The organism is Candidatus Babeliales bacterium (genome assembly GCA_041660205.1).
Taxonomy (GTDB): Bacteria; Babelota; Babeliae; order Babelales; family Chromulinivoraceae; genus JACPFN01.
Map to the genome: position 1 here is coordinate 1 of JBAZWT010000006.1, position 57,671 is coordinate 57,671.

Annotated in this window: 65 protein-coding genes, 3 tRNA genes and 1 pseudogene (1 of these 69 running past the window's edge); 4 read left to right on the forward strand and 65 right to left on the reverse strand. The window is 36.7% G+C overall.

All coding sequences use genetic code 11. The features are described 5' to 3' along the window. The 4 genes from gatA to rsmG all read right to left on the reverse strand — a co-directional run. Positions 1–1,290, reverse strand: a 1,290-nt coding sequence (gene gatA, locus WC747_02845; GenBank protein ID MFA5998928.1) for an Asp-tRNA(Asn)/Glu-tRNA(Gln) amidotransferase subunit GatA, incomplete at its 3' end; no start/stop codon positions are given. 112 nt (positions 1,291–1,402) lie between these two features. After that, the gene (gene gatC / locus WC747_02850; protein MFA5998929.1) at positions 1,403–1,687 is read right to left on the reverse strand and encodes an Asp-tRNA(Asn)/Glu-tRNA(Gln) amidotransferase subunit GatC; all 285 of its coding nucleotides are present in this window, start codon (positions 1,685–1,687) and stop codon (positions 1,403–1,405) included. Then, complete coding sequence (locus WC747_02855) at positions 1,680–3,095, reverse strand: MATE family efflux transporter (protein MFA5998930.1); 1,416 nt, start codon at positions 3,093–3,095, stop codon at positions 1,680–1,682. The genes gatC and WC747_02855 overlap by 8 nt, the downstream gene beginning before the upstream one ends. Before the next feature lie 11 nt (positions 3,096–3,106). Further along, positions 3,107–3,772: a 16S rRNA (guanine(527)-N(7))-methyltransferase RsmG gene (gene rsmG, locus WC747_02860; protein ID MFA5998931.1), complete on the reverse strand. Its 666-nt coding sequence runs from the start codon at positions 3,770–3,772 to the stop codon at positions 3,107–3,109. Positions 3,773–3,866: 94 nt separating this feature from the next. Here rsmG and WC747_02865 point away from each other — a divergent pair, with 94 nt between their 5' ends. Next, the gene (locus tag WC747_02865) at positions 3,867–4,604 is read left to right on the forward strand and encodes a hypothetical protein (GenBank protein MFA5998932.1); all 738 of its coding nucleotides are present in this window, start codon (positions 3,867–3,869) and stop codon (positions 4,602–4,604) included. 154 nt (positions 4,605–4,758) lie between these two features. Here WC747_02865 and WC747_02870 read toward each other — a convergent pair whose 3' ends face one another. The 15 genes from WC747_02870 to WC747_02940 all read right to left on the reverse strand — a co-directional run bounded on the left by WC747_02870 (position 4,759) and on the right by WC747_02940 (position 22,572). Beyond that, positions 4,759–5,943 carry a hypothetical protein gene (locus WC747_02870; protein MFA5998933.1) on the reverse strand — a complete coding sequence of 395 codons (1,185 nt, stop codon included), beginning with the start codon at positions 5,941–5,943 and terminating at the stop codon, positions 4,759–4,761. Between the two features lie 78 nt (positions 5,944–6,021). Beyond that, positions 6,022–9,921, reverse strand: coding sequence for a hypothetical protein (locus WC747_02875; protein ID MFA5998934.1), 3,900 nt, complete (start codon positions 9,919–9,921; stop codon positions 6,022–6,024). Between the two features lie 5 nt (positions 9,922–9,926). Further along, positions 9,927–10,733, reverse strand: a complete 807-nt coding sequence (locus WC747_02880; protein ID MFA5998935.1) for a hypothetical protein — start codon at positions 10,731–10,733, stop codon at positions 9,927–9,929. 89 nt (positions 10,734–10,822) lie between these two features. Next, positions 10,823–12,646: an ATP-dependent DNA ligase gene (locus WC747_02885; protein MFA5998936.1), complete on the reverse strand. Its 1,824-nt coding sequence runs from the start codon at positions 12,644–12,646 to the stop codon at positions 10,823–10,825. Between the two features lie 141 nt (positions 12,647–12,787). Continuing rightward, a complete protein-coding gene (locus tag WC747_02890) occupies positions 12,788–14,203 on the reverse strand; it encodes a hypothetical protein (protein ID MFA5998937.1) in 1,416 nt (471 codons plus the stop codon). Positions 14,204–14,318: 115 nt separating this feature from the next. Beyond that, positions 14,319–14,395: transfer RNA gene (locus tag WC747_02895), tRNA-Met, on the reverse strand. A gap of 72 nt (positions 14,396–14,467) precedes the next feature. After that, positions 14,468–16,027: a protein translocase subunit SecD gene (secD, locus tag WC747_02900; GenBank protein MFA5998938.1), complete on the reverse strand. Its 1,560-nt coding sequence runs from the start codon at positions 16,025–16,027 to the stop codon at positions 14,468–14,470. Positions 16,028–16,259: 232 nt separating this feature from the next. After that, positions 16,260–16,346: transfer RNA gene (locus WC747_02905), tRNA-Leu, on the reverse strand. Positions 16,347–16,402: 56 nt separating this feature from the next. Beyond that, positions 16,403–17,806 carry a hypothetical protein gene (locus WC747_02910; protein MFA5998939.1) on the reverse strand — a complete coding sequence of 468 codons (1,404 nt, stop codon included), beginning with the start codon at positions 17,804–17,806 and terminating at the stop codon, positions 16,403–16,405. 25 nt (positions 17,807–17,831) lie between these two features. Further along, positions 17,832–18,293: a pyridoxamine 5'-phosphate oxidase family protein gene (locus WC747_02915; protein ID MFA5998940.1), complete on the reverse strand. Its 462-nt coding sequence runs from the start codon at positions 18,291–18,293 to the stop codon at positions 17,832–17,834. 51 nt (positions 18,294–18,344) lie between these two features. Further along, positions 18,345–19,502, reverse strand: coding sequence for a radical SAM family heme chaperone HemW (gene hemW, locus WC747_02920; GenBank protein ID MFA5998941.1), 1,158 nt, complete (start codon positions 19,500–19,502; stop codon positions 18,345–18,347). Beyond that, entirely contained in the window at positions 19,499–20,014 is a 516-nt protein-coding gene (locus WC747_02925; protein MFA5998942.1) for a hypothetical protein, read from the reverse strand. Before WC747_02925 ends, hemW begins: the two co-directional genes overlap by 4 nt. A 22-nt stretch (positions 20,015–20,036) precedes the next feature. Then, a complete protein-coding gene (locus WC747_02930; protein ID MFA5998943.1) occupies positions 20,037–20,906 on the reverse strand; it encodes a DUF58 domain-containing protein in 870 nt (289 codons plus the stop codon). A gap of 3 nt (positions 20,907–20,909) precedes the next feature. Then, the gene (gene serS / locus WC747_02935) at positions 20,910–22,142 is read right to left on the reverse strand and encodes a serine--tRNA ligase (GenBank protein MFA5998944.1); all 1,233 of its coding nucleotides are present in this window, start codon (positions 22,140–22,142) and stop codon (positions 20,910–20,912) included. Between the two features lie 145 nt (positions 22,143–22,287). Next, on the reverse strand, positions 22,288–22,572 hold the full coding sequence (locus tag WC747_02940) for an HU family DNA-binding protein (GenBank protein ID MFA5998945.1): 285 nt from the start codon (positions 22,570–22,572) through the stop codon (positions 22,288–22,290). 154 nt (positions 22,573–22,726) lie between these two features. Here WC747_02940 and WC747_02945 point away from each other — a divergent pair, with 154 nt between their 5' ends. Next, on the forward strand, positions 22,727–23,548 hold the full coding sequence (locus WC747_02945) for a TatD family hydrolase (GenBank protein MFA5998946.1): 822 nt from the start codon (positions 22,727–22,729) through the stop codon (positions 23,546–23,548). A gap of 103 nt (positions 23,549–23,651) precedes the next feature. On the opposite strand, the gene WC747_02950 is transcribed toward WC747_02945, so the two are convergent. Genes WC747_02950 through WC747_02965 form a run of 4 tightly spaced genes read right to left on the reverse strand, consistent with a single transcriptional unit; the run spans position 23,652 to position 28,885 of the window. Continuing rightward, positions 23,652–24,689 (reverse strand): hypothetical protein, encoded by a 1,038-nt coding sequence (locus WC747_02950; protein MFA5998947.1) that lies wholly within the window; start codon positions 24,687–24,689, stop codon positions 23,652–23,654. 12 nt (positions 24,690–24,701) lie between these two features. Then, the gene (locus WC747_02955; GenBank protein MFA5998948.1) at positions 24,702–25,838 is read right to left on the reverse strand and encodes a helicase-related protein; all 1,137 of its coding nucleotides are present in this window, start codon (positions 25,836–25,838) and stop codon (positions 24,702–24,704) included. A gap of 5 nt (positions 25,839–25,843) precedes the next feature. Beyond that, the gene (locus tag WC747_02960) at positions 25,844–28,093 is read right to left on the reverse strand and encodes a zinc-ribbon domain-containing protein (protein ID MFA5998949.1); all 2,250 of its coding nucleotides are present in this window, start codon (positions 28,091–28,093) and stop codon (positions 25,844–25,846) included. A gap of 27 nt (positions 28,094–28,120) precedes the next feature. Next, positions 28,121–28,885 (reverse strand): zinc-ribbon domain-containing protein, encoded by a 765-nt coding sequence (locus WC747_02965; GenBank protein MFA5998950.1) that lies wholly within the window; start codon positions 28,883–28,885, stop codon positions 28,121–28,123. A gap of 197 nt (positions 28,886–29,082) precedes the next feature. Here WC747_02965 and WC747_02970 point away from each other — a divergent pair, with 197 nt between their 5' ends. Next, positions 29,083–30,477, forward strand: a complete 1,395-nt coding sequence (locus tag WC747_02970) for a sodium/proline symporter (GenBank protein MFA5998951.1) — start codon at positions 29,083–29,085, stop codon at positions 30,475–30,477. Here WC747_02970 and WC747_02975 read toward each other — a convergent pair whose 3' ends face one another. The 7 genes from WC747_02975 to WC747_03005 all read right to left on the reverse strand — a co-directional run bounded on the left by WC747_02975 (position 30,478) and on the right by WC747_03005 (position 36,033). Further along, positions 30,478–30,942 carry a metal-dependent hydrolase gene (locus WC747_02975; protein MFA5998952.1) on the reverse strand — a complete coding sequence of 155 codons (465 nt, stop codon included), beginning with the start codon at positions 30,940–30,942 and terminating at the stop codon, positions 30,478–30,480. Between the two features lie 20 nt (positions 30,943–30,962). Then, positions 30,963–32,609 carry a SpoIID/LytB domain-containing protein gene (locus WC747_02980; protein MFA5998953.1) on the reverse strand — a complete coding sequence of 549 codons (1,647 nt, stop codon included), beginning with the start codon at positions 32,607–32,609 and terminating at the stop codon, positions 30,963–30,965. Between the two features lie 52 nt (positions 32,610–32,661). Continuing rightward, positions 32,662–33,189 (reverse strand): ribonuclease HI family protein, encoded by a 528-nt coding sequence (locus WC747_02985; GenBank protein MFA5998954.1) that lies wholly within the window; start codon positions 33,187–33,189, stop codon positions 32,662–32,664. A gap of 17 nt (positions 33,190–33,206) precedes the next feature. Further along, a complete protein-coding gene (locus WC747_02990; GenBank protein MFA5998955.1) occupies positions 33,207–33,914 on the reverse strand; it encodes a hypothetical protein in 708 nt (235 codons plus the stop codon). A gap of 54 nt (positions 33,915–33,968) precedes the next feature. Continuing rightward, positions 33,969–34,045: transfer RNA gene (locus tag WC747_02995), tRNA-Ile, on the reverse strand. A 75-nt stretch (positions 34,046–34,120) separates the two neighbouring features. Next, entirely contained in the window at positions 34,121–35,125 is a 1,005-nt protein-coding gene (locus tag WC747_03000; protein MFA5998956.1) for a glyceraldehyde 3-phosphate dehydrogenase NAD-binding domain-containing protein, read from the reverse strand. Between the two features lie 29 nt (positions 35,126–35,154). Beyond that, the gene (locus WC747_03005) at positions 35,155–36,033 is read right to left on the reverse strand and encodes a TIM barrel protein (GenBank protein ID MFA5998957.1); all 879 of its coding nucleotides are present in this window, start codon (positions 36,031–36,033) and stop codon (positions 35,155–35,157) included. Positions 36,034–36,204: 171 nt separating this feature from the next. Here WC747_03005 and WC747_03010 point away from each other — a divergent pair, with 171 nt between their 5' ends. Further along, entirely contained in the window at positions 36,205–38,919 is a 2,715-nt protein-coding gene (locus WC747_03010) for an SMC family ATPase (GenBank protein MFA5998958.1), read from the forward strand. 243 nt (positions 38,920–39,162) lie between these two features. Here the strand turns inward: WC747_03010 and WC747_03015 are convergent, their stop codons facing one another. From WC747_03015 to tuf, 35 genes and pseudogenes are all read right to left on the reverse strand, one after another. Then, entirely contained in the window at positions 39,163–39,714 is a 552-nt protein-coding gene (locus tag WC747_03015; GenBank protein MFA5998959.1) for a hypothetical protein, read from the reverse strand. Between the two features lie 53 nt (positions 39,715–39,767). Then, complete coding sequence (locus tag WC747_03020) at positions 39,768–40,715, reverse strand: hypothetical protein (GenBank protein MFA5998960.1); 948 nt, start codon at positions 40,713–40,715, stop codon at positions 39,768–39,770. Positions 40,716–40,753: 38 nt separating this feature from the next. Next, positions 40,754–41,731 carry a hypothetical protein gene (locus WC747_03025; protein ID MFA5998961.1) on the reverse strand — a complete coding sequence of 326 codons (978 nt, stop codon included), beginning with the start codon at positions 41,729–41,731 and terminating at the stop codon, positions 40,754–40,756. A 234-nt stretch (positions 41,732–41,965) separates the two neighbouring features. Next, entirely contained in the window at positions 41,966–42,217 is a 252-nt protein-coding gene (locus WC747_03030; protein MFA5998962.1) for a NifU family protein, read from the reverse strand. Then, positions 42,218–42,574: a 50S ribosomal protein L17 gene (gene rplQ / locus WC747_03035; protein MFA5998963.1), complete on the reverse strand. Its 357-nt coding sequence runs from the start codon at positions 42,572–42,574 to the stop codon at positions 42,218–42,220. 88 nt (positions 42,575–42,662) lie between these two features. Beyond that, a complete protein-coding gene (locus WC747_03040) occupies positions 42,663–43,721 on the reverse strand; it encodes a DNA-directed RNA polymerase subunit alpha (GenBank protein ID MFA5998964.1) in 1,059 nt (352 codons plus the stop codon). Positions 43,722–43,782: 61 nt separating this feature from the next. Further along, entirely contained in the window at positions 43,783–44,370 is a 588-nt protein-coding gene (rpsD, locus tag WC747_03045; protein MFA5998965.1) for a 30S ribosomal protein S4, read from the reverse strand. Between the two features lie 32 nt (positions 44,371–44,402). Continuing rightward, positions 44,403–44,786, reverse strand: coding sequence for a 30S ribosomal protein S11 (gene rpsK / locus WC747_03050; GenBank protein ID MFA5998966.1), 384 nt, complete (start codon positions 44,784–44,786; stop codon positions 44,403–44,405). Positions 44,787–44,815: 29 nt separating this feature from the next. After that, positions 44,816–45,202 (reverse strand): 30S ribosomal protein S13, encoded by a 387-nt coding sequence (rpsM, locus tag WC747_03055; protein ID MFA5998967.1) that lies wholly within the window; start codon positions 45,200–45,202, stop codon positions 44,816–44,818. Between the two features lie 9 nt (positions 45,203–45,211). After that, positions 45,212–45,328 (reverse strand): 50S ribosomal protein L36, encoded by a 117-nt coding sequence (gene rpmJ, locus WC747_03060; GenBank protein MFA5998968.1) that lies wholly within the window; start codon positions 45,326–45,328, stop codon positions 45,212–45,214. A 35-nt stretch (positions 45,329–45,363) separates the two neighbouring features. Continuing rightward, on the reverse strand, positions 45,364–45,585 hold the full coding sequence (infA, locus tag WC747_03065) for a translation initiation factor IF-1 (protein ID MFA5998969.1): 222 nt from the start codon (positions 45,583–45,585) through the stop codon (positions 45,364–45,366). 24 nt (positions 45,586–45,609) lie between these two features. Continuing rightward, the gene (gene map / locus WC747_03070; GenBank protein ID MFA5998970.1) at positions 45,610–46,365 is read right to left on the reverse strand and encodes a type I methionyl aminopeptidase; all 756 of its coding nucleotides are present in this window, start codon (positions 46,363–46,365) and stop codon (positions 45,610–45,612) included. After that, complete coding sequence (locus tag WC747_03075) at positions 46,355–47,044, reverse strand: nucleoside monophosphate kinase (GenBank protein MFA5998971.1); 690 nt, start codon at positions 47,042–47,044, stop codon at positions 46,355–46,357. The genes map and WC747_03075 overlap by 11 nt, the downstream gene beginning before the upstream one ends. Then, entirely contained in the window at positions 47,041–48,354 is a 1,314-nt protein-coding gene (secY, locus tag WC747_03080) for a preprotein translocase subunit SecY (GenBank protein MFA5998972.1), read from the reverse strand. Before secY ends, WC747_03075 begins: the two co-directional genes overlap by 4 nt. 13 nt (positions 48,355–48,367) lie before the next feature. Next, positions 48,368–48,796, reverse strand: a complete 429-nt coding sequence (gene rplO, locus WC747_03085) for a 50S ribosomal protein L15 (protein ID MFA5998973.1) — start codon at positions 48,794–48,796, stop codon at positions 48,368–48,370. Continuing rightward, complete coding sequence (gene rpsE / locus WC747_03090) at positions 48,783–49,307, reverse strand: 30S ribosomal protein S5 (GenBank protein ID MFA5998974.1); 525 nt, start codon at positions 49,305–49,307, stop codon at positions 48,783–48,785. Before rpsE ends, rplO begins: the two co-directional genes overlap by 14 nt. A gap of 23 nt (positions 49,308–49,330) precedes the next feature. Further along, a complete protein-coding gene (rplR, locus tag WC747_03095; protein ID MFA5998975.1) occupies positions 49,331–49,696 on the reverse strand; it encodes a 50S ribosomal protein L18 in 366 nt (121 codons plus the stop codon). A 34-nt stretch (positions 49,697–49,730) separates the two neighbouring features. Then, positions 49,731–50,264 carry a 50S ribosomal protein L6 gene (rplF, locus tag WC747_03100; protein MFA5998976.1) on the reverse strand — a complete coding sequence of 178 codons (534 nt, stop codon included), beginning with the start codon at positions 50,262–50,264 and terminating at the stop codon, positions 49,731–49,733. 15 nt (positions 50,265–50,279) lie between these two features. Next, positions 50,280–50,672, reverse strand: coding sequence for a 30S ribosomal protein S8 (gene rpsH, locus WC747_03105; GenBank protein MFA5998977.1), 393 nt, complete (start codon positions 50,670–50,672; stop codon positions 50,280–50,282). Positions 50,673–50,696: 24 nt separating this feature from the next. After that, entirely contained in the window at positions 50,697–51,002 is a 306-nt protein-coding gene (gene rpsN, locus WC747_03110) for a 30S ribosomal protein S14 (protein MFA5998978.1), read from the reverse strand. 7 nt (positions 51,003–51,009) lie between these two features. Then, positions 51,010–51,479: pseudogene (rplE, locus tag WC747_03115) on the reverse strand (50S ribosomal protein L5). Positions 51,480–51,602: 123 nt separating this feature from the next. Next, the gene (gene rplX / locus WC747_03120) at positions 51,603–51,875 is read right to left on the reverse strand and encodes a 50S ribosomal protein L24 (protein MFA5998979.1); all 273 of its coding nucleotides are present in this window, start codon (positions 51,873–51,875) and stop codon (positions 51,603–51,605) included. 9 nt (positions 51,876–51,884) lie between these two features. Further along, the gene (gene rplN, locus WC747_03125) at positions 51,885–52,250 is read right to left on the reverse strand and encodes a 50S ribosomal protein L14 (protein MFA5998980.1); all 366 of its coding nucleotides are present in this window, start codon (positions 52,248–52,250) and stop codon (positions 51,885–51,887) included. Positions 52,251–52,259: 9 nt separating this feature from the next. Further along, positions 52,260–52,505 carry a 30S ribosomal protein S17 gene (gene rpsQ / locus WC747_03130; GenBank protein MFA5998981.1) on the reverse strand — a complete coding sequence of 82 codons (246 nt, stop codon included), beginning with the start codon at positions 52,503–52,505 and terminating at the stop codon, positions 52,260–52,262. Continuing rightward, the gene (gene rpmC, locus WC747_03135) at positions 52,492–52,701 is read right to left on the reverse strand and encodes a 50S ribosomal protein L29 (GenBank protein ID MFA5998982.1); all 210 of its coding nucleotides are present in this window, start codon (positions 52,699–52,701) and stop codon (positions 52,492–52,494) included. Before rpmC ends, rpsQ begins: the two co-directional genes overlap by 14 nt. A 2-nt stretch (positions 52,702–52,703) precedes the next feature. Then, entirely contained in the window at positions 52,704–53,114 is a 411-nt protein-coding gene (rplP, locus tag WC747_03140) for a 50S ribosomal protein L16 (GenBank protein ID MFA5998983.1), read from the reverse strand. A 17-nt stretch (positions 53,115–53,131) separates the two neighbouring features. After that, the gene (rpsC, locus tag WC747_03145) at positions 53,132–53,776 is read right to left on the reverse strand and encodes a 30S ribosomal protein S3 (protein ID MFA5998984.1); all 645 of its coding nucleotides are present in this window, start codon (positions 53,774–53,776) and stop codon (positions 53,132–53,134) included. 25 nt (positions 53,777–53,801) lie between these two features. Then, on the reverse strand, positions 53,802–54,152 hold the full coding sequence (gene rplV, locus WC747_03150; GenBank protein MFA5998985.1) for a 50S ribosomal protein L22: 351 nt from the start codon (positions 54,150–54,152) through the stop codon (positions 53,802–53,804). Positions 54,153–54,220: 68 nt separating this feature from the next. Further along, complete coding sequence (gene rpsS / locus WC747_03155) at positions 54,221–54,508, reverse strand: 30S ribosomal protein S19 (GenBank protein ID MFA5998986.1); 288 nt, start codon at positions 54,506–54,508, stop codon at positions 54,221–54,223. A 28-nt stretch (positions 54,509–54,536) separates the two neighbouring features. Continuing rightward, entirely contained in the window at positions 54,537–55,352 is an 816-nt protein-coding gene (rplB, locus tag WC747_03160; GenBank protein MFA5998987.1) for a 50S ribosomal protein L2, read from the reverse strand. 9 nt (positions 55,353–55,361) lie between these two features. Then, positions 55,362–55,727 carry a 50S ribosomal protein L23 gene (locus WC747_03165; protein MFA5998988.1) on the reverse strand — a complete coding sequence of 122 codons (366 nt, stop codon included), beginning with the start codon at positions 55,725–55,727 and terminating at the stop codon, positions 55,362–55,364. Continuing rightward, positions 55,718–56,380 carry a 50S ribosomal protein L4 gene (gene rplD, locus WC747_03170; protein MFA5998989.1) on the reverse strand — a complete coding sequence of 221 codons (663 nt, stop codon included), beginning with the start codon at positions 56,378–56,380 and terminating at the stop codon, positions 55,718–55,720. Before rplD ends, WC747_03165 begins: the two co-directional genes overlap by 10 nt. Positions 56,381–56,383: 3 nt before the next feature. Beyond that, complete coding sequence (gene rplC, locus WC747_03175; protein ID MFA5998990.1) at positions 56,384–57,007, reverse strand: 50S ribosomal protein L3; 624 nt, start codon at positions 57,005–57,007, stop codon at positions 56,384–56,386. 14 nt (positions 57,008–57,021) lie between these two features. After that, positions 57,022–57,327 (reverse strand): 30S ribosomal protein S10, encoded by a 306-nt coding sequence (rpsJ, locus tag WC747_03180; GenBank protein MFA5998991.1) that lies wholly within the window; start codon positions 57,325–57,327, stop codon positions 57,022–57,024. Positions 57,328–57,344: 17 nt separating this feature from the next. Then, a protein-coding gene (gene tuf / locus WC747_03185) for an elongation factor Tu (protein ID MFA5998992.1) crosses the window boundary here: on the reverse strand, positions 57,345–57,671 show its 3' portion. It continues 867 nt past the right edge of the window; the window shows 327 of its 1,194 coding nt (coding positions 868–1,194); its start codon lies beyond the right edge, outside the window — the gene reads right to left on this strand; it ends in the stop codon at positions 57,345–57,347.

A 57,671-nucleotide genomic window follows, 5' to 3' on the forward strand; every position in this document is an offset into this window, starting at 1 on the left:
CCCTGCCAAGTTTGCCGGGCACAAGAAATAATCTTGCAGATCCATTTGTAATTTATTGTTATCAAACTTTCCAAATTCAAAAGCTGGACTAGCTTGTGATGGCATCATCAAAACATCAACTTTTGCAAAAGCTTTTGCAAAATCTTGACGAATTAGATCCTGTACCTTTTGCGCATTATGATAATATCTGCCTGCATATCCAGCAGATAGCACATAATTTCCAATAAGCATTCGGACTTTTACTTCTTTACCAAAACCTTCACTACGGCTGTTAATGTACAGTTCTTGTAAGTCTTTTGCATCCTTGCTGCGATATCCATAACGAACACCGTCAAAGCGCGCTAAGTTTGATGCAGCTTCAGCACGACTAATAATAAAATAAGTCGCTGCACTGTATTCAAGTGTTGGCAATTCAATTTCATGAACCGTTGCACCAGCAATTCTTAAAGTTTCAATTGCATCTTGTGTTAATTGTTTTACTTGAGGATCTAACCCTGGTGTTTCAAAAGCTGTTTTTACAATTCCGATGCGAAGATTTTTTGGCAACGTTCCATCAAGCTGCGTGGTGTAATCTTTTTTTGTAAGTTCTTTTAATGTTGAAGCATCTTTTGGATCATGACCCGCAATGGCTGAATAAACTAAAGCACTGTCATAAACAGTACGTGTTGCAATACCAACTTGATCAAGAGATGATGCATACGCAATCAATCCGTAACGAGAAACAGAACCATATGTTGGTTTAAAACCAACGATACCACAAAATGCTGCAGGATGACGAACTGATCCGCCCGTTTCACTTCCAAGTGCCCATGGAACCATCCCAGCCGCTACAGCTGCAATCGAACCACCACTTGATCCTCCTGGCACACAGCTTAAATTCCAAGGATTTTTCGTTTTGAAAAAAGCTGAAGTTTCTGTTGAACTTCCCATAGCAAATTCGTCTAGATTAGCTCGCCCTACGAGCAAAGCTCCTTCATTCTTTAAGCGCTCAATAACTGTTGCGTCGTATGTTGCACGATAATTTTCAAGCATTTTTGATGCACATGAAGTGATGCGACCTTGCTGACAAATATTATCTTTAATGATGCCGGGAATGCCGCTGAGAAGTCCACCTTGTTGCTGTTTTTCTAAGATCGATTTTTTATCGAAAATTTCAATTGCTGATTTTATTGAGTCATCATGTTGTTGAAATTTTTGCAGAAAAAATTCCAATAGTTCTGGTGATGAAAAACTTTTATTTTCTAAACCTTGTTTAAGTTCTTGAATCGTTGCAAACGATAGATCATTCACGGGAAAGCTCCTGTTTTAAAGGAATGATGAAATTTTTATTACTAAATCCCGGCGAAAGTCCGACGAAGCCTTGGCGAAGTCTGGAATCTAGTCCGGGATGACGAGATTTAAATTAATTATCTAAAAATTTAGGCACCACAAAGTAATTGTCTTCTTGCTGTGGAGCTTGCGCTAAAATGGGCGCAATGTCTGTTGGGATTACAACGTCTGCTCGATCGCAGTTAACATTTTTGCTTGATGGCATATCAACTTGCTGCTGTGCAATTTGCACAACGCGCTCAGCGTATGCTAAAACATCATTTAATTGCGCAATAATGCCGTCCAATTCATGTTCCTCAAAAGAAACTTTGGTTAACTCAGCTAATTTTCTTACTTCTTCTTTAGTTACTTTACTCATCGCAAACCACTTTCTCGTTTTGCTTTTTCCAATGTTTTTGTCTTAGTCTGAAAACGTACACAATGCTCATCAAACCATTTCCTATTAAAAATGCTGCATAGGTCACAAGCATTTTAGACACCAATGTTTTAAATGGAAACATGGCAATAATGTAGGTTGATGGAATGAAAAATCCAGCAATAATAGCTACCCTCGTGATCATCACTGTTTTAACATCACCTGCACCACGCAAAGCTGCTGATAAAATCAGCTGTAGCAAATCTATTAAAATAAGGATACTCAATGCTGGAAAAATCGTTGCTACCAAATGACCAAATTCGCGATTTCGATCAAATAAATTTACAAACACATACGGCCACATAGAGCCAACAATCACAATAATCCCTACAAATAAAACAGCCATAATCACAACTCTTTTAATATTTGCATGAATATCTTTCCATCTACCGCCACCCACATCGTTACTTACTAAAAATGTAATAACTTGTGCAAAAGCTATTGCTGGTAAAAAGGCAAAACGCTCCATAAGTTTAACACTTGAAAACGCTGCTCCAGCCATTGGACCCATGTGTGACATACATGATCCAAGCCATGCATAGGCAAATGCTATCGACACTTTATCGATAAGCACAGGTATTGAAAACATCAATAATTGTTTGATGCGACAAAATGAAATATTTTTCGTTAAAAAAGACAGGCCATATTTTTCATGATTTTTTGTATAGGCCAGATAGATAAACATAATTACTGACATAGAAAGATATTGAGCCAGTGACGCAACAGCAGAACCGAGCAAACACATTTGTGGAAAGCCGTATGCACCAAAAATTAAAAGATAATCAACCAACACAAATATCACGCTACCTATAGCAAATACGACCATCGGTACAAAGGTGTTTTTTATCGCTCGTAGAAAACCGACTAAGGCAAAATAAATAAACATAAAAAATATAGATGCTGATTTAATCTGCAAGTACGGAATACCCTGATCAATCATATCAGGAGAAAAATTGTTGAAATGGCATATAGCTGAAACCATAAAATACAAGGTGACTGAAACAAGAGCTCCAACGCCAATAACGGTCCAGAAAGCATCAACAAATGCTTCACCAGCTTTTTTATACTCTTTAAGTCCGTTGTGATAACCAGCAACAATGACTGTTCCGATTGAAAGCCCTTCAGCTGCTTTTAAAAACATCGTTAAAAAATTATCAACGATACCAGATACTGCATAAAGATTTGTAGATTTTAGATTGCAAATAAAATAACAATCAATGCAATACGGAAGAAAATAAATGATGAGTGCTGTGATGCATTCAGGATAAAAGTAACGTAAAATTCTAGAGTATGATAGTCCGCCATCAGTTTGAAATAAAGCAGAAACTCGCGATGTAACACTCAGTTTCATATGTCCCCAGTCTACATAAAAAGATTTTGTTGTGATTTATTTTTCATGAAGAAGCATAAACTTCGCTCCTTATCGCCCACCCCATACGACAAGCACTTATTAAGATACTCTCTTTCTTGCCCTGTTGCTATCCATTTTTTTGAAGCCCAATAGACTAAACCGCTCTCTTGAAATTTTGACGAAGGCTTAAAAACTCGTATTAATTCATCAAGTTGCAACGACGCTCGCGCTACAAAAAGGTCTACGAAAACTTCTGACTTCCTTAAAAATGTTCGCCAATCATCGGTATGAATCGATACGTTGTTGAGTCCTAGCTGCGCAACAACAAGTCCTAAGAAATAAACTTTTTTATTGTTAACTTCTATTAAATGTACTTGAACTTCTGGACACATAATTGCTAGTGGAATTCCTGGAAATCCACCTCCAGATCCGACATCTGCCAGCGACTGAATCTTTTTCATGTCATAAAAAAGTATGAGCGAGAGTGAGTCGTAAAAATGATCTAAAATTATCTCACGCACTCCTGTGATTGCCGTGATGTTATATTTTTGATTTTCTTGAACAATCAAATCAAAATATTGTTTAAACTGCTGTGCTTGATGCTCGTTGATAGAAAACTTTTCAACAAAGCTGTTCCAAATAATTTGTTCTTCTAAGTCGACAAAGTATGACGTCATGATTTATTTTTAATCCTTAAACCTGCAACTTAATCATAAAACTATAGTTTTTTGCTTTGTAGATATGGTACCATATCAAAAAAAGGAGATAAAGATGAAATGTTTAACCAAACTCTTACTTTTAATCACCCTGATCAGTATTCCACACTCCCAAAGCGCTCTTGATCAAGTAATAACGTTTTTTCTACAGAAATATCCTTACGTTAAAGCTCCATCAAACAATCACAAAGAATTGCAGAAACTTTCAAAAAAAGTTCAACAGCCAGGTTACCTTTCTGGTAAAATAGTCCAAGCACATAAAAGACAATTTGGAGTTCCTGGAGTCATGTGTATGTACGCTGGGCATGTTGCTTTAAGCGACAATAACGGCCAAATTATTTTTCCTCGTCTTCCTCAGCAAGAACCAAAGACTTACTTTTTAATTACTAAAGCAATAAAAGCTGCTTACATGATTGCGCCAGGAACTGTTCACAATTGGATGATTGACCCAAAGCATCACTCGCAAATGTATCTGGTCCAACTCAAACAAGATGATAAAACAAAATTATATTATTTTGAAACCTCAGAAGTAGATTTGCCAAAAGATAACAACATACCTCTCAACACAATTATCATTATTGCCGATCCAGAAAATATCTTGATACCTACAGGCGCAACATTTACCGACTACAGCCCAAATTTAACATTGCCAACTGTCTATATCAAAAAAGAATTTTGCTTCGTGTACAACTCGTTTTACACCCTTGCTATCAAGCAATACTTTGAGCAAACAGCTTCAAGTTTCCAGCTAGAAGCTTTAACGGTTTCAATGATTCAACAACCAAACGGTTAGCGACTGAATGGTTAATTTTTTAAAGGTAAAAAGAAAGAGCAGGATTAAAACACCTGCTCTTTCTTTTTATTCAAGTTAATAATTAAGAACTAATTTCATCCTATGCATGGTGATTGAGATAAACCGCCACAGTTTGAATTTTAATTACTACTAATTATGCTTTTGGCGCTGGTCCTGTTAGTGTGAAAATTGCTGGGTAAGATGTATATTCGATAGCTGTAGATGATGCTACTCCATAGTCAACACCGCTAGTCACAGTAGCTTTTGCACCAGCTATTGCTCTAGAAAGAGGAATATGCTTCACTCCCAATAAATTATCACTTGAATCATATACAAACAAATAAGGATCTATCGTTTCTGCTTTACCCAAATGAGGAACAAAATTACCGGCTAAATCAAAAGCAAGAGGAAGAAACTTAATACCTTTTGACCAATCGATCTGCGCAACTAATTTTGTCAAATCAGCAGCAATTGGTCCATTGCTATTCCATGGATTACTAAAAAAAGCAAATCCACCGAATCTACCAAGAAGAAAATTTAAATATGCTGGATAATTTCCAGACTCTGAAAGCTTAGAAAAGGTTGCTGATTGCGTTCCTATTGTAGTACCAGATAATGCTTTTCGTAGTCCACTTAATGTTTTATGTTTTTTCAAAGCTGCTAAAGAAGTTGGGGACTGTTTTATACTTGCTGAAGGTCCAACAAGTGTGAAAACTGCTGGGTAATGTGTATATTCAATAGCTGAATTAGATGATGCTACTCCATAATCAACACCGCTAGTCACAGTAGCCTCTTTACCTTTTGTCGCTCTAGAAATAGGAAGATGCTTCACTCCCAATAAATTATCACTTGAATCATATACAAACAAATAAGGATCTATCGTTTCTGCTTTACCCAAATGAGGAACAAAATTACCGGCTGAATCAAAAGCGAGAGGAAGAAATTTAATACCTTTTGACCAATCGACCTGCGCAACTAATTTTGTCAAATCAGCAGCAATTGGTCCATTGCTATTCCATGGATTACTAAAAAAAGCAAATCCACCGAATCTACCAAGAAGAAAATTTAAATATTCTGGATAATTTCCAGACACTGAAAGCTTAGAAAAGTTTGCTGATTGCGTTCCTATTGTAGTACCAGATAATGCTTTTTGTAGTCCACTTAATGTTTTATGTTGTGCCAAAGCTGCCAAAGAAGTTGAAGACTGTTTTGTAGGTGCTGGAAATTCTGCCTTAGCAAATTTAACAACATTTACAATATTCCAAAGCTGCTGCGACGCAGTTACTTGCAAGCCAGTGAAGGCTGCTAAAATAATTATTAATTTTGATCGGTTTTTCATAAAAAACTCCTTTAATGATTAAACTTTTACTTGATTTTTATACTCAACAAACTAAAATCACCTCCTGTATTTTATAAATTAACCAACATATGCCGAGGACGGATTTTGCAAGCTTGATGCTTCTTTTTGCTCTGCATCAAAAAATTCTTTCGTTTTAGTTTCAAGATCAGTTGAAGTCTCGGTTGCTGTCGCTCCTAAATAATCTTCCATATATATATTTTGCACAATGGTAATCAAGAGATTAAACCATGCCACCATAGATCCTGGATCAGATAAGAAATTTTGATAAATATCAGGAGCGCTCAAAAGAATTTTTTCTTTAAGACCCACTTGAGCAAATGGAATTGAGGCAATTGTTACCGTAGACTGTGGAATTAAATTTTTTAATTTTAAATAAGTTAAAAGTTTTTGATTATCTGACGTATTTGCTTTTTTACTTGCTGGCTGAGCGGCTGGAACCACTACTAATTTTTCAAAATTTTGAGCCAACTGTTGATAAATCATTGCAGCATTTAACAATAAATTTTGAACTGAGTTATAACCATCTTGCTCAGCAGGATCAATAAGCGCACCATTTTGTTCAAAGCTTTGATAATCTTGCAATAATTGTGAAAATGATACATTTGTTGCCTGACCTGAATGCGACGTATACGAAATTCCATTATTTTTCACCGAGAAATAAAGTTCAATGTTTTGATCACATCCTAAAAAATATGCGTTATTAATGTGATCTTGCATTGCCGCTGCATTGGTCCCGTCTCCCATTGCAGTATATTTTTTCTGAGCAGCAATAAAATCTTGCGCTGCAGCCATATAATGAATTTGTTGGAATTTCGGAAACAGTGACTGCATGTAGTGAGCACTCAGACATTGATTTCCTGCTGCAACAAACAGATCAACAATATCTTTATTTATCTTAGCGATTTGCGCAGCGTCTTTGACTTGATCTAGCTCTACACCCCACTGCAAATACGCAGTATTAATATCAGAAAGCAGATTGTTATATTCAACTGAAAAAGGATCTCCAACCAAACATTGTTTCATAAACGTAATCAAAGTTTGATACAGTCCGATATAAACTTCTTGTACTGCCTGAGCTTTTACCATACTTTCAGCCTGTTTAAAATATGCTTGAGCACTTTGGCCTTGAGCTGCTAAAAGAGATTGAGCTCGCAAAACACCTTTTTTTACCTGTGAGTACATAGTGGTAAAATCTTCTGGCAATTGAACAGTGGTAACTCCGTTATGGGTAACTCCGTTAGGGGTAACTCCGTTATGAGCAACACCCTTTGCTTGAGCTGCTACTGTTTTTGCATCCGCAGTTTTTGTAACCACGGTTTTTTCAACCACATTGGCACCTATCTTCTTTAAAATCTGAGCCATGATTATCTGCGCTTGATCAATTTCTTGCTGAGCTGCGCTTGCGTAACAATACGCTACATCTTCAAGCATCATCGATGCTGCTCGTATATCATTTCCAGGAACATAATTACTTCCCGCTAAAGAAATAAGCTGTGAGCCTGGTTGAAACAGCATCTGCGCTCCTAAAAAATAATCTGCCGCTAGAGGTGCAGAATTATACAGTGGCGTTACTGCGTTAATGGGCGCTTTATACATTATGATGATTAATGAAGTTTCATTACTGGATCCCTGGATTAGGTCTACGCCAAGGCTACGCCCCACAGGCGAGCCTAGGGATGACGAGGAGGATGGCGTTGAACTCGTAACTTGTACGGCCATTTGAGAACTAGTTTTAAAGCCTTTCAAATAATCATTAACCTGCTGCAAAGCTTGCATAGCTATTGATTGGTTCACCTCTGAAATATTTGCAACAGTTTTTAATTGATAATCAATAAAACAATCAGAAAATTGAACACTTTGATCTGCAACTACCTGACTGACCAAATATGCTTTAAAAATCTGCATTACATCTTTTTTCTGAGCTGCGCTTAACGTAGAAACAAGCTTACTTGGCGCAACTGATTGCAAAGACTCTGGTAAAGCATTAAGCCCTAATAAATTTATATCAATGGTCGGAGTTTGATACGCACTAACCACATACGAGGTCGGCACGTTAGTTAATGCTCCTAAAGACTGCGCTGCTACGGTAGATATCGTTGATACCAGTGAACTTGCAGTAAATAAAGTTGTCGCTAAAAAATATTTTCTTCTGATGTTTTGCTCGTCTGCAGGAGTAACAGATGGAGCACTAAGTAGTTTTAAATAAACATTTTGCATATTTTTATACTGCTTTGCCGCAGTAGTAAAATCACCTGTTTTTTTTGCTGTAATTGCCTGCTCAAGATCAGACTCACCTTGAGCTTGTAAATCTTTAATCTGACCTACAGATAATTCTACTGTTGGAGGTTGTTCGTATTTTCCAACTTGAGCTATTGCAGCAGCAACGGTAGAAACTACTCCACTGCGCATTAAAAACTGTGCTGAAAATTGAATCCATGTTACCTGCCCGGCGAAGCCTGGGTTACTGCCTTTGGCTAAAATATCTGGTAAGAAAGCCACGTATTGGCCAATGTTTTCATTTTTTTCAAACAAACTATCCAAGTGACTTGCGTAGGTCATAGCGCTTTTTATATCTTTTTGATCTTTTGACGCTATCGCTTGAATTATAAATTTTAGAAGTTGCGATAATGTTTCAATTGCTTCTTTAGCGTCAGTCAAAAGTGCCATACTCACATTCGAAGCATTATTATTTGCAACGCCTGTCATAACACCTTCAAGCAATGGAAGTAACGCTAAAGCTGGGCTCAGTGAATTTGGCGCAGACTGACACAAATCAGCAAGATTTTGTAGTGCTTGCACAGCGTCTTTGGTCGCAACAGATGATTTTGTTTGCAAAAAAGATTGAACTGTTGAAAATGTCGGTTGCTTGGAAGCTGTAGGGCCGATTAAAAATAAATCCCAAACCAACTGTAACATTCTTAGCTGCATATCAATGTCATTAATACTATTTTGAGCTTGAATACACTTGTTGTAACCTGTCCCGTCTTGAGCTGCTTCATACGCTGTAGCTGCTGAGTCGTAACTGGTAAGAACTTGTTTTAATTGAGAAATGCTAGCAATTACTTGAGTCTTTATTTGCTCTGGTTGAGCTACATCAAGAACAATTTTTACACGAGCAGACTGAAGCATTTTTTGAGCTGCTTGAAATAATTTTGGTGCATTCTCAGCTTGTTTTTGTTGGCTTTTCAATCCTTTGATTGCTAAAAGCTCCCGAGCTGCTTGATCTTTTTGACCATTATTTAAATAGACCTGATACAAAATATTATGATATTTTTCCATTTCTTGCAGGATAGTTTTTTTGCTTGCTTCATTTTGAGACGCGGTGATCAAGCTATTGCTTCTATCGGCAATAGCTGCAACATACAGAGTTGTCATCATTTGCGTTATACTTGTAGCGAAATCAGATCCTTGCGGCACTAAGACAAGGTTCATATTTTGCGTTTGCGGCGCCCAGGCAAGTTTGTATGCTACAAAAACTGAGTCAAGATCCTTTGAGATGTAGGTTAACTGATTTGAAAAATGTTGAACGATGAGATAACAAACTTGAACCATGTTGCCTTGTAACTGCTCATAAAAATAATGAAGAGCTGCCGTTTGCAGGTCTTGCTCAAAAACTTGTATGACACGCTTCACTTCTTTTTCATATTTAAAAAAATCATCTGACATAGTCTGCAGGTCTACACTGTATGGAATTTGTTTAGCAAATTCTTCACGAACAATGCCCGCGTATCCAGAAATATATGAAACATAAGGAGCTATGATTTTTTGATAAGTCGAAAAAATAAGATTAGATCCACTAAAGACAATAGGAGCAGCGTAACTTCTGCTTTCGTGATCCTTCATCAAATCTTGAAGTGCCGTTTCATACCGATCAATCACCATACGCTGCGATGATTGAATATATTGAAAACTTACTATTGAGCAAGAAAAAAGCATGCACCGTAAAAATCTTTTCATAAGTCCTATCCTTGTGACCGTAGTAAAGCTAACAATTGTGCATTATTTCTAGGTTTAGCATTGTTTTTTTGTGGCGTTATTTGACTGTCCTGGGACATTGATGACAATATGTTTGCTAAATTATTTCTCTTAGGAGCAACCTTTGAAATGGTTTGACTTTGTGATGGTGCTGACAATTCGTCTAACATCGAGGTCAAATTATGAGGTACAACAGATGTATTTACATGAAAAGATTGCAACTCTTGCATGCTATAATTCATGAAAAATAATTGAATTGAAGCCATGTTTTGTCGATACTCATTTTGTAACTGTTTATCACTTAAAATGATCATTGCTTCTTGATACAAGGGACTTTGTGTTTTTTGTAAAAAATTTTCCAACAATAGTTTATTTTGCCCTATTTTTTTAGGAGATGAAGATGTCTGCGCCTGACTTTCGCTCTCTAATTGTTGCAAATATAAACCGATCTGCCCCTTAGAGTGTTGAGGCTTTACCTTTAAAACTGCTTGGGACGCAATAGCTGCTTGTTGTTGTAAAAAATTTTGTAACACTGAACTATTTTGATTTGTTTTTCTTTGAGGTTGCACAGAAGATTGCTCTGGTACTTGTTGCTGTGAAAGATCTTGCAACAATGCATTATTTTGATTTGCTTTTCTACGAGCAACAACCGGAGACTCAATCGATTGCTGAACTGGAGCACTATCCAAACCAGAAAGCAAACTCGCCAAATTATTGTGTGGTGGTGCCTTACATATGTGAGTAAGCATCAACCAACAGATACTATGCATAACGAGTTTGCTAAAATTCTTCAAAACACACCTACCCTTTTTCCATCTTTTTTTCTACTTAAGCATATTAAAATCGAGAAATCAAGGGTGGATCCTTTCAAGCTAAAGTCTAATCAAGACTGGATCTTTTGTTGGGCGTATAAATGTTTTAATTCTTTTATCGATGTTGCGTCTTGAGCTGACTTATCCGGTCGATAGGAAACAAAGCGAGGAAACCGTAGTGCATACCCAGGATGACCTTCTGTTTTCCCAGCAGTATGTGCAGGAGATAACGTAATTTCATCAGATTTAACAACGCATACCAATTCAGGGCTTACCCAAACGTCAGGATATAAATCCTTAACGCATGAAACATTTTTAGGTTGATGCTGCAATTTTATATGCTCACATCGTTTTTTCAAATCTTTCCACTCATCATCACTCATTCCAGTTCCTACTTTAGCAACAGTTTGAAACTGCTCTTTTTCTTGGTTATAAATACCAACTAAAAATGCCCCGATGCCAAATTTTGCACGCTTACCGCGTCCTGCATAATAACCTAAAATAACACAATCAACGGTATCAATTAAAGATCCATGAGCTTCGCGTTTTAATTTAATCCAATTAAAATTTCGTTTCCCTGGTTGATAGATTGCATCTTCACGTTTGACCACCAACCCTTCAAGTCCTGCTTGAATATTAAGCAAAAAGTAATCTTCTAAATCTTGAGCCTTTGAAAATGGTTTTTCTTCTACGATCTGCAAAGCCTCACTCACTCCTCGCCCTTCAGACACGACCGAGATTTCATTCTCCCCTCTTCGTCCTCGGACTTGATCCGGGGATCCATGTGCTAAATTCCACTTCTTCAAAACATCTTGCAAAATAATGCGACGCTGCTTATGGGTATCCTCAAGCAACGATTTACCATCAAGGTATAAAATATCGAACAAATACAGTCGCAAGGGCATATCAATACTCATCTGCTCAACATCATGTTTTCTTTTTCGTTTAACCGTTTCTTGAAAAGGTAGAAAAGACTCCGTTTCTTCATCGTACACAATTGCTTCACCTTCACAGATCAAGCTGTGGACAGGGAGCTGCGATACCATTTTTTTCAAATCAGGAAACATATCGGACATATCAAGCATATTTCGCGAGAAAAAGTGTACATCAGTCTTTGTTTCAGTTTTTTTTACATGCACTTGAACTCGAAAACCATCAAGTTTTGGCTGCGCAACGCAATGACCAAGTCGCTCGATAACAGCCTTTGCACTCGTCAACCGTTCTGCAGCGGCAGGACGAATCGGAATGCCAACTTTAATGTGCATAGATCTAATGCCTTTAATGCCTTCTTCTTTCATCGTGTGAGCAACTAACCCTAAATCGGCACAAACATTGTAAGCAGCTTCTAAATCTTTGCTCAGTGATTTGTCACCAGTATCCATCCATGAAAGCGCATCTAAAACGGTCATGTCAGAAAAACCAAGGCGTAATGTTTTAGCAACAATGCGCACAATAAATTTTGCACTCAAGCTGTCTACCTGCTTGAGCAGCTTACGCACATGTATGCCTTTTTTTTCTGTTGAACCAGTTCCTGAAATACGAGCGATTTCCAGCAGCTGCTCATAAACCTGATGAACGGTTAACTCGCATTCGCTTCTCGTCCACTCTTTTTGAACCACAAGGCCTATGTCACCCAGCTCTTTAAAATCTTTTTGAATCGTTGCATCAGATTTACCTGCAAGCTCAGCTATAATACTGACCATCCCTTTTTGAGCTATTTGAAATTGTACATCTTGGTACGGAGGAAACAAACTTCCCTGTGAAAGATATGAAATAATTTGAATTTCTGATTTTGAACTTTGAGCAAAAAGCTTGGCAAGAATTTTAGTCATCCCGATGCGAGATGGTTCTTGTTCCAGATTTTGAAACGCTTGTGCAACTTCTATAAATTTCATACTTATAATTCCATGTTCATATATTATTTTTCTCTAGTACTTATCAACACAAAAAAGCACAAAAAAATCAAGCCCAGAATAAATTCCAGGCTTGATAATTCAAGAGTTGCTTATTTGTTTAGTACATGGTTACAAAGGAAATTAGAGAACACCCCCAAATGTACCAATTCCACCAGGATTATAAGACGCTGGAGCTACGGACGTTCCAGTAAGCGTAAGAGCTGCAGGATAAGGAGAAGAAGGAGGAGTAGGGTTTGTCGCTACAGGAGCATAACCAAATGCAAAAGTATTTGTTAATTTAGGAGACGTTGCACCACTTATATTTACTTGATTAGTAATTGGAATTCCACCTGATACTAAAGGAGCTCCTGTAGTACTATTATATAAAAACAGATAAAAATTTGTAGGAGGTGTTAAAGTCAGGTCAAACATCAAATTGTTATTTGCATCAAATCCAAGCATTACCCATGTAACACCTTTTGTCCAATCAACGCTTGTAAAATATCCAGATGCAATCAAATCTGCAGCAACTGGCGTAGGATTTTTAACCCAAGGATTCCATATAAATGGATATCCCCAATCTCCACAATTTATATTTACAAATGTCGGCATAGTAGTTGAAGCAGAGGCTGTAAAGCTTCCTGTCGATGTCGACAATGTCACTTGCGGATCCAATTTTGCTCCAGCTGCATTTATGACACTTGTCAAAGAAGAAGTACCTGACGGAGCAGTAAGAGGTAATTTAGATAAAGATGTTAATAAAACACTTGTTTGTGGTCCTGTTAGTGTGAAAACTGCTGGATATTGTGTATATTCAATAGCTGTAGATGATGCTACTCCGTAGTCAACACCACTAGTCACAGTAGCTCCTACACCAGGTGTTGCTCTAGTCATAGGAGTATGCTTCACTCCCAATAAAGCGCCATTTGAATCATATACAAACAAATAAGGATCTATCGTTTCTGCTTTACCCAAATGAGGGACAAAGTTGCCTGCTGAATCAAAAGCAAGAGGAAGAAATGTAACACCTTTTGACCAATCGACATCCTTAACAACAGTTGTCAAATCAGCAGCAATTGAATAGGACGCGCCCCATGGATTACTAAAAAAAGCAAATCCACCAAATCTACCAATAAGAAAGTTTAAATATGCTGGATAGTTTCCAGACGGTGAGAACTTAGAAAATGTTGCCGTTTGCGCTCCTACTGTAATACTAGCGTTTAATACTTTTAGCAGTCCACTTAATGTTTTATGTTGTGCCAAAGATGTGTAAGAAAGTGGATTTACTTTTGCTGCTGGAGCTGGAGTTGGAGCTGGAGTTGGAGTTGGAGCTGGAGTTGGAGCTGGAGTTGGAGTAACAGTTGGTGCTGATGGCTGTGTAGCCGTTGGTGGCACTATCACTGGTACTGTAGCTGGTGGCGTTCCAGCTGCTGGAGTATTCGCTTTAGCAAATTTAACAACACTTACAATATCGAAAACATCTGCCAATGATGGTACACCTTGCAAGCCCGTAAAGGCTAAAGCAAAAATAATTAATAATTTCGATCGTTTTGTCATAAGAACTTTCCTTTTTTATCTTTGTAAAAAAATAATATATGAATTGTTCTTACTAAAAAAAGATTCTGAAATCAATCTTATGAAAAATTGAATTAAAAGGAATGGGTTTAAAAAATGGTAGCGACGCAGGGATTCGAACCCCGGACCTACAGATTATGATTCTGCCGCTCTAACCAACTGAGCTACGTCGCCAACCTAGAGATTTCAAGAATGATCCCCGCAGACTGCGAGGATCATTAAAGACTTAAGATAAAAAATATTATACTAAATACTTAGTTTTTGTACATTAAAAACACGTAAATAAAATTTAAATAATGATTTTAGGAAAAACAAGCCAGTCACAAGTGTGGTAATGATACCAATCATCATCGTAACCGCAAAACCTTTGATCGGTCCAGTTCCAAAATAGAACAGAACAGTTGCTACGATAAACGTTGTGATGTTTGAATCTAAAATAACCCACAATGCTTCAGAAAATCCATCTTCAACGGCAGCTGAAATCGAAAGACCCTCTTTCAACGCTTCTTTAATACGTTCGTAAATTAAAATCGAGCAGTCGATCGCCATACCAACGGTTAAAATCATTCCGGCAATACCAGGAAGTGTTAACGTTGCTCTCATCAGCGACATAAACATTAATAAAAGAATCAAGTTATACACCAATGTGAAAAATGAGAATACGCCAGACATACGATAGTAAAATACACCAAATATCAGCAATAACATTAATCCGATAACGCATGACATCAAACCTTGTTTAATTGCTTGTTGACCAAGTGTGGGCCCGATTTGACGCTCTTCAATAAAGTTAACTTTTGCTTTGAATGCTCCAGATTTGAGCAATTTTGCAAGCGAACTTGCTTCTTCAGCTTTATGATTTCCTGTAATTTGTCCTTTTGAACCAATCGCAGACTGGATCGTTGCAGCTTGAATAACTTCATCATCAAGAACAATTGCTAAAGTTTTTCCAATGTTTTCGCTTGTTAATTCATGGAAGCGTTTTCCGCCTTCTTCATCAAATTCAAAGCTTACCACTAAATCTGTTCCGAATTGTCCACCGAAATCAGTTTTAGCTGTTTTGAAATATTTTCCAGATACTGGTGAGTATGTTGGCAATAGATAGTATGTTTTTTCATCACCCAAACCGCCGCGGCGTTGTCCAGGAAGAATCATAGTTCCTTCTGGTAATTCATGATCATATTTGCTTAAAAGCGCTTCTCTGCTTCCTGCGCTATCTTCAACTAATTTGAATTCTAAGACCGCAGATTTTCCGATCATCATTTTTGCTTGATGAGGATCACTGACGTCAGGTAATTCAACAACGATTTGTTTTGCGCCTTGTTTGCTGATACGAATTTCACTCAAACTTGCAAAACGGCTTCGTAAAATTTCAATGTTTGCTTCAACAGCTTCTGTGATCAAATGTGAAAGTACAGAATCAGCAATCGAAACTTTTAAGTTTGATCCTTCAATTGCATATTTTAAATATTTTTCTTCCGCTCGAAATAAGCTTTCTGCTTCGCGTGATACATTTGGCGAATTAAATCTAAAAACCAATGTATCATCAGTGATCATCGGTTTACCATCTAACTCAAGATGAGAACTTTTTAACAGGGATTCAAATCCACGGATTTTGTCATTTAAATAATTTTTGACGATGTCATCTTCTTGTACTTCAAGAGTGATGTATGTTCCACCTACCAAATCAATCCCGAAACGAATATCTTTTTGACCGTATCGATACAGGTAACCGGTTGTTGCTATTGCAAAAATGATCCACAGTGAAAACCCAGAAGTTAGGGCCTTTTGAAATGAATGATTCATAATGTTCTCTCCAGAAACAGTGATTTAAAAATACTCTTTTTTCAATTGACTGACGCTATCTTGCAGATGACAAACAAATTTATTTGTTTGTTTTTTTATTGTCCAGCCTTCGTATTTCGCTACGCTCTTTTACTATGGCGGACAGCTTTCGCTTACATTTCAAATTTATTTCTTCGATTAATGCTTTGGGCATTCAGTTATGGGCGTCCCAGCTGAAGCTTTACGCGAAAGCTGGTGCCGAAGGAGGGACTCGAACCCCCATAAGATTTCTCTCACAGCCACCTCAAGGCTGCGTGTCTACCAGTTCCACCACTTCGGCAAAGTCGTTGAATAGATTATCAAATGCAGTGATATTTTCAACGAAAAAGAATAGTTTTAATATCCCATCAATCGACAGATCATTTCTTGAATCTTACAAACAAGACATTTTACACAGCAACCTACAATAACAGCCCAATCTTTTACCTTAATCCACGCTGTTTGAGAGTACTCAAATAAAGTCGAAGCTATGCGATGATACCATGTATTTTGTGCTGCAGCTTCTCGTTGTTTCTTCTTAAGATCTTTTAATTCTTTTGCTTCTTTAGCCTTCTGCTGCTCCCAAGAACCTTCTACAGTTTTTTCTATTTCAGATTCTCGCTGCTTTAAAATAAGCAGATCGCCCTGCTCATCTTTTTCGAGCAACGTTTGAAGGCTCAGTCCTTTTTGGTCAAGGCTACTGACTGAACTTTTAATTTGAGAAATGGTTGCATCAACTTTACTAATTAATTGCGATTGCAAATATGGAAGTAAGTTCGTTTGCAAGTAGGTCATTTTTTGTTCAATGTTTTTATGAAAATTTTCCATTTCATAGTATAAAACCCGAGCTTTTTTATCGTCGAGCTCATTTCCAATATCTTTGAAATTATTCCATGAGCGCGTTTCAAGTCCTCGACAAGTGTCAATTTCTTTGAAAGCTTTCATCATTGTTTTATCAATCTGCTCATCAAGCGCACCGATTAATTCAACATCTTTTCCAATTGCTTCTATCTGTTTTTGTTCTGCTTGTACTTTAGCTTTTAAAGCACGTTCATTTGAAGAAAGATCGCCGCCGCGCTGCTCTGCTGCACTATCAAAATCTTGCAAAACAGCCTTTAATAATTCATCAATTTGGCCTTTTTGAAAACTGACTGTTTCATAAAACTCATCAATTTTTTTACCAGTACCATTTACTTCATTTATAAACTGCATACGTACATCAGATGCTTTTTGAACATTGGCACGAATTTCTTCAAATAATAGCTCAGCTTTTTTATACCAAATTCTTTTTTCAAGCCAATTACCAGCAGAATCAATATTTAACGTGTCAAGTCCCGCTGATGATGTTGCATGCACATCAACTATCTCTAACTGTGCTTGCTGCTCAGCCGGTTGCACTGTCGCCGGTACTGAATGTATAGCTTGCGAGACAGCCGGTTCTGGAGCAACGCTTGGCATTCCTACATGAACAATTGGCATAGATGTCGGCATTACCTTCGGCTCGATTGAACCAGCCGCCGTTGGCTCGATTAAACTAACCGTCTTCGGCTCAATTAAACCAGCCGCCTTCGGTTCAACTAGTATTGGCATTTTTGGTTCAATAGATATTGGCATTTCTGGAGTTGGAGCTTTCGCTACCGCTGGGGAAGCTCCTTTTTCATCAAGGCTTGAAATAAGTGCATCTAAAGATGAATACACCATATGGTTATGACCTATTAAAACAAAACCACAAGCAAACAAAACGTTACGCAGCAACCCCATGAAAACTCCTTTTTTTTGACTTTGATTATAAAGTTTTTGAAACTTCTTTTAATTCATTAAACAATGCTACAGATAATTCCTCTGCTTCCCAGGAAGTATAGCTCCAACGAACACCAGAATCAACTTTGGTTAATACTGAACAATCTGATTTGATATCGATAATATCAATATGAACCACGTTCATTAAAGGATGCACCATAGAAGGGGCACGGACCACGCCCGCACGACCTAAAATGCTATACGCAATATTGCCTTCTTCCATAAAACAGATCATCACTTTTTTTTGCCAAACCATGTTAAGGTAGCCTTGATGACTTTTATTAATTGAAAGCAAAATGCTTTCATAACCTTTTGGATACATAACTTGAATAGGCGTTGTGTGCGGCACGCCTTTATCTGAAAATGTCGCTAAAACAGCAACGCATCTTCCTTTTTTTAACAATTCATACAATTCTTCAGGAAGTTTTACCCCTACATGTTTTGCCATAACAAAAACCTTTCCGACCTAACGATTAATAATTTAATAATTTTATTTCTTCTACAATTCAGAAAACAAACGAAGCGTTACTTCGTTTTCAAGAGCATATCCTTTTGGAGTTAAACGAATTACTCCTTGAGACTCTTCAAGAAACCCACCCTCTTGCAGCTGAGTCACCCCTTTGAAAAAATGATCTTTTTGTTTATCGGTTGCCTCGAGCACATAATCAGCAATCAGCAATCCTTTGCGCTGACGCAACCCCAACATAATTTTTTCCAAAGAAATTTGTTGTTGAGTCAAATACTCAACCTCTTCAATGGGACACTGGTCCCCTGCCATCTTGGCAAGATACGCACCCAAATTTTTTCCATTTTGAAATCTAACAGTTCCGTTAAAAGAGCAAGCTCCTAGCCCGAAACCTTTATATGATTTTCTGTCCCAATACGCACTATTGTGACGTGACTCAAATCCAGGCTTTGCAAAATTTGATAATTCATAACGATCAAAACCATGTTCTTTTAATGTATCAACGGTCCAGTCATACAAATCAACAGTTGCATCATCTGGAGGCAGAGTCATTTTTTTTGTTTTTACTTTAAAATATAAAGGCGTATCTTCTTGCACCATCAAAAAATAAATAGAAATATGTTTGATCGGCCAGTTCATCGCCTCTTGAATCATAACTTTCCATTCATCATCGCTGACGCCCGGCAATCCTAAAATAAAATCAACCGACACATTTTCAAAATATTTTGAAGCGTCACGAAGCACTGCGTACACATCAAGTGCCGTTTGATGACGATTCAATGATTTTAAAACTATATCTTTTAAACTTTGTACGCCGATGCTCAATCGATTAATCCCAACTTCATGCCATACACGTAGCAAATCTTGCGTTACAGTACTAGGATTCACTTCTATAGTTACCTCAGTTTTTTCATCAAAAATAAAATGAGTTTTTAGTATAGCAAACGTGTCAAGTAGCAACTCAGCAGGATAGGTGCTTGGTGTTCCACCCCCAAAATAGATAGTCTGCAAGCGCTCCTTGGGCCCTGCGTACGGCTCAAAAAGTTCAATTTCTCGTTTGAGTGCAATATGATAATCTTTCATAAATTGTTCATGTGATGCCATCGCAACAAAATCACAAAAATGGCATTTGTAAGGGCAAAACGGCCAGTGAATATACACATGTTGTAGCTTGGAAAATTGATAACTCAACGCTTCTCCGTTACTGGTAATTCAACACTTGTTTCATGAACAATTTTTTGCGCAAATTCAATATCATCTTTCAACATTTGCTCGGATACTGAGTCGTAAGCAAATTTAATTTGAAATGATCGCTCAAAAAATTCTTTGAGCAGCGCCTGTAGGCTCTCAGAAACAACTCCATGCAACTGCTGCGCAACTTCTGTATCTGTTTTATCAAGCAAAGAAATATTAAAACGCTTTGATAAATAAATTTTTAAAATCATAGTAACTCGAAAATATGCTTCATGAATTGCTTCGTCTGAAACATACGTTTGCGACTGCAGGCGATATAAATCCTGCAAAGCGACTTGCTTAAAAGATATTTTTTGCTTACCCCAAAAATATTTCTTGAAACAAAAAACAAGTGCCAGCACCAATAAAAAACACACTGTTCCTATAAAAAAATAAAAGTACGATGTATGCCACCAAGGGTGATACCAAACACCATACACGTCAACAAGTCCACTTTTTCCAGCGCTCATTTTTTATTTCCTACAAAATTTTCTACATCATTCGTTTTTGAAAAAACATGATCAATTCATGCATAAACTGACCTTGAGCTTGCAAGCTCAATAGATCAACACCTGATTTTTTCAATATTTTTTTTTGATCTTGCAAACGTTGTTGCAAGCCACTGATAATACCTAATTTTTTATTACTCGCAGTATTTACCAGTACCAGACTGCCAGATTCACTATCCTGCATCCAAACAAGTCCAACATCGCTCATTTTTTCTTCTTGCTTGTCATGACAAGAGATTGCAATTACTTCTTTATCAAACAAAGTTTTTTTCAATGTTTTTTCAAAGTCGTCAGCTATAAAATCTGAAATTACAAAAACGACCGATCGTTTTGCAACGCGAGATGCCACATAATCAAATAATACATTTAAATCAGTTTTTTTACCAGTCTGCTTATAAGAAAATAGCTCTGTAAGTAATTTTTGAACGTGCTTTGAGCCCCTAGCAGGAGGGATTACTTTTTCAACCTGATCTGAAAAAATAATTAAACCAACTTTATCCTTGCCCCACTCGGCAGCAAGTGATAAAACTCCGGCAATTTGTTTCATGACATCTTGTTTTAAAACGTCACCAGAACCAAAATAAGTTGAGCAGGAAACATCAAGGCAGATCATAAATGTTCGATTGCGTTCTTCAAAGTATTGTCGAACTAAAAGATTATCAGGAGTGCGCGCAGAACTTTTCCAATCAATTAAACGAACATCATCTCCATACTGATACGATCTAAGCTGATCAAATTCAAAGCCAAATCCTTTTTGTCGTGACTTGAAACCACCAATATTTGATCCGCTCAAAATACGTCGCGTATGAATTTCTAACTCTTTAACTTTTTGAGCTATGTCTGCCGAAATCATAAACTACCATCCTTGCTGCAATAAACACTCAGGTAATTTGATTGATCCATCTTTTTGTTGATAGGTTTCCATAAGCGCTACCATCAAACGAGGAAGAGCCAGTGAAGATGCGTTTAATGTATGTGCGTATTCTGTTTTACCACCAACTTGGTCACGATAGCGAATTTTTGCACGACGTGATTGAAAATCGGTGCAGTTACTTGCTGATGACACTTCGTAGTAGCTGCCTTGACCAGGCATCCATACTTCAAGATCATACGTCATAGCAGCCTGGAAAGAACAATCTTGCGCAGCAAGGAGCATCACACGATAGTGGAGCCCAAGCTGTTTTAAAATATCTTCACCACACGCAATCATGCGTTCAAGTTCATCGTAAGAATTTTCAGGCTTCGTAAAAGAAACTAATTCGACTTTTTCGAATTGATGAATGCGAATTAAACCACGCTCTGCAGAACCGTATGTTCCAGCTTCACGACGGAAACAGCTGGTCCATGATGTTAAACGCTTTGGCAAATCGTTTGGTTCAAAAATATTGTCACGATAGTAATTTAACAAACTTACTTCTGATGTCGGAATAAGATATAAATCTTCGTTTTCAATTTTATAAACACCATCAGCAAATTTTGGCAATTGACCTGATGCTTCAAGTGATTTTGTGTTAACTAAATAAGGAGGTAGAATTGGTTCAAAGCCATGCTTAACGTTATTTTGCATCATCAAGCGAGTCAATGCGTACATTAATTTAACAGCGTCGCCTTTGTACAAAGCAAAGTTAGAGCCAGCAATTTTTGCAGCTGTAGAAAAATCAAACCAACCAAGATCATTTCCTAAAGTCACGTGATCTTTTGGAGTAAAATCAAAATCTGCTTTAGATCCTATGGTACGAACTTCTTTATTTTGAAGTTTGCCGCCAACGGGAACTATTTCATGCATAATATTTGGGCAAGCAAGATAGAGTTCTGAAAAATCTTTTTCCAGGCTTGTAAGCACTTGCTCTTGCTCTTTTAGCTGTTTTCCAATTTCAATAGAACGCTGACGAACTTCTGGAGAAACAGCTCCGGTAATATTTTTAGCAAGATCATTTTTTTCTTTTCTGAGCAGTTCGACTTCTTGGGAAAGTTGTCGAAATTGAATATCTAAAGATATCAGCAAAGAAATGTTGAAAGAAGGATCTTTTTTTAAAACTTCTTGTGTAAACTGCTGTGGATTTTTTCGAAGTTCTGCTAAATCAATCACGTAAAGACTCCAAATAATAGAAATGTTTGATGGGTTTAATATGAAATTTCAACAAAAGAATAAGGTCGAACAGAAAACTGTGCGACCTTACAATGGATAACTATTTTGCAAGGCGAAATAAATTCAATCTAACCTTACTACCTTATTAAAATTGAACTTTGCGCACTACTTCACGTAGGTTTTTGCCAGCTTTAAATTTAGGTACAGTTACGCTCGGAATGTTGATTTTTTGTTTTGTTGCTGGATTGATTCCTTTGCGAGCTGAACGCTCTGAAATCCAGAAGCTTCCGAAGCCTGTGATTGATACTTTTTCACCTTTTTTTAGACATCGTTCGATAACACGAACTAATGAGTCTAAAACACGAGCAATATCTTTTTTGCTAAAGGTCGTTTCTTCGCTTAAAGCGTCGATTAATTTGGTCTTGTTCATAAGGTCTCCTTACACGTACATATAATGGAACACTGCTTATCTGCTAAACTTTGATAGTTTCTGTAAACTAGAGTAAATTTATTTAGCTGTTTGTCAAATAATTCTACACAGAACCTTAAATGAACCTTAAAATTTTTAATTAAAGAGGCTTTCTATGCTAATTGAAACACACTGCCACATGAACCTTATGTTCCGTGATTTTTCAAAAAATGATCAATTTAAACCTTTAACACCTCAAGAAATAGAAGTTTGCAAAAATATTTTGGACCAAGCCAAAGACAATCAAGTTGAAATTGTTATCAACGTTGGCACCAATTTAGTTGAAAGTTTACTGTGCATTGAAATTGCAAAACATTTCGAAAATTGCTTTGCAACTATTGGGCTTCATCCAAATGATGCAGATGAAGTTTGGCCGCTCACCATTCAAAAATTTAAACATTTACTTGTGCAAAAAAAAGATTTAAAAATTGTTGGTATTGGTGAATGTGGTATTGATAAACATTATCCAGATTACGATCTTGAGCGTCAGCAAGACGTTTTTCACGAGCAAATACAACTCGCTCTGGAAAACAATCTTGCTTTAATTGTTCATAGCCGTGACGCAGACCAAGAAACATATCAAGTACTTGCGCAGTATAAAAATGAACCAAATCTTAAAGGCACGATTCATTGTTTTTCATCAGATGAAAACTACGCCCAAAAATATATCGATTTAGGTTTTGTCTTGGGAGTTGGTGGCACCGTTACCTATCCTAAAAATAAAATTTTACGAGATGTCGCAAAATCGATTCCTCTTGAGAAAATTATTTTTGAAACAGATGCGCCATTTTTGCCACCACAAATTATTCGCGGAAAACCAAATACACCCGCTCAGATTAAAACCATTGCAGAGTTTGTGGCTGAGCTACGAAACGAACCTTTAGAAAAAGTTATGGAAGTCACAGCGCAAACAACCAAGAATTTATTTGGATTGTAAAATTTATGTAAGCAATCTTTTTTGAAGAGTAACAGCTGATTAAAGAGTAGCGACTGGCTTTTAAATTATTTTCTACTCTTCAAAAAGCTTTATTTTCGACTCTTCAAAAAGCTTTATCTTCCCCCTCTTCGTCCTCGTGCTCGACCCGGGGACCCAATGAAGTTTTTGTTGAATTAAAAACTTCATGTATAGATACGGACACTGTTTGATATGTTTCACAATCAACTATTATCACTTTGCCATCACAAGATGCAAGCTTAAAATAATCCGAATAAAATAACTGTTGATTACTAACTTTCAGAATTCCAGCTGCATAATAATCTAATCGTTCTCGTATCTCTTCTTTATTTTTGTCGCCCGTAATCACAATTACTGGATAATTACCATTCTCTACTCGAGCTCCATAAACAAAGAATGGCGCTAATTCTGAATCAACAAAATCATCTTCTATACGAAGAAGTCTTCCCTTATTCTGTTTACTTTTCACAGATTTGAGAAATTCGCGGTCTTGATCAAGGCTATATTTCAACTCTGTCATAAAAGGAAGCATTTCATGTCGCAAAAGCTCCACAGAATTGTATGCTTTTAGCAAAATTGAAAAAATATCACCTATGTTAATAACTGAACTTTGTTTAGCTTTTGAATTAATAAGAGATGTTGAATACCTAATAACAGAGTCAGCAACCAGACTTTTTATAAAATAGTCATATGCTTGTTGATCATTTGCAAGATTAGATGCCATCGCAAGAACATCTTCCTGAAAACTTTGAAATTCTGGAGCAAATGGACAAACATGCAATATATCAATAGTCAAATTATACAAACAAGATTGAGGAAGTTTTTGTCTAAATTGTTTATTAAAAAAATCATCAAAAAATGTTATATATTCTGCCAAAGTAATAATTTGATTAAACAGTTCCACTTGTTTCTTAACAATTAATTCTTTATGGCCTCGGACAATTTTATTTCGCAATTGCCCTTCATGAATTATTTCTAAAAATAACTTATCCGTAAGTAAAAAATCAAAAATTTCATACTTCTCTATTTTTTTCAATATGAATGTTATCATCGGCGGATTAAACGAACCATTATCTTTTCTCAAATTTTTTATTATTGAGTTATCTAAAAAACCAAGTGCCACGCTCACCCCTTTTTAATTTAAAATTTCTTTATAATTCATACTATCAAGCATAGCATCATTCATTTTTCTTGATGATTTCATAGCTACAATAATTGTAAAATCCCCTTTCTGTTCCGTGCTTCTTATGTCAAAACCTAAACGATATAGCAAATCTTTAAACTGGTTTATATCTACAATTCTTGACGTTGGTTCCGCGATCCACAAATGACCGTCCAATTTTAAGCAACGATTTGCTTCTTTGAGATAATCGACGTAATTCGTTCCCATTAACGATAAAGAAAAAACAGCAGCATCTAACGTTGCACCTGATAATGGCACATTGGATATATCACAAGGGATGACGTTGTCATTGATGGCTATATGATCGAATGAGTAAATTTTATTAATAACTTTTTGAGCCAGTAAAGCTTCTCCGCACCCAAAATCGCCAACCGTCCAATGTGGCCGTTTTGTAATCCATCTAACCGCTTCTTCGTAAGGAATCACTTCCCATTTCTTTCTTACTTCACGATATGCCTCATGATATTTATGTAAATCCTGTGGGTTTTCCATAAACCGCTGATGAGTCTGCTCACTTGTTTGTGCATTAATCCGTTGATTCATTCTTGTAAAATTACTAATTCTTCTTAAAGCTACCTGCTCAATATCACTCGACAAAACAGACATGTTTTTGGAACGTTCTATTTCATAAACGATTCCTTGCTTTGCTTGATCAAGCCATTTCATGCAATCATTATATGCCTGCGCAAAACTTCTTAGCTGACCCTCTGGGATTATTCCATCAACTGCAGCATCAGCTATGCCTTTTTTAAACTCAATTCGCTTCCAGCGAGTTTCACACCATGACCAACGAACTCCATTAATTTCAGCAAAGGTAAGAGGGATAATAACATCAATAAATTTTTCTTTTTGCCCCGGTCTGTAAATTCTTCCAAAAAGTTGTCGATATTCTGCGCTAGTCCAGGGTAAACAATTTATAATGATTCTAGAGCACACATTTTGCAGTTTATTTATTCCCGTACCAATACAACTCGATGCAATCAAAATATCTGCATCACCTTCAACAAATTGTTTTAATCCATCCTTAGTTTCGCCATTGAACAACACAACCTTTTCCCAACCATCTTGCCGTATTGCATCTAACAACATCTGTTCTATCCCACTAGCTCGATAATGCGTATAAACGATGGTCTTCGTTTCAGATTCTTAAGAATAAACGGCAGCTTTGCTTTCGTAAGGACAGCTTCAAGCTCAATGACAGGCATGCCCTTTCTTATTTCAAGAAGAAAGGCGCTGCAATCAACAGGCTCCAATGTCAAATTAAATTGGATATCATAATTTGGCATATAACGAATGCCATATCGTACAAACTTTGCATATAGGTCTACACAATTAGAAAAAGTTGCTTTTGTATCTAGGTCATCATGAATTTCACCTGTTATTAATTCAATAAGCGTTCTGCCTTCAAGCAAATTATTGATAACAGGAGTAGCAGACATACCAAGAACTGATAAATTTAAATTTCTCTGAGAAAGCGTTGATAAAAAGCTCCATATCACCCTTTTTCTTTTTGAAGTAATCTTTTCATGGCGTTGCTTCGTATAGTGAATTTCATCAATAACAATAAAATCAATTGAATAACGATCGACCAATTGCTTCACTTTTTCTTCTGAATTTCGTTGCTGAAAAAAATCATAATTCATAATTAAATAAGCATGCAAAACATTTTTTGGCATATGTACAAGAGACTCATGAGTGTAGATCATACTGTCTGGATATGCAGCCTGAATATCTTCTTTCCAAGTTTCGATTACATTGTTCGGACAAAGAATCACTGTCAATTTTGCCTCAATCACTCGACTAGCCAAGATTGCTGATAATGTTTTCCCAGCACCAGTACCAGACCAATTACCAAATCGTTTTTTAGCTTTTATTTGATCAGCAATATAACGCTGCATAAGATTTGGCTGATAATCAGTTCGACTATACCCAGCAGGGATTTCAAGACTTTTTGCTCCACGATACGCTTCAGAAAACATTTTAGTAACTTGTTTTGGATACTCTTCTTCACTTGCATATTGATCAAGTTGCTCCAAAGCTTTTTTCTCATCATAAAAAGCATGGCACCAAATTTTTCCAGCTTGACTCTTAATAAAAAAATCAATCGTCTCTGCATCAGCACTAGCCAAGAACTTAGATTGGCCACTCAAAGAAGCAAGAATATCTTTTGTTTCAACAATAGGTAAATTCTTCGCTGATGTTGCAACATCTAGTTCACTGATAACTTTCAGATTATCAGGATCATCTATCGTTGTATTTTGTGAATTTGTTATCAATTCATCAAATTTTACTGGATCATTTACCGCAAGTTCAAGCTCTTCAAATGGGATTTTGCCTGCAATAAAATTTTTAATAAACGATTCACTTTTGCCCTGAGCCTTTAACACTCCAGTATGCCGTAACAATTTATAACACTCTGCTGGTCCTAATGTTTGCACATAAGGCAAAAGAGACAATATAAATGCTCGAATTTTTTCAACCGTCCAACCCGAAATACAATGCGAACAACCAGCATTGCGTTTCGTTCTGTTATACGGCGAAGCTTTCCACACATGAGTCAAATCCTTTTGGCATTGCCAATATAATGGATTAGCACTACCGGGAGAAACATCCTTTGCAAGTAATAGGCCATTCATACTAGGATGTAATTCAGCCGCAACTTCCGGATAAGATACTAGTAAATTGTATGACTCAGAAACCTTATTTCCACTACAAAATGGACACCCTGTACCATTTGATCTATGACTAATAACAACTGACCACTTATGTTGTTTATTTATTTTGCAAATCCAAAAAACAGATTTATTTGAAAAAGGAGCATAATCATAAGGAGTTTTTAAATTAAGCTCCTGATCCCATTCTTCTACAAGATTTGGAAACAGACCGCCAAAAGACTTTTCCTTAATTATTTTATCACCCCTATTGACACAAATAGGGCACCCGTTTCCTTTGATACGATTATCTGTTGTAGATTCCCAACTATGGGTAGAATCAATAACACATGTCCAATAATATTTATTTTGTGATGATGAAAAAATAGTATCTGGAGTATGTGGTACATTTTTTATTAGATCAAACTCTTCTGCCAATTTGGGAAACTTAAAACCAAATGAACGCTCCTTAACTAATTTTTTTCCAGAACAGTAAGGACAACCACTATCATAATAAGTTCTATGACAAATTTTAGTTAAATATCTATGACCCTTATCACAAATCCAATTAACTCTCTTGTTGCTACCAGCCGTAAATTGATCTGGCGTTTTCCCATCATTGTTTTCAAAATCCCATTGCACTGCTACTGCAGGATGAGTTTCTGGTAAAAATTTTTTATCTTTTATATTCATATTTGCCCTAAAACCCCAGTGCTAATTTTAACAACCTAAAGCTGATTCGTTTTCATTGTTTTTATTTGTTCTAGAACCTCCAGAACACACAGGACAACCGAATCCAAGAGCTCTGCTCCTAATCATAGCCAACCATTCATGATTTTGCTTACACTTCCACCAAACTTTTTTATTGCTTCCTGCCATTACATCTGATGGCTTCAAGCTCAAATTTTGTACATCATTCCATTCATCTATTAAGTGAGGATGAGTTGCGGCGAAAGAGTTTGAAGGAGCAAGTTTTTGCCGAGCACAATAGGGACAATTGCGATTATTGTTCGATCTAGCAGCAACACTAGCTATCCAAGCATGATCAGTATTGTTTTTACACTGCCACCATACCCTTCTCTGACTTGCTATTGCAACATCATCTGGCGTTAAATCATTATTAAAAACTGAATGCCATTCCGATAATAAAATTTCATTAGAACTTGCAAAAGAACGTAGAGAACGCTGTGATACATAATTATTTTCCTTTTCAAACTTAATTGTTAAACCTAAAGCTCTAACAATATTTATAAAGCTAATTAATGTTGGATTACCATGAGGAGACAATATTTTTTGCAAGGCCTGACGTTCTATTGCGCTAGATTCTGCGAGCCTTGTTAAGCCACCTTGAGCTAGGCCAACATTTCGCATTTCAAGCAAAAGATCCCCTAAAGGAAATTGTTCTGCCATTACACTATCAAGCAAAACATTTAATGAATTAACGGCTATCTTTATATCTTGTAACGATCTAATTGTATAAGACATATTTTACTCCTCCACAGAAACGAACAATAATTTTATGAATGCAACAATATCACGACCAATAACCCTTGTCAAACAATTCTGCAGGCGTAAAGATCAACCTGTAGATTGCAGATGCTCACTTAAAAATCAGACAAACTTTCAACAATGACAATCTTTTGATAGACTGAAAAACATGTTTCATTTTGAAAAGGAATTTTATGTTTGATGCCATGTTTGCAGCATTTTGTCTTTATTTTTCCATTCTTTTAGGAATTGGAATTTATTTTTATAGAAAAACGCAGAGCGCTGCAGAATTTTCTTCAGGAAATCGATCTTTAAATTATTGGCTCACAGCAATCACTGCGCAAGCAAGTGATATGAGTGACTGGCTTTTTATGGGATTTCCAGGACTCATCTATGTTGTTGGACTTTCTGGCGCATGGTTCGCATTCGGCCTTGCAGCTTTTATGTTTTTAACATGGACCTTTATTGCTCCAGCAATTCGCAGACAAACAGAGCAATACAACGTTATGTCGCTTTCATCGTTTTTTGAAAAAAAATTAAACGATCAAAGCAAACTTATCAAAATTGTTAGTGGATTTCTCTCTCTTTATTTTTTCACATTTTATATTGCTGCAGGAGTGGTCGGACTCGGACGAGTCTTTGAAACTATTTTCGAAGTGCCTTACCATCAAGGAATATTTTTAGGTTTAGGCTTATCGCTCATTTACACGCTGCTTGGCGGCCTTCTAGCTGTAGCATGGAGCAATCTACTTCAAGGAACTTTTCTGCTTACATGCATCATGTTTGTTCCGCTGTATGCTATCAACGTCAAGCTTGGTGGCTTTGCACAACTGAACAACTCTTTGCATTTATTTGGTCCGCAGTATTTTTCATTGTGGCCAACTGGCGGCGTCATGGCTGTCATACTTTCAATTTTACGATGGGGTCCTGGATATTTTGGCCAACCGCACATTTTAATTAACTTCATGGGTATCAATGACCCAAAAAATCTCTTTAAAGCAAAAATTGTTGGCTGCACCTGGCAAATTTTAGCACTCAGCTCTGCTGTTTTAGTCGGTATCGTTGGTAAGGCAATGTTATTTCCAACGCTTACAAGTCCACAACTTGTCTTTATCGTTATGGTTAAACAGCTTTTCACGCCGTTTATAGCAGGATTTATTTTATGCTCAGTGCTTGCTGCAACTGTATCAACGATTAATATTCAATCTTTAATTTGTGCATCACTGATTTCGCAAGATCTTTATTTTCCACTCTTTAACCCAAATGGAACAGAAAAGCAGCGCATGCTATTTACCCGATTGGCATTATTTATCATCCCAACACTTTCACTTCTGATTGCATGGAATGAAACATTTACGGTGTTGGATTTAGTTCTGTATGCTTGGGCTGGACTTGGATCAACCTTTGGTCCTATTGTTATTTTAAGTCTGTATTCAAACAGCTTAACGCGCAACGGAGCTCTTGCTGGACTTTTAGCTGGTGGATTTACCGCAGCCTTCTGGCCAATTAATGGCGTGATTCCAACGTTGGTAGCAGGTTATTTGGTTAACTTTTCAGTTGCGTTGTTGTTTTCAAAAATTAGAAAATAATTATGAAAAGTATCGTTTCAATCGAGAGACAGTACGATCTAAGACCACATGAGAGACTGATCCTGCAAAGAAAAACCAGCAGTTGTTGATCATGACTTGTTCGTAGCTACCACACATTGATTTCACGCACAACGTTGCGCCAAACGCAATAGCGAGCAGAAACCAAATGTGATGGAAGATGCCACGATGTCGAACGAGAATTGGAATAATTCCTAAGAAACTCACGGTGACAAATAGACAGTATCTTTGCACAGCTACAAGATAGATTAAAAAGAAAAGCAAAAGAGTATAAAATACCTTTTGCCCTTTGCTCTTGACGTCAATATCTGGAAACAAAGCTCCGAGTAAACAAAAAACTAATCCTTGAAAAATCGTATGAATTGATGGCTCAACGTGCTTGATAACGTGTAAAATTCCTAAATAAGTGAGCAGGCCACCGACTAAATGAACTCTATAACTTGGCATACGTTTCCTTACCTTTGGTCTTACCTTTGATACGCTAATTTCATCAACTTAGTACCTGGATAATAAAATTGCAAAACTTGTTCAAAACTCCATTGCTCATTTTTTACCAGACTACAAGCACCCCACTGGCATAAGCCTTTATGGTGCCCAAAACCTCGACCTTTAATCGTATATCGTTTGTTTGCGTGATGAATATCAAAGCAATAACTTTTCATTTCTGGAAACATTGATTTCCATTTTTTTTCTGTGATTGTTATTTTTTTTACGTTTGTAGAAATCACTATAGTTTTTACAAGTCCAGCTCGATCTTTTTTCTGAACCGTTATATCAACAATTTTTGTAACCCTAGGGAACTCTTTTTGAATTCGTTTTAATACTTGATCATATGAAAAATCATTATGCCAATTGAAACATTTATAATCTCTACAGAATGTGCACGGATATTTTCGAGCAAGATAAGAAACTCGCTTATGGTTTGGATCATCAATATCTCCAGGAACAACTCCACCACAGCAAATATCATATTGTGTTAGTGCCGGTTTTCCATCATACGAAACAAATAAATCTTTTGTTTCCTCAATTGCTTGTTTTAATTTCTTACTATTAAAATGACCCTTGTATGTTTGATGCCTATTATCATTTCCAATGTGGTACGGTCTATTAACTTTTTGGGCTTGAAGCACGTGATAGATCAAATACGTTCTGCTTGCAATGGCAAAAACTTTATTCATTTCATGAGGCCAGGTCTGACTGCCTTCGTAAAACAACACAGACCAAAGATAATCATCAATGTCTAAACTATTGATCAAATAAAAAGTCTGCTTTTCTTGGAAAATTGCAAATGAACCTAAATAGCTATTTCCTGCGAAAGTTATTTGGCCTACATTTTCTTTCAAAAACTGTTGTAAAATTTTACGAGGTAAAGCAGGAACAAATTCATAGAGTAGCTTTTGTAGTACCGCATGCAGCTCCGTTAAGAAAAAGTCATAACGATATTTTTTATCTTTTTCTAATTTTTTTCTATCTTGCTGCGTTAATTGCTTTTCTGCCAAACTTTCTAAAAAAAAGATTTTCGCTTTTTCTTGAAAAAATTGCTGCGCATATTCAGATAATTTTGGCAGTTCAATTGAATGATTACCATCAATAGTTTGCAAAAAATCTTGTAAAAAAACATGCACGACTTCTTTTGCATATAGATCTAGGACATCATAGCTATCAGGCTTTAATGATCCATTTTTAGCTACTATTTCATCAAACAACGAGTACAATGGCTCTGCAAACACATCAAGGTCTTGTCGATACGTTTCAAGCCAACATGACACATACGATTTGAGCGCCATGTGGTGAGCAGTTGAAAGCATTGGTGAAATATACAGTAATTTTTGAGTTATCGATTTTCCGTTTAAAAGAAGAACGCCGCCCTGACTTGTAATCGTCAAATTATGAGACTTGCATTCATAGCCAAGCGAAAGAGCAATATGCTCAGATAAAATGAATCCTTGATTGCACGATAATTCAATGGGGCTAAATTTAAGATCTTCTATGCTATTTTTTTGAAGTAGTACTTTTACATCAAATGCTTGAGCTGTTGTAAAAAATAACAACATTGTTATGGCTATACGTTTAGCTATGGCATCACAAACAATGCTCATTATTTTCTTACTCACTGCGATCTCCAAATAAAAATTGATTATTTTAAAACGATTAATATCAGTCGCTTTAAAAAATTTCATGTTGACTTAATATATCAAGAAATCGTTTTGGTAAAGGAACTTTTTTATCAATTCCTCGATTTGCCAGCAAATCTGCACGGACATTGTACTCTCGATAAACATGGCAAAAAATTACGGAATATCCTCGTAACATTTCATCGACAAGAAGCTGCATTTTTTTCAGCAATGGATCACGAATTTTATACATTTTATTCATTTGACGCACTAATAATTGAGAATCAGAATAAATCGTTAGATGCTCATTTTTATCCACAAATTCATGAACAAAATGCAGTCCGACGAGTAAAGCTAAATACTCGGCTTGATTATTGGTGCATTTTCCTAAGAAAAATCCTTGCTCGCATACCGTTTCATCCAAACGGGTCAAACAAAATCCTGCACCAGAAGGTCCAGGATTGTTGCGCGATGCACCATCGATATGCATTTTCCATGCTTTAGGCTTCAAAGACTCACAAGCTGCAGGATTTACAAACTCAGATTCTTGTGAGAAAAAAGTCAGTTGTTTATTATTCATAAATCCAACACTAATAATTATTTCTTTTCTTCGCAATATAAAAAACGATAACAATCTTTACACTGCAATAATTCATGCTGGCGTAAAGCTTGCAAATCTCTTGATGAAATTAAAGAAAAACAAGCGCCACAAGAGTCTTGGGTAACTTGAACAACTGGATCTTTTACACGACCACGCATGTTTTCATACACGTCAACCCATTCTGCAGGTACCTGGCTAAGTAGCGTGCTGCGTTCTTTTTGTATATTTTCGATTTGCCGTGAAACATCACTAAGCGCTGCTTTTTCTGTATTAATTTGAGCGTTAATTTCAGCAATATCTGACTCGGATTTGATCTGCAAAGAAGCATATTCTTTCTCAGCAGTTTCCAGCTTATTGATATGCTGAATCATTTTTTGCTCTTGGGCATTACGCTCAATTTTAAGATATTCTAACTCTTTGCTAGCGGCTTCAAGTTCTTTAGTTGAAGCTACAGACTCAACAACTTCCAGCTGATGTTTTTCTTTGTCTTGCAAATCTTTAACTTGTAATTCTTGAGCATCGAGTTGCTTTTTCACATCTCGTTTTTTTGAAGAATTATGTTCAAGTTGTTTTTGAAGCGTTGTAAGTTGATTATTCAAATTTTGAATTGTTGTTTCAACAATTTTTGATTTTTTTTCTAACTCAGTAAAATTTTGATCGAAGGTTACGAGATCGATAAAACTTTGAAACTTTTGATTATTCATATTTTCCTTCACCGAAGAATACAGAAAGTTTTCAAGAGAAATTTTGATACTTTTTGGTGGGCCCACCAGGACTCGAACCTGAGACCTTTCGGTTATGAGCCGACTGCTCTAACCAACTGAGCTATGGGCCCCCAACAGTGCTAACGTTAAAGTAAGCACATTAAATAATAGTGCATTTTTCAATTATTGTGAAGTGAAGAAATTGTTTATCCATGTTTTAATAAAAAATCTTTAATGCGATGGCTGTATCCAGACTCATTATCAAACCATCCAAACACTTTTCCCATACCGCCTGAAACTGACGTTAAAGACTGATCAATCGTTACAGAGAAAGGACTATTCATATAATCCATAGACACAAGTGGCTCAGTTGAAGTGTCTAAAATTCCTTGCATGTTGCCATCACGCACTTTTTCAAACGCATCATTGATTGCTTCAATGGTCATAGGTTTGTTTGAAGTAAATGCAACATCCAAGAGCGAAACTTTTGCCACAGGAACTCGAGTGCTTTGCCCCATGATCGGACCTGTATATTTTGGATAAATATCATGCATATGACATGGTTCAGTAAGTTCAATAGGAATAATGTTAAGAGCCGCAGCACGCGACCGGCGTAAATCACTCGATTCAACATCCATTAAAACTTGTCGATTGGTGTAAGAATGAATCACGTTGGTTATCACAGACTGAACCGCAAACTTTTCATTCAAGACTTTAACGATAGGAAATAATGCATTGGCCGTGCAGCTTGCTAGCGAAACGATTTTATGTTTTTCTTCTTCATAAATTCCATCGTTAACGCCAAGCACTATCGTTACATCTGGCTTTTGAGCAAGGGCTGTAATAATGACGTGCTTTGCTCCAGATTTTAAATGTTTTTCTGCATCTTTTCGATCAGTAAATTTTCCAGATGCATCAACAACCCAATCCACTCGCAGAGCAGCCCAATCAATGTCAGAAGGATCAAGCTGAGAAAGTAACGGAATTTGAAAATTTTGAAATGTTAACATGCCGTCTTGATACGAAACTTGTTTTGGAAATGTGCCCATAAAAGAATCGTGCTTAAATAAATGAGCGACCCATTCTTTTTTTGCTGGACCGACATTAATAGCAACTATTTGCATATGAGCTTGTGCGTGCTCATCTTCAAGATAAGCTCTTAAAAAAGATCGACCAATTCTTCCAAAACCATTTATAGCTACTTTCAACATACCCTTGCTCCTTTTTTTATTTCAAGATTTTATATATCCCAAGACCTCACTCGTTTTATAATTTCAGCATCTTGGCCCTCGCCGCATGAGGATGGCAATTCCATAATTATGGGAACATCTTTACATATTTCATGACGAATAAACCATGCTAAACTTTTCTGCCCCATCACTCCGTCGCCAGGAATTCCATGTTTATCTATGTAAGATCCACACAGCTCAGATGTATCATTAACATGAAGTAAAGCAATTTGTTTACTGCCGAAAACATCTTGCAGCAATTTAAAAAAATCTTCTCGTTTATATTCACTGACTACATCATAACCAAATACAAATGCGTGAGCAGTGTCGATACAAAATTGTACACGTTCTTTATTTTCGACATGATCAAGAAGTAAACCAAAATCGGTTATGTCGCCACCAAAATTACGTCCAGCGTGTGGACTATTTTCAAGCAGTAAATTAATGTCGGGCACCTGATGCATCAATTCATTAACGGCTTCTGCTACATATAAAACCTGTTCTTTTTTTTCTAAGCGAGCTCGAGTAGCTCCGACATGAATCACGATGCCATCACTATGCAAATTGTAAGCAATTTCAGCTTCTTTACAAAGCGATATAAATTCCTTACTGCCCACTTGAACTAGGCTGGACCAGTAAGCTGCATGAACATAATATAAGAAATTTAAACGTTCTTTTTGTTTCATAAATTCACGAACAATTTTATGAGAAAATGATGCATACTTACCAGATTCGGTAAGTAAAAAACTTTGAGCTACCGATACATTCAAACGCTCTACGGTACTAACTACGTCAAGTAATCCTTGCTGTAATCGAACATGAACACCAATCGGTCGATTTGTTTTGAATTCAGGCGAATTAATTTCTATGGAATTACTATTGTTTTTCACTAATCTTTTACTCTTTAAAAAAAATTATTTTGCATAATTCATTGTTACACATCTTGTTACATATTATACTTTGGCTATTTTTTTGACTATACTTTTGATGTTGCAAAAATTAGTTCAAGCGTATCATAATCACAGGGCAAAAACTATGCCTCTTTTTTACTGAAAACTCTTATGATCCCACACCAACTTCAACTCAAAAATTTCTTAAGCTATGGACCAGAACTTCAAATTGTTGATTTTTCTAACTATCACCTTATCTGTTTAACAGGAAAAAATGGCCATGGCAAATCTGCACTTCTTGAAGCAATAACATGGGCAATCTGGGGTCAAGCAAGAAAATCTTCTGGCAACAGTAAAGCTGATGCTGGCCTTTTGCATCTTGGTCAAAACCATATGATGGTTATTTTAGAATTTGAAGTGAATGGACAACTCTACCGCGTACGCCGTGAATATCTACAAACCAAATCAAAACCTTTTGCATCACTCGATTTTGGTATCAAACAACCTGATGGAAAATTAATTGCGCTTACCGATAAAACGATTAAAGATACGCAAGAAAAAATAGAACGAACTATTGGCATTACGTATGAATCTTTTACGAACTCAACATTTTTGCGCCAAGGCCAATCAAATGAGTTTTCAAAAAAATCGCCTAAAGAGCGAAAAGATATTTTGGCACAAATTTTGCAGCTTCAAAAGTTTGACGATCAAAAAAGAATTGCCCTTTTGTATGCTAAAAAACTACATCAAGAATATGCAGGAAAATGCAGTATCCAACAACGAATTGACCTTGAGCTTCAAACTTTAGCACCTGTTGCAGAGCTCTATCAAATCGTAACAAACAACCTTCTAGAAATTGATCTTAAAAAGAAGCAGATTGAAAGTTCAATGTCAGTACTTGTTGAAAAAAAACAAATAGTTCTGCAAAAAATCAAAGAAGTAGAATTGTTCCGATCGCAAAAAAATAGTTTAGCTCAAAATTTGCACGCAACAAAAACAGAGATCGACCACCTTGCAGAGCCATGGCACAAGGCTCAACAAAGCCTTATGAGATCAACTGACCGTAAAGGCCTAGAGCAAGAAGCACATCTTCTACAAGAAGGTCTTTGCGCATTTCAACAATCATTTCAAACAAAATTAATGCTCAAAGAAGAGTATCTTTCTCTTAAAGAAAAATTAACTAATTTGATAAGCACAACAGAAAAAGAATTTGAAAAGACTGAGCAAGATCTCCGCCTTCTTGCTAGCAAGCAAGACGAAGGCCTCAGACAAACCTTACGCCAAAAATCTATAGAGCAGGCTCACGTTAAAAATCTTACAACAGAACTTCAGCGCTTTGAGGTTGAGCATAACCACTTACAGCAAACCATTGAGCGCAATCAATCTGAAATAGCACATTACCGAGCAACTGAAGAGCTTTTTGAACAAAACAAATCGTTGTACCAAAGCCTGTGCGCACAAGGTACGTATCTCAAACAACATGTAACAAAAATCACACAAGACCTTGAAAAAAAATCATCTCTGGACTGTCCAACGTGTCCTTTGTGCGATCAAAGTCTTACGCCACAACTTCAGCACGCACTGCAGGAAAAATTAGTAATCGAATCATCACAAACTCAAACTTTATTGATTGATTTAAAGCAGCAAGCAACGACCTTAAAAGCTGAGCTTTCAAAGCAACACGTTCAACTTCAAGATCTTAAAAAACAACATGAACTCATCATGAATCTTTCAACGCAAGCAACGCAGCAAACTAAGCAACATGAAAAATTAGTTTCACAAAAACTAGACCAAGAAAAAAAAGTTCAAGAACTTGAAAAAGAAGAACATGATCTTGCTGCTCAATGCGCTCAAACAAAAAACTTGCTCGATAAGCTTTACGAAAAACGCCAGCAAGCGCTACAAGGATCAGATATTGTAACGTTTCAAAAAAAGCTGCAATCAATTGAAGATGAAGGAAAAAAATTATCCTACAACCCAATTGAACATAAAAATATCGAACAAAAACTTCTTTTGATTAGAAAAGACTTAGAATCAAACAGCGTAGACAGCGATAAAATTACTCTTCAAACTGAAAAAAAAGCACAACTTTTTGAATTGTTTAAACGAGCTCAAGCGATTACAGATCAGATTGAACTGCTAGAAGAAACGTTAAAAACATATCAACAGCTTGACCTGCAAAAAGCAGAAATTTCACAGCAAGAGTACGAGCTTGAACAAAACAAATCACTGCTTGACCATCAACACCGAACTTTTTTAATCGAAAAGGGATCATTGGAACAAAAGCAACAAAAACAGATTGCTTTAGACAAAGAGCTACTCGAACTGGTCAAACATATCAAATTGGTCCAACAGGAAATGATGGATTACCAAGAAATTGCAAAAGCCTTGGGCAAAGATGGAATACAAGCGCTTTTAATTGAACAAGCGATTCCAGAAATTGAACATGAAACAAATCAAGTTCTTGCTCGTTTAACCAATAATCAAACGCAAATCTTTATTGAATCTTTGCGAGATTTGAAAAAAGGTGGCTCTCGCGAAACGCTTGATATTAAAATTTCGGATCAATTTGGTTTGCGAGATTATGAACTTTTTTCAGGAGGAGAAGCTTTTCGTATCGATTTTGCACTCCGTATCGGTATTTCAAAGTTGCTTGCACGTCGAGCTGGCACGACACTTCAAACTATTTTTATCGATGAAGGATTTGGTTCGCAAGATGAAGAAGGCCTGCAACTGATCATGGATAACATTCATAAAATTCAAGATGACTTTGCAAAAATTATTATCGTATCTCACTTGCCAGAAATGAAAGAACAGTTCCCTGTTCAGTTTATGGTTGAGAAAAAACGATCAGGCAGCATGATATCTGTGGTGCATCAGGGATAAAAATACTTTAAAAAACAGATACCCCTCGATACAAAATCGCAAGCGATTTCACTCGGGGCGAACGACGAAAAAGAATAATTCATAAAAACGCCGTTCGTCTCGAGTGTTTTGCTTTAGCAAAATGTATCGAGAGATAGGCCTTATAAAAATTAGTTCATAAAACCTAATAAAAAAATGAGGACGAATAAGAATTATCTTCTCATCGTCCTATATTTTTTTAAATACTAAATTGTAAAATCTATCTTATCTTTTTTGACCTTTTGCTTGTTGCTTCGCTGTATCTGCTTGATCCCTTGCTGCTCGAGCTGCATTTTCTGCTGCCCAAACAAGACGTTTTTGGAGTTCTATTTCTTGGCGAATTCTTTTTTCTTGAAGATATGCTACAGAATTAAACAATTCATTATGCAACTGTACCATTTTATCGATCAAGATTGGGTCACATGGCACCACATATTGATGACGCAAAAAATATGACGCACTACTTAATTGTTGAATTGCATCAGATACTGGATAAAGTGAATTATATTCACAAACTTTTATTGCTAACTTAGTAAGATCTTGCTCATTTGTAGAAAAATTCCATGAAGCCATAATTGGAGTATAATAAGCAATGAGACGATTTGCTTTTACATCAGTAGGCTCTTGAGTTGCCCAATAATATATAGCTCCAACAATTACAACACCTGCTACTACAGCAGCGGCAACCATAGGCGTTGAATCATTATATTGCGCCTTAACCGTATTTGTTCCAAAAGCAGAACTAAAGGTAAGAATTAACATTAATTTTTTAAACATAAAAATCTTTCATTTTTTACAAATTTTACATTGAACGATAATCATCCTGAGCGTTAGTGTATTTCATGACACTTTGAACACAAACGAGGAGCAACTGGACGCTTATTTTTTGCGACTACATTTAAATTTTTAGCAGCTTGAGTAGTTACAGCTACCTGTTTCGGAACTTGAACATTTTGTATTGGAGCTTGAACATTCGGAACTTGTTCAGCCTTCACTTCTTGCTCAACTGGAGTAGCTTCTTGAACAACTAAAGCAGTTTTACGAAAAGGATTCAATTTTGAAAAGTAACCATTTTTGTAAGCTTTATATGTTGCATACGAAAGACCAGCAACCGCTGCTACTGCAGCAGTTGTAGCTACTTTACCATCGTGCGGAAAGTAACCAAATCTAGAATTTATTGGAGCTACTGAAGTTTGAGTTTCAAGATCAGAAGCAACTACTTCTTGATCTGCGCAAGCTGATGAATCTTCAGAATTAGCAATATGATTAACGGCCGCTGTACCTGCAAATAATGTAACAAGTGGAGCAAAAACTTTAGCGAAAGCTTTTTCCCAACCATATTTGTTACCGTAAAATCTTACAGCACTGTCACCTGTGCGTTTAACTGAACGTATATATTCTGGTATAATTACGCCAGAATTTGCTGATCCAGCTGCAGCATTTGCAATTTTTGCTTGAGCAACTTGAGCAGCTTGTACTTTAAATGGCAGATGCGATGTAGTCACCAAAGCCCTAGGATATATCTTTTCTAACTGCGCTGGAGTAAACACAATATGTTTTCCCGATCTCGCAATCCACTGATTTTTACCTTTATTACACTTAAGATATTTAAGTGGATATGGACCAAATACTCTTGGACGTCCTATAGCCCTTGGAAGAGAAGAACTCATTGCCCTTAATGCAACAAATTGTTGCGCAGCCAAAGTAGGTACTACTGATGGTATTACAGAACCAGTTGTCATAATAGACAAGCCGATTAACATTAATTTATTTTTCATAAAATCCCTAATTGTATATATTGAATTTCGTCGAATTACTAAGCTACAACGTATGTTCTAGTTTTAGCATTCCAAATTTTTGGTGTATTAAATTGGCGCTTGTGCTTTACAACCGGAGTTACAACCGGAGTTACAACTGGAGCAACAACTTTTTCAATAATTGGAGCTTCCTGCGCAACTACAGCAGCTTTACGGAAAGGATTCAATTTTGAGAAAGAACCATTTTTATAAGCTTTGTATGTTGTGTATGAAATACCAGCAACCGCTGCTACGGCAGCAGTTGTAGCTACCTTACCATCGTGTTTAAAGTAACCAAGTTCTTTGCCCAAAGTATTTTTACAAGCTGATGAACCAAAAGTTTGAAGCTTAGTTCCTGTTGAAAGAGCAAGTGCTCTAACTTCATCTGCAAAGCTTACTGTCTGCTTAGAAGCAAATGACGCTACATTAGTAGATATAGTTTGACCTACAACATCATTTTTTGAGAATTCACGAACTGGAACTAATTCTTGAGCTACATTTGTTGATGAATTCATAGAATCAATAGCATTAACAGTCGCTGTACCAGTAATTAAACCAACGAGAGGATAAAAAACTTTTGCCCAAAAATTATTTGGAGTCGTATTTGAATTTGAATTCGCTTCAAATGAAAAATTTTGATTACTGTTCATTGAACTAGAAACTGTAACAGCTTCAACATCTTCGATCATAAATTTTTTTAACCATACAGAGCATGCAATAGCTTCTTGTTCTGCTGCACGTTTTTGTTGCGGAGTAAGAGCGTTAAGCACATAAGCATCAGCAACTTGCGTTTTATCATTGATCCACCAAGATTTGGTTTCTGGTTTGTATACCAAAGTACCATTTGAAATTTGGTTTTTAACCATGTTCGCCAAACAATTAACAGCGTTTGACATTGATTGGCTCAATGTAGCTGTTGGCCTAAACATGCTAACTGAAGGCATTACAGAACCTACCGTCATTATAGACAGAGCAAGTAACATTAATTTATTTTTCATTATAAAAAGCCCCTAATTAGGTTTTGTATAAATATGTACTCTTTTTATGCATTTTTTAATGCAGTTCCATCACTACAGACCTTTTTCGGGATACTTCATTAAATATTTTCTAGAATTTTTAATACGGCATACTATTAGTTATAGCATAGGCTTAGTAGGCCTGCAACAGGGGTAGAGGTGTTTGAGAAAGGGTTTTTTAAGGTACTGCACTAAGAGCCACTATTAAAAAATGAACTAATCTTCTTCCACAATTTCAACGCGAGAAATAGATGAAATTTTAGCTTTTAGTTGGCGTTCAATGCCATAAGTAAGGGTATAAAAAGAAAGGGGACATTGTACACATGTCCCGTAAAATTTGACGTAAACGATAGAATCTTTAAATCCTACCAATTCAACGCGCCCGCCATGTGACTCAATGTAGGGTTGTATTTCGTCGAGCGCTTGTTGAATTTGTACTATTATTTCAAAATTATCTGCTTGGGGCATTTAAACCCATTGCAAACGTGCCATATTAGCTGAATCGCTCGGGCGACGGCCAAGGCGTAAGATTCTTGTGTAACCGCCTGGGCGTGTTACATACTGAGGCGCAACTTCTGTAAACAATTTTACAAGAGCTACTTCGCTGTACGGTAATAATTGCAGTGCACGGCGACGAGAGTTAAAATCATTGCCTTTTGCTGCTATAGTTACCATTTTTTCAGCTAAACGACGGATTTCTTTTGCACCAGCAAGAGATACCGTAATGTGGCCATAGTTGATCAAATTAATTACTTGATTTCTCAAGTAAGCCTTCCGATAGGAAGACTTCATATTCAATTTCTTTTTGCTACTTAAATGTCTCATGGGACCTTTTCCTTACCAAAATACAATGACCCAAATTTCGTTTCCTACTTAGCTAAAGCTAGCAAGAACACGATGCCGGGCACGGTGATTATTTATTTCCAGTTTTTCGTTTCAATGCTTTTAATGCAACTTCTTCTTTGATATCCATACCAAAACGTAAACCTAATGATCTAAGTACGTCTTTGACTTCATCTAAAGATTTTCTTCCGAAGTTTTTAATTCTTAGACTTTCATCTTCAGAAACATTCACCAAATCAAGAACACGAGCAATGTTAGCATTCGCTAAACAATTGTGTGCACGAGCTGATAATTCCAACTCATCAATTGATTTGAAAAGAGCTTCAACAGGAATATCTTTAAATCCACTATCATCAATTTCTTCACTTGGGAAAGAAGATTCTTCTTCGCCTTGAGATGAAATATCGTTAAATGGAATTTCTTTATCAACTAAGAAGTTTTCAAGCTGCGTTCTTAAAACTGATACAGCATAATTCAATACATCAACAGGAGTTTCTGCACCATTTGTTGTAATTTCAAGCGTGATTTTATCGTAATCGATATCTTTTCCAACACGAGTCTTTTCAACATACAAAGCAACATTGCTCACAGGAGAAAACATTGCATCAAGGTACATACGACCATCTTGCGCAAGAGCTGTACCAATAGGCCACTGAGCCAATTGATAACCTCGACCTGACTCAACAAAAAATTCAATGTCAAGCACGCCATCTTTTGCAAGCGTTGCTATAACAAGATCTTTATTGATCAACTCTAAGTGCTCATCACAAACAATGTCTGCAACTGTAGCTATGCCTTTTTCACTACCAGAAAGAACCAATTTCATAGTGCCTGGTTTGTTTTCTTTATTTTTGATCACAATTTGTTTAATGTTCAAAACAATTTGCATGATATCTTCAACAATTCCAGGCAATGTTGAAAATTCATTATTAACACCTTTGATAATTACTGAAGTCACCGCAGAGCCTTCAATTGCCCCTAGCAATGAACGACGTAGTGCGTTACCCAAAGTAATACCAAAACCAGACTCTAATGGTTGAGCAGTTAACTTCCCAAAGACTTGAGTCATTGACTTTTTTTCCCAACCTAATGTTGGCATAGTAAGTGGCTTATACGTTGATTTCGACATGTTATTCCCTAATCAAAACTGACATATTCAAACTCGGTTTCATTACAACTAATTCGCTTTTTTATTTTGAATACAACGCAACAATCAAGTGTTCTTCAACAGGGAATTGTACGTCATTTCTAGTTGGATAGCGTAAAACTTTTCCAGTTCTATTTTGCTTTACAAGCTCTAACCACTCAGGAACTTTGATAGCAATATTCATACGCTTATCAACCACTGTTTCCAAGAATTGTGCTTTGTTTAAAACTGAAGAGTGTAGACCTACAACATCACCAATTGATACGAAGTATGAAGGCTTTGTTACTCTGATGCCGTTAACCAAGACATGTCCATGAACTACCATCTGGCGCGCTTGACTGCAAGAAATTGCCATTTTCAAGCGATACACCACATTGTCCAAACGACGCTCTAGTAAATTCAACAAGTTTTCCCCAGGAACACCTTCCATGTTAGAAGCTTCCTGATAAAAACGACGGAATTGTTTTTCACGCATTCCATACATTTGTTTTACTTTTTGCTTTTCTTGAAGTTGACGACCGTACTCTGAAGTACGTTTAAAACTTTTTTTTACTTCGCCTTGCTGACCAGCGCCAGTTGACTTTTGATCTTTTGATCTTGAATTTGTACTTGTATTCGGTTTATTTACCATATCATTCTAACCAGTTCTCGTAAGTTAATCTTTTATACACGACGTTTTTTAGGAGGACGAGTTCCATTATGAGGAAGTGGAGTTACATCTCGCAATGCTGAGACATGTAATCCTGAACTTTGGAATGCTCGAACGACTGAATCACGACCAGCTCCTGGACCTTGCAAGTTAATTTCTACGGTTTTTATACCCATACCTTGCATGTCTTTAGAAAGAGCATTTGCTATTTGAGAAGCTGCAAACGGAGTTCCCTTACGAGACCCTTTAAACCCTAATTTTCCCGCACTACTTGATAAAACAACATCACCTTCAGGTGTTGTAATTGTTACCAATGTGTTATTAAATGAAGACTTAACATGGGCTACTGCCGCAGACAATTGTCGCTTCGTTTTTTTTACTTTTTTGTTAAACGCCATAGTTTATCTTACCTAATCAACAGATCTTATTATTTTGTTACTTTTTTCTTCATTGCAACTGCAGAACCTGCTCTACGAGGACCTTTTCTTGTTCTCGCATTTGTTTTTGTACGCTGACCACGTGTTGGCAGACCTTTTTTATGTCGCAATCCACGATACGAACCAATCTCCTGAAGTCTTTTGATTGCCATAAGAACTTCTTTACGCAAATCACCTTCAGTGGTATATTCGTCGGTAACTTTTTTTTGAATTGAAAAGACTTCTTGATCAGAAAGATCTTTTACTCTTGTATCAAAATTAATGCTGAGAGCTGTTAAAATCTCTTGCGATGATTTTAATCCTATGCCATAGACATAAGTAAGCCCATATTCTATTCTTTTTCGAGGAGGTAAATTAACTCCAGAAATTCTTGCCATAAACGACCCTTATCCTTGACGTTGTTTGTGCTTCGGGTTTTTTTTACAAATTACTCTTACAACTCGTTCTCGTCGAATAATTCGACAATCACCGCACATTACTTTTACTGATGTTCTTACTTTCATTATAACAGCTTTCTTTCAAAAAAAAATTAATTTAACTATTTATTTCTACGTACAATTCTTCCACGAGTTAAATCGTAAGGAGAAAGCTCCAAAACAACCTTATCACCAGGTAAAATCCGAATAAAATTCATACGCATTTTACCAGACACATGTCCTAAAATCATATGCCCTCCCTCTACTTCAACTTTAAACATTGCGTTCGGCAATGTTTCTTTTACAATCCCGTCAATTCGGACAACATCATCTTTTTGTTTCATACCAACCTTATATCTTTGTAACGCTTATTGAATCAGTCTTGTTAAAATTTCAGGACCATTTTCTCCGATCAGTATCGTATCTTCTACGTGTGCTGCCAAAGTTTTATCCTTAGTTTTAACAGTCCAGCCATCTCGATCAACATACACTTCATACGAACCTTGTGTGATCATAGGCTCAATTGCAAAAGTCATTCCAACCTGCAATCGCATCCCTGTACCAGCAGTTCCAAAATTAGGAACATCAGGCTCTTCATGCATGTGTCTGCCAATTCCATGACCTGCAAAATCTCGCACAACCCCATATTTATAATGCTCCACATGCCCTTGGATAGCTGCAGAAATATCATACAGTCGTTTTCCAACAACCGCCTGTGCTATTCCTTTATCCAAAGCTTGCTGAGCAATAACTATCAAATGGTTTTTGTGTTCATCTTGCTCATTTCCAACTATATAACATCGAGCCATATCCGCACAGTACAGTTGCCAAGCAGCACACACATCAACTTTTACAAGATCACCTTTTTGTAAAATAACTTGCGCACTAGGCACACCATGCACCACAACATCATTAACAGAAATACAGCTTACGTGCTTATACCCCTTATATCCTTTTGACTGAGAAACAAGCTGCCGCTTTAGTAATTCTTCCTCAATCCAGGCATCAATGACTGCAGTTGATACACCTTCTTGTATAATTGGATTAATTTTTTCAAAGATATCGGCGAGTAATTTACCCGCTGTCCTCATCTTTTCTAGGGCTTGTTTGCTTTTAATAATCATATTTTTGGAGCACTATTTTAAAATCTTCAAAAACATCTTGTACCGATTGATCACCATTCAACATTTCTATATTCAGTCCTTTATCAATATAAAAATCAATAACTTCCTGTTCATGTTGATAGTACGCTTGTAATCTTAATTTCAATGCTTCTAAGCTATCGTCTGACCGTCTTACAAGGCTGCTGCCACATTTATCACAAACCATTGATACCTTTGGTTTGGACTTTGAAGCTGCAGATGTTGAATAAATCTGTCCACAATCTTTATTTGAACATGACACTCGATTTACAATTCGATCAGCCAAAAGATCTGAGTTTATATTCAATTTAACTAAAACCAACTGGAAGTTTTGCAATCTTTCTTGCATCAACAAATCTAACATTTCAGCCTGTTTGCGCGTTCTTGGATAACCATCTAGGATAAAGTCTTGCGACACTTCTTTTTGATCAATTATCCAATCTGCTACCATACCTGCAACAATTTCATCTGAAACAAATTTACCTTGTTCAGACGCTGCTTTAATTTGCTTTCCAATTGCAGTGCCAAGTTTTATGTGTTCTCGGCACAAATCACCAGTTGATATATGCTTCCATCCAAAATGCTCTACGCACATTGATGAAAGCGATCCTTTACCAGAACCAGGTGGCCCAAAAAACAAAAATATTTTGTTTTTTATCAACGAGCACCCCCACGTTTCATTCTGCCTCCATTGGACAAAAATCCTTCGTAGCGACGTTCAATCAAATATGATTCAACCTGACTTGATAGCTCAAGAGCAACACCAACAACAATCAGCATTGAAGTTCCACCCATTTCAAAAGGAATTCCAAAAACTTTTTGTAAAATTGCTGGGAATATTGCCAGAGTACCAAGATAAATAGCACCTACAAGTCCAATTCTATTCAACAAATATTCAAAATATTGAGCCGTTTGTTTTCCAGGACGCATCCCAGGAACAAATCCACCATTTTTTCTAATGTTTTCAGCAAGCTCTGTTGGATTAACCAAAATCGCTGTATACAAAAATGAAAACATAATGATTAACAAAAATTCTGAAACATGATACAACGGTCCGCTATAAAACGCTTGAATTACTGTATTAACCATCGGAAACTTCGTGGATAACGCACTTCCAATTACGAGTGGAAATCTCAAAATAGTTCCTGCAAAAATAACAGGCATAATATTAGCGCTATTGATTTTAAATGGTATGTAGCTGCTTTGGCCGCTATATACTCGATTTCCTACAATTCTACGTGCATATTGTACAGGAATTTTTCGCTCACCTTTTTCTAAAAAGATAATTGCTGCAGTAATAAATAAAAATGCAACAAGCACCATGAGGGCCAGTATAATACTTAAACTACCTTCTTGTACCAGGTGAACTAATTTCAAAATCATAGTTGGATAAGTAGAAACGATACCAGCAAAAATAATCACTGAGCTACCATTTCCGATTCCATGAAGTGATATTTGATCGCCAAACCACATAACAATCATAGCTCCAGCGGTCAAAGTCATTACAAAAAGAATTCGAAACGACCATCCAGGTATAAGCACCAATCCTTGATGTTCAAGAAGTGTTGCCATCCCAGCGCTTTGCATAACTGCTAAGCCTAAAGCCAAATATCTTGTGTATTGATTAAGAATTTTACGACCATATTCACCATCTTTAAGCAATTGCTCTAAAGATGGAAGAGTCATTCCCAATATTTGCATCATAATTGAAGCAGTGATGTAGGGCCCGATGCCCAAAGCAAACACTGTACATTGAGCTAATGCACCACCAGAAAAAATATCAAAATAACTTAATAATCCACCAATCCCTGATTTTTGCTGCATATATTCGTAAAGTTTTGGAACGTCAACACCAATTACTGGTATATATGTTCCTAAACGAGCAACGACTAAAACACCTAACGTAAAAGCTATCTTTTTACGAAGCTCAGAAATTAGAAAAATATTTCGAAAACTTTTTAATAAAACCACGTTCTTACTACTCCTAAACGAGTTTAACTGCACCGCCTACACGCTCTACAGCTTCTTTTGCGGTTTGACTACATGCGTCAACAACAAGTGTTATATTTTTTTCTAAAACACCAGTCGCCAGTACTTTAACTAACATTCCTTTTTTGACACATCCTGCTTCAAGCAACATTTGTTTGGTTACTGTTTGTCCATCTTCAAAAAGACGATTTAATTGTTCAAGAGTTACCAAATCAAATTCTTGCTTAAACATGTGGTTGCTAAATCCGCGTTTTGGTAAACGACGAGACAAAGGCATTTGTCCACCTTCAAAGCGCGCAGAAACACTTCCGCCTGAGCGAGCTTTTTGGCCCTTATGACCTTTTCCTGAAGTTCCACCGCGACAACCACCGCGTCCAACACGTTTTCTTTTTTCTGTTAATTTTACTAAGTTATTCAGCTGCAACATTGTTTTTTCCTGTTATTTCCTGTACTGTTTTGCCTCTTAATTTAGCAATATGTTTTACAGATCGAAGCTTTGATAAAGCATTCAAAGTTGCTTTAACCACATTGATATTATTTGATGAACCAATTGATTTAGTCAAAATATCTTTAATACCAAGAGCTTCCATTACCGCACGAACCGCTCCACCAGCAATAATTCCTGTACCTTTAGAGGCAGCTCGAATCACTACTTTACATGCTCCGTGATAACCTTCAACATTGTACGGAACAGTTGTGTTACGCATCGGAATTGTAATCCGTTGTTTATTTGCTCTTACAGTTGCTTTTGCAATAGCTGCAGAGACATCTTTGCCTTTGCCAATTGCTATGCCCACGTTGCCTTGTTGGTCACCCGATACAACAAAAGCTGAAAACGCAAAACGTTTACCACCTTTAGTAACTTTGGTAACACGTCGCACGCTCACTGCTTTTTCAAAAGAGCCTTTTTCTTCCTGGATCTGTTTTTTTATCATAATTTAATACCAACGTTTAAATGTTATATTTTCAATCCGCCTTCTCTAAGGCCTTCAGCCAAAGATTTGACGCGACCGTGATACAAATAGCTTCCTCGATCAAAGCAAGCAACATTAACGTTTGCTTCTAATGCTTTGCGAGCAAGGTCTAGTCCCACAGATTTTGCTATAGCCGTTTTATCAAGTTTTTCTGTTTTAGTTTTTAATGCTAAAACAGCTGATGATGAAGCTACGATTGTTTTTTGCATGCTGTCATCAATCAATTGTGCATAAATATGATTATGACTTCTGAAAACAGATACTCTTGGATGTACTGATTTTGCTCGTAAAGCATTTCGCACACGCATTGCTCTGCGTTGACGTTTTTGCTGTATTTTCTTAATATTCACCTAAATGTCCTTTGCAATCTTTAATTAATCTTTGTTAATTTTTTCCTGTTTTTCTATGAATGATCTCATCTTGCAAACGAACACCCGTCCCTTTGTACGGTTCAGGTCTTCTTAAAGCACAAATACGTTGAGCAACGTCTCCAACCAAAAATTTACTTGTTGATCGAATATTTATTTTTTGACCTGTTTTGTCAATTACAACTGCAACGTCTGCAGGCAACTCAAAGTCAATTTTATGGCTATAGCCCAAAGAAAACACAATAGTATTTCCTTTTAGCTCGCCCTTATATCCTAAACCAACAATAACAACGTTTTCAGCGAATTCATCTATTGAGCCCATTAATTCATTTGAAAGCAAAGCTCTATGAAGTCCCCAAAAGTTATTATTTTTTTTATCTAGAGGGTTTGTAAGCTCTATTTTAAGAAAATCATTTTCAAGTTTCGCACGTAAACAATCTGGTAACAAGTATGTCCCTGATTTTTTTGCTCCCTTGTAAGAAACAGTTTGGCCATCTATTGTTACAGCAACATCTTTAGTGCTGATAGGTTTTCTACCAATTTTAGACATACACAGTTTCCTTTATTACCAAATTGTACAAATTAATTCGCCGCCAACACGATGCTTCTTAGCAACCTGACCAGTCATAACACCCTTGCTAGTAGTTAAAATGCTTACGCCTAAACCACTAATAACAGGTTTGACATTGTCAACGCCAGTGTAAACACGACGACTTGGCTTACTGATACGAGTGATTTCATGAATCACCGATTCGCCATCAACATACTTCAATACAATTTTGATATTTTTTTGCTCTAGCTGTTCTTCTACTAAAACATCTAAAACAAAACCTTCTTCTTTTAAGATTTGAGCAATTTCATAACGAAGTCTTGAATAGCTAGTCTCAACAGAATGCTTTGACCTTACAATGCCATTTCGAACTATCGTTAAAAAATCTGCAATTACATCTTTTGACACATTAATCCCTTATCGTAACCAAATTTACCAGCTTGCTTTTTTCACACCAGGCAAAAGCCCATTTGAAGCAAGTTCTCTGAAAACAATCCTAGAAACACCAAAAAATCCAATATATCCACGAGGACGTCCTGTTTGTGAACAACGTTTTTTCAAACGAGCAGGACTTGAATTTCTTGGAAGATCTGTAAGCGTTGCTTGAGCAGCCAAACGTTCTTCAAGAGAAACCTTTGTATTGCTCACAATTTTTTTCAACGCACTTCTTTTTTCTTTGAACTTTGCAACGAGACGGTCTCGTTTTTTATCGCGTTCTACGACAGACGTTTTTGACATATATTACCTATTTACTTTCTTGAACAAAAGGCATACCAAAACTTTTCAATAATGCATATGCATGTTTTGGATCTTTTGTGGTCGTTTCAATTGAAATATTTAAACCAAATACTTTGCTTGATGTTTCATAATCAACTTCAGGAAAAATAACCCATTCTTTAATACCAAGGTTATAATTTCCAGAATTATCAAATTTTGCAGAAACGCCCCTAAAATCTCGCACCATAGGTAGCGACAAATTAATCAATCTATCTAAAAATTCGTACATACGTTGTCTTCTTAAAGTTACCATAACTCCAAGAGGCATACCTTCTCGAATTTTAAAACCTGCAATAGATTTTTTCGCAATTGTTTTGACCGCAGCTTGACCAGCAATCATCGTCAAAATTTTTTGAACACTTTGCAAAATCTTACTGTCAGCAACCGCTTCTTTAACACCAATGTTCAAAACGATTTTGAAATCTTAGGAGTCTGCATTACATTCCCCAAACCTAACTCTTTATGTAAATCAAGAGCAAGCTTTTCATTGTATAAGACTTCTAATCGAGCTTTTTTGAGACTATTCACTTTTAAATTCCCTTTGCTGGCCTTGCGGATATTTTATGAAATCCGTTTAATCTTATTAACTCGTACCGGTTTTCCTGTCATTGCATCAACGGGCATAACGTTAGATGCATTGATAAAGGCTTCGCGTTTTTGTATTCCAGCAACATCGCCTTGACGACGAGCTTTTACGTGCTTGGTAACAATATTTACGCCTTCAACTTTAATTCTACCAAACTTTTTGCAAAGTTCTAGAATTTCGCCTACTTTTCCTTTATCTTTTCCAGTAACTACCTGAACTTTGTCGTTTTTTTTCAATTGATTTTTCATCTGTTTTCCCTACAAAACTTCTGGAGCCGAAGAAACAATTTTCGCTTGACCAGTTGCACGAATTTCACGAGCAACAGGACCGAAAATTCGAGTTCCTAACATTTTACCGTCTTTTAAGATAACCCCAGCGTTTTCACTAAAACGTATGTAAGTTCCATCCGCACGACGAAGTTCTTTTCTTGTTCGAACGATCATAACATCGACGATATCACCTTTTTTGACCATGCCTTGTGGTATTGCTACCTTAACAGAACATTTCACGATATCACCAATAAATGCGTATCTTTTGCGAGTGCCTCCAACCAAGTGAAAACATTTCAATAGTTTAGCACCAGAATTATCAGCAACCTTTAAAAAGGATTCTTTTTGTATCATGCGTTTACCTTAACTAATAACTCGGTGTAGATACATATATTTTGTTTTCGACTTAGGAGCACCTTCAAAAAACTCTACACGATCTCCAATTTTTGCTACTTCTTCTGGATCATGTACTTTGTAATTTTTGACAGTTCTAACAATTTTTTGAAACTTCTCATGTTTGAATGCTCGCTCATAAGAAACAACTATTGTTTTATTCATTTTGTCAGAGATTACAACTCCGCTCAAAAACTTTTTATTACTGGTCGCCATGTAATTCCTTTTGTCTTAAGAATGTTAACGCACAAGCTAAGCTTCTACGTAAACTTCTTGCAAGAGCTGTGTTTTTTTCAGGAGTTGAAAACTTTTTCATTCTCAATAAAAACATCTCTTTGCGTATTTCTTCTGCTCGAATCTTTAATGGCTCTACAGCCATTTGTTTTAATTCGTTTTTTATATTCTTTTGCATGATTAAACTTCCTTTCTTACAAACTTTGTTTTCATTGGAAGTTTATAAGAAGCCATTCTAAAAATTTCTTTTGCTGTTGCTTCATCTACATCGCCAAGTTCACAAATAACTCGTCCACGCTTTACTACAGCAACCCAAAATTCTGGATTTCCTTTACCTTTACCCATACGAGTTTCAATTGGTTTTTTACTAACAGGTTTGTCAGGAAACACTCTTAAAAAGAATTTTCCAACCTTTTTTATTCTACGAGCAACGGTAACACGCACAGATTCAATTTGCTGGGCTGTTAACCAAACTGGCTCAACAGCTTCAAGACCAAATTCTCCGAACGCAACTGTACGAGCTCCCTTAGAAATACCGGTCATTCTTCCACGGTGTGATTTTCTAAATTTTACTTTTTTTGGCATCAACATGGCTTATTCTTTCTGTTTTATTTTGTTTGGTATTCGCCAACACAGATCCAAACTTTGACCCCAATAACTCCCATTACGGTATATGATCGAGCATATCCATAACTAATATCAGCACGAAGCGTATGAAGAGGTACAGATCCAACTCTTGACCATTCAGCGCGAGCAATTTCAGCTCCGTTCAAACGACCTTTACAGCAAATTTTAATCCCTCGAGCACCAGCTCTCATAGCAGATGTCGTAGCTTTTTTCATAAGCTTTTTAAAGTTTGCACGTTGTTCAAGTTGACTTGCTATACTTTTTGCTACTAAAACAGCGTCAAGCTCTGGAGTTCTTACTTCTTCAACAGAAATATCAACACCACTCACTTGAAGCATGCTTGCTAAATTTTTTCTTAAAACATCAACTTCTTGACCTTTTTTCCCGATAACAATTCCGGGACGAGCAGAATGAACAATAACTTTGACGACCCCGCCAGTTTTTTTTATTTCAATTCTTGCTACTTCAGCCTTACTGAGACTTTTTTCTAAATATTTTCTAATTATTAAATCATCACGGAGTTCTTTAGCGTAAGATCCTTTTACGGAACTTCTTGGAAACCACTGAGCATCCCAGTCTCTATAAACTCCGACACGAAATCCTATCGGATTAACCTTTTGACCCATAAAGTTTTCCTCTCAATCAATCTATTTATTGTTTTTCAACGTCTATACGCTTCAATACAATCGTGATATGGCTTAGTCTTTTTCTCAAAACCATAGAACGTCCCATTGCAGACGGTTTAAAATATTTATAAGCTGGCCCCTGATCGACACGAACTTCTTCAATTCTTAAGTCTTTAGGAGCGATATCTTCTTGCCGATTGCGCGCATTTGCAATAGCAGATTCAAGAAGTTTTGTTACAGGTAACGATTTTTTAAGTCCGTATACTTTTAACCAGCCCAATGCATATTGAGCATTTTTTCCACGTATAACATCTACAATTGGTCGCAATTTATACGGTGATCGTTTGATAAATTTTGCCGACGCTTTAAAATCCATGTCTTACCCATTTATTAATCATACTATTATTTTAACAAAATGCAGCAGCAACTCAAGAAAAACATCCATTACGATTTTGAAACCGTACTTGTTTGACGTTGTCCACTATGCATTTTAAATGTTCTAGTTGGAGCAAACTCACCTAAATGATGCCCAACCATGTTTTCGCTTACCAATACTTCAACAAATTTTTTGCCATTGTGTACTGCAAATGTCAGCCCAACAAATTCTGGTAAAATTGTGCTTCTTCGCGACCAAGTTTTAATAACTTCACGCTTAGAACTTTCTTTTACTTTTTCGACTTTTTTCATAACTGAAGGGTCCACAAAAGGACCTTTTTTTGCCGATCTAGCCATAGCTCACTTCCACGTATTTTTGAAGACCTTATTTACGTCTTCTAATAATTAACACATCTTTTTTACGACGAGTTCTTGTTCCTTTACATCCTTTACCCCAAGGAGTAACTGGATGAGAACCAGATTTCGATCTTCCTTCACCACCACCATGTGGGTGATCAACAGGGTTCATAGCCATACCACGAACTGAAGGTCTCCATCCAAGTTGACGAGTTCGTCCAGCTTTACCCCAAGAAATATTCTTGTAATCAGCGTTTCCGAGAACTCCAACTGTAGCCCAACAATCTAAGTTCAACATGCGAACTTCGTTTGAAGGCATTTTTAACGTCGCAAAATTTTCATCTTTTGCAATAATCTGAGCTGATGTTCCTGCGCTACGCGCAAGTTTTCCGCCAGAATTTGGTCTCATTTCAATATTGTGGATAAAAAATCCAGCAGGAATACGACGAATAGGTAAGCAATTACCAACCTTCGGCTCAACGTTTGCTCCTGCAATAACAGAACTGCCTTCTTTCAAAGTTTCTGGTAGCAAGATATAACGTTTATCTCCATTTTTATAAAAAACTAATCCAAGATGCACGTTACGATTTGGATCATACTCAAGTGATTGAATAATTCCTTCTACATCGCGTACAGATCGTTGAAAATCAACTATTCTATACTTCTTATCTGCACCACCACCTCTATGACGAACCGTAATTCGACCATAAGCATTTCTTCCACCCTTTTTACGTAATCCAATAGTAAGACTTTTTAAAGGCTTTTCTTTTGAAAGATGAGACGTATCAATGAATGTTTGAAATCGTAAAGAAGCGTTTCTTGGTTTTCTCGCAACAATTGCCATACAAAATCCTTAACTGTTTTCATTTAAGCGAGAAGCAGAACCTTGCAACTTCTCTGCATTTTCATGCCCAACTGACATAGCTGCATCACCAAAAAGATTCAATTCATGACCTTTTTTAAGAGTTATGACTGCAACTTTTCGCAAATTATCAAAGCTTACATTTTTCGTTTTAGAAAGCTTACGCTTTCCTTTACGAACTATAACATTCACAGATTCAACTTCAACGTTAAAAAGTTTATGCATAGCTTGTGCGATCAATGATTTGTTAGCTTCTGGATGCACTTCTAATGTGATTTTTTTCAATGTTTGATGTAATCGGTATGCTTTGTTAGAGACTACCGGTCCAACAATAATATTAAAGATGCTTAATTCCATTTTGCCACCATATCTTTAAACATGCCAATGTCTTTTTGCAACACAACGATGCAATTTCCTAAAGAAAGTTCATACGCATTAACATCATCAAAACTTAATACTTGAACATAGTTCAAATTGTTCATTGATGCCCAATGTGTAAAATCTTCTCGAGGTAAAAACAGCGTTACTTTTTTGTCCATCAAACCAGCATTTGAAAATGCTTTATGAGCTAATGCCGTTGAAGGTTTTTCTCCAGGCAATGTCCAATCAAAAGCAAATAAATTGCCTCGGTTTGCATACGACGCCATACACGCTGAAAGTACTTGGCTTTTGTTCTTTTTGTTAATTTTCAAACTTCTAACGCGGGGTTGCGGACCAAAGATAACGCCACCACTTCTCCATAATGGAGATCGTGCGCTACCAGCACGAGCACGTCCAGTTCCTTTTTGTTTCCAAGGTTTTTTATTTGAAAACGAAATTTCACCACGTGATTTGCAGCCAACAGTTCCTTGGCGCCAATTTTGCATTAACGCTCGAACCCATACCGCATAGCTCACTTCTGCATTATGCTCAACAACAAGACCTAGATCCTGAACAGAGATTTTAGTAAGAGAACTTGCTACCTGGTTTGCATCATTTGAATTCATTTTTTTATCAATTTGCTTATTCATCTTTTACCCATTCTTACGAACGTATACTAAGTCACCAGGCTTTCCAGCCATAGCACCCTTAATCAGAATAAGATTATCTTGAGGTACAACTTGTACAACTTCAAGGCCTCTTACTGTTTTACGCGTTACACCCATATGACCAGCCATCTTTTTACCTTTGATAACTTTCCCTTGTGAACGCATGAAGCTGATACTTCCCGGTCGTCTTCCCAACATTGAACCATGACTTGCCACGCCGCCTGTAAATTTATGTCGACGCATTACACCTGCAAAGCCACAACCCTTTGTTGTTCCCATAACGTTAACAATATCTTTTGCTTTCACAATGTTTGAAAAATCAAATGACTGACCCACTAAGATATCATCCGATACTAGATCAACTAAAATTTCTTTCACCCAACGAAAATACTTTGATTTTTGTTTGAGCCAATCTTCATGAAACTGTGCACTTTGATGCTTTTCACGAATATATGCAACCTGAATTGCATTATATCCATCTTTGGCATGGGTTTTAATTTGAGAAACAACCCACCAAGAAGCATCAACAGCGGTTACTGGGACGACTTTATTGTCTTCAGAAAAGACCTGAGTCATTCCTACCTTGCGGCCCCAAAAACCATTAACCATAATAACCCTTTGTTTTACTTAATTTCAACATCAACACCAGCAGAAATATTCAGCTTCATCAATGCAGCCATAGTCTGGTCTGACGGTGAAATCATTTCTAAAATCCGCTTGTGTGTAATAATTTCGAATTGCTCACGAGATTTTTTATCGATATGCGGAGAACGCAACACAGTAAAACATCGCTTTTTATTTGGCAAAGGAACAGGACCGACAAGGTCGGTTCCTGTTTTTTTAGCCGTCATAGCAATTTCTTTTACTGCTTTATCAAGTAATTGATGATCGTAAGATTTTAATGTTAATCTAATTTTCTGTTTTTTCATCTATCTTCCAATCACAATTACGAAATAATTTCTGTAACGATTCCAGATCCAACAGTTCTTCCACCTTCTCTGATCGCGAATCGTAAATCTTTTTCCATCGCAATTGGAGAAATAAGTTCAATATCTAAAACAACGTTGTCACCAGGCATTACCATTTCACGCCCAGCAGGCAATGTAACAACACCAGTTACGTCAGTTGTTCTAAAATAAAACTGAGGGCGGTAGTTACTAAAGAATGAACTGTGTCGTCCACCTTCTTCTTTGCTCAAGATATAAACTTGACCTCTGAATTTTTTATGTGGAGTAATAGAACCTGGTTTAGCAATAACCATTCCACGAACAAT

What these genes read in the sequence shown, in the direction of transcription:
- map (MFA5998970.1), bottom strand. Translation starts at nt 46,365, where the DNA reads ATGATTATTAAAAGCAAACAAGCCCTAGAAAAGATGAGGACAGCGGGT.
- rpsM (MFA5998967.1), bottom strand. Translation starts at nt 45,202, where the DNA reads ATGGCAAGAATTTCTGGAGTTAATTTACCTCCTCGAAAAAGAATAGAA.
- rpmC (MFA5998982.1), bottom strand. Translation starts at nt 52,701, where the DNA reads ATGCAAAAGAATATAAAAAACGAATTAAAACAAATGGCTGTAGAGCCA.
- WC747_02910 (MFA5998939.1), bottom strand. Translation starts at nt 17,806, where the DNA reads ATGGGGTTGCTGCGTAACGTTTTGTTTGCTTGTGGTTTTGTTTTAATA.
- WC747_02890 (MFA5998937.1), bottom strand. Translation starts at nt 14,203, where the DNA reads ATGACAAAACGATCGAAATTATTAATTATTTTTGCTTTAGCCTTTACG.
- WC747_02925 (MFA5998942.1), bottom strand. Translation starts at nt 20,014, where the DNA reads ATGAGCGCTGGAAAAAGTGGACTTGTTGACGTGTATGGTGTTTGGTAT.
- rplF (MFA5998976.1), bottom strand. Translation starts at nt 50,264, where the DNA reads ATGTCTAAAATTGGTAGAAAACCTATCAGCACTAAAGATGTTGCTGTA.
- secD (MFA5998938.1), bottom strand. Translation starts at nt 16,027, where the DNA reads ATGAATCATTCATTTCAAAAGGCCCTAACTTCTGGGTTTTCACTGTGG.
- rpsJ (MFA5998991.1), bottom strand. Translation starts at nt 57,327, where the DNA reads ATGAAAAAACAGAAAATTAGATTAACATTAAAATCTTACGATCATCAA.
- WC747_02915 (MFA5998940.1), bottom strand. Translation starts at nt 18,293, where the DNA reads ATGGCAAAACATGTAGGGGTAAAACTTCCTGAAGAATTGTATGAATTG.
- rplV (MFA5998985.1), bottom strand. Translation starts at nt 54,152, where the DNA reads ATGGATTTTAAAGCGTCGGCAAAATTTATCAAACGATCACCGTATAAA.
- rplN (MFA5998980.1), bottom strand. Translation starts at nt 52,250, where the DNA reads ATGATACAAAAAGAATCCTTTTTAAAGGTTGCTGATAATTCTGGTGCT.
- WC747_03025 (MFA5998961.1), bottom strand. Translation starts at nt 41,731, where the DNA reads ATGAAAAATAAATTAATGTTACTTGCTCTGTCTATAATGACGGTAGGT.
- WC747_03015 (MFA5998959.1), bottom strand. Translation starts at nt 39,714, where the DNA reads ATGTTTAAAAAATTAATGTTAATTCTTACCTTTAGTTCTGCTTTTGGA.
- rpsN (MFA5998978.1), bottom strand. Translation starts at nt 51,002, where the DNA reads ATGTCAAAAACGTCTGTCGTAGAACGCGATAAAAAACGAGACCGTCTC.
- WC747_02875 (MFA5998934.1), bottom strand. Translation starts at nt 9,921, where the DNA reads ATGAAAAGATTTTTACGGTGCATGCTTTTTTCTTGCTCAATAGTAAGT.
- WC747_02960 (MFA5998949.1), bottom strand. Translation starts at nt 28,093, where the DNA reads ATGAATATAAAAGATAAAAAATTTTTACCAGAAACTCATCCTGCAGTA.
- WC747_03010 (MFA5998958.1), top strand. Translation starts at nt 36,205, where the DNA reads ATGATCCCACACCAACTTCAACTCAAAAATTTCTTAAGCTATGGACCA.
- WC747_03000 (MFA5998956.1), bottom strand. Translation starts at nt 35,125, where the DNA reads ATGTTGAAAGTAGCTATAAATGGTTTTGGAAGAATTGGTCGATCTTTT.
- WC747_02855 (MFA5998930.1), bottom strand. Translation starts at nt 3,095, where the DNA reads ATGAAACTGAGTGTTACATCGCGAGTTTCTGCTTTATTTCAAACTGAT.
- gatC (MFA5998929.1), bottom strand. Translation starts at nt 1,687, where the DNA reads ATGAGTAAAGTAACTAAAGAAGAAGTAAGAAAATTAGCTGAGTTAACC.
- WC747_02955 (MFA5998948.1), bottom strand. Translation starts at nt 25,838, where the DNA reads ATGTTGTTAGATGCAATACGGCAAGATGGTTGGGAAAAGGTTGTGTTG.
- WC747_02870 (MFA5998933.1), bottom strand. Translation starts at nt 5,943, where the DNA reads ATGAAAAACCGATCAAAATTAATAATTATTTTAGCAGCCTTCACTGGC.
- WC747_02930 (MFA5998943.1), bottom strand. Translation starts at nt 20,906, where the DNA reads ATGATTTCGGCAGACATAGCTCAAAAAGTTAAAGAGTTAGAAATTCAT.
- WC747_02965 (MFA5998950.1), bottom strand. Translation starts at nt 28,885, where the DNA reads ATGTCTTATACAATTAGATCGTTACAAGATATAAAGATAGCCGTTAAT.
- WC747_03020 (MFA5998960.1), bottom strand. Translation starts at nt 40,715, where the DNA reads ATGAAAAATAAATTAATGTTAATCGGCTTGTCTATTATGACAACTGGT.
- rplX (MFA5998979.1), bottom strand. Translation starts at nt 51,875, where the DNA reads ATGAAAAATCAATTGAAAAAAAACGACAAAGTTCAGGTAGTTACTGGA.
- rplP (MFA5998983.1), bottom strand. Translation starts at nt 53,114, where the DNA reads ATGTTGATGCCAAAAAAAGTAAAATTTAGAAAATCACACCGTGGAAGA.
- WC747_02885 (MFA5998936.1), bottom strand. Translation starts at nt 12,646, where the DNA reads ATGAAATTTATAGAAGTTGCACAAGCGTTTCAAAATCTGGAACAAGAA.
- rplB (MFA5998987.1), bottom strand. Translation starts at nt 55,352, where the DNA reads ATGGCAATTGTTGCGAGAAAACCAAGAAACGCTTCTTTACGATTTCAA.
- WC747_02945 (MFA5998946.1), top strand. Translation starts at nt 22,727, where the DNA reads ATGCTAATTGAAACACACTGCCACATGAACCTTATGTTCCGTGATTTT.
- WC747_03040 (MFA5998964.1), bottom strand. Translation starts at nt 43,721, where the DNA reads ATGTCGAAATCAACGTATAAGCCACTTACTATGCCAACATTAGGTTGG.
- infA (MFA5998969.1), bottom strand. Translation starts at nt 45,585, where the DNA reads ATGAAACAAAAAGATGATGTTGTCCGAATTGACGGGATTGTAAAAGAA.
- WC747_02865 (MFA5998932.1), top strand. Translation starts at nt 3,867, where the DNA reads ATGAAATGTTTAACCAAACTCTTACTTTTAATCACCCTGATCAGTATT.
- rpsK (MFA5998966.1), bottom strand. Translation starts at nt 44,786, where the DNA reads ATGGCGTTTAACAAAAAAGTAAAAAAAACGAAGCGACAATTGTCTGCG.
- WC747_02975 (MFA5998952.1), bottom strand. Translation starts at nt 30,942, where the DNA reads ATGCCAAGTTATAGAGTTCATTTAGTCGGTGGCCTGCTCACTTATTTA.
- WC747_02970 (MFA5998951.1), top strand. Translation starts at nt 29,083, where the DNA reads ATGTTTGATGCCATGTTTGCAGCATTTTGTCTTTATTTTTCCATTCTT.
- rpsQ (MFA5998981.1), bottom strand. Translation starts at nt 52,505, where the DNA reads ATGGCGACCAGTAATAAAAAGTTTTTGAGCGGAGTTGTAATCTCTGAC.
- rpsD (MFA5998965.1), bottom strand. Translation starts at nt 44,370, where the DNA reads ATGGTAAATAAACCGAATACAAGTACAAATTCAAGATCAAAAGATCAA.
- rsmG (MFA5998931.1), bottom strand. Translation starts at nt 3,772, where the DNA reads ATGACGTCATACTTTGTCGACTTAGAAGAACAAATTATTTGGAACAGC.
- WC747_02985 (MFA5998954.1), bottom strand. Translation starts at nt 33,189, where the DNA reads ATGAATAATAAACAACTGACTTTTTTCTCACAAGAATCTGAGTTTGTA.
- rpsE (MFA5998974.1), bottom strand. Translation starts at nt 49,307, where the DNA reads ATGATAAAAAAACAGATCCAGGAAGAAAAAGGCTCTTTTGAAAAAGCA.
- rpsC (MFA5998984.1), bottom strand. Translation starts at nt 53,776, where the DNA reads ATGGGTCAAAAGGTTAATCCGATAGGATTTCGTGTCGGAGTTTATAGA.
- WC747_03165 (MFA5998988.1), bottom strand. Translation starts at nt 55,727, where the DNA reads ATGGAATTAAGCATCTTTAATATTATTGTTGGACCGGTAGTCTCTAAC.
- rplD (MFA5998989.1), bottom strand. Translation starts at nt 56,380, where the DNA reads ATGAATAAGCAAATTGATAAAAAAATGAATTCAAATGATGCAAACCAG.
- rpsS (MFA5998986.1), bottom strand. Translation starts at nt 54,508, where the DNA reads ATGGCTAGATCGGCAAAAAAAGGTCCTTTTGTGGACCCTTCAGTTATG.
- rplC (MFA5998990.1), bottom strand. Translation starts at nt 57,007, where the DNA reads ATGGTTAATGGTTTTTGGGGCCGCAAGGTAGGAATGACTCAGGTCTTT.
- WC747_03030 (MFA5998962.1), bottom strand. Translation starts at nt 42,217, where the DNA reads ATGCCCCAAGCAGATAATTTTGAAATAATAGTACAAATTCAACAAGCG.
- rplQ (MFA5998963.1), bottom strand. Translation starts at nt 42,574, where the DNA reads ATGAGACATTTAAGTAGCAAAAAGAAATTGAATATGAAGTCTTCCTAT.
- WC747_02940 (MFA5998945.1), bottom strand. Translation starts at nt 22,572, where the DNA reads ATGAACAAGACCAAATTAATCGACGCTTTAAGCGAAGAAACGACCTTT.
- WC747_02990 (MFA5998955.1), bottom strand. Translation starts at nt 33,914, where the DNA reads ATGAATAATCAAAAGTTTCAAAGTTTTATCGATCTCGTAACCTTCGAT.
- rpmJ (MFA5998968.1), bottom strand. Translation starts at nt 45,328, where the DNA reads ATGAAAGTAAGAACATCAGTAAAAGTAATGTGCGGTGATTGTCGAATT.